This window comes from Paenibacillus sp. SSG-1 (assembly GCF_002224835.1).
GTDB lineage: Bacteria > Bacillota > Bacilli > Paenibacillales > Paenibacillaceae > Paenibacillus_AQ > Paenibacillus_AQ favisporus.
In genome coordinates this window covers 6631168-6688838 of record NZ_MBRK01000001.1, presented here as the reverse complement: position 1 = coordinate 6688838, position 57671 = coordinate 6631168, and the positions used below count along the sequence as shown (strand labels likewise).

The 57671-nt window shown below is 55.7% G+C and carries 46 protein-coding genes (2 of these 46 only partly in view); 16 read left to right on the top strand and 30 right to left on the bottom strand.

Annotation, left to right across the window (positions count from 1 at the left end):
* From BCV73_RS30485 to BCV73_RS30475, 3 genes are all read right to left on the bottom strand, one after another.
* Positions 1 to 156: the 5' end (the start) of an ABC transporter ATP-binding protein gene (locus BCV73_RS30485; RefSeq protein WP_089549630.1), read on the bottom strand. It extends 1590 nt beyond the left edge of the window; the window shows 156 of its 1746 coding nt (coding positions 1-156); its start codon is at positions 154 to 156; its stop codon lies beyond the left edge, outside the window.
* Positions 157 to 288: 132 nt separating this feature from the next.
* Complete coding sequence (locus BCV73_RS30480) at positions 289 to 1290, bottom strand: glycosyltransferase (RefSeq protein WP_089549629.1); 1002 nt, start codon at positions 1288 to 1290, stop codon at positions 289 to 291.
* Positions 1291 to 1350: 60 nt separating this feature from the next.
* Entirely contained in the window at positions 1351 to 3015 is a 1665-nt protein-coding gene (locus BCV73_RS30475; RefSeq protein ID WP_089549628.1) for a PucR family transcriptional regulator, read from the bottom strand.
* Between the two features lie 148 nt (positions 3016 to 3163).
* On the opposite strand from BCV73_RS30475, the gene ald reads away from it, so the two are divergent.
* Entirely contained in the window at positions 3164 to 4291 is a 1128-nt protein-coding gene (ald, locus tag BCV73_RS30470) for an alanine dehydrogenase (protein ID WP_089549627.1), read from the top strand.
* Positions 4292 to 4382: 91 nt separating this feature from the next.
* Here the strand turns inward: ald and BCV73_RS30465 are convergent, their stop codons facing one another.
* The 6 genes from BCV73_RS30465 to BCV73_RS30440 all read right to left on the bottom strand — a co-directional run bounded on the left by BCV73_RS30465 (position 4383) and on the right by BCV73_RS30440 (position 13374).
* Entirely contained in the window at positions 4383 to 5141 is a 759-nt protein-coding gene (locus tag BCV73_RS30465) for a stalk domain-containing protein (protein WP_089549626.1), read from the bottom strand.
* A 277-nt stretch (positions 5142 to 5418) separates the two neighbouring features.
* Positions 5419 to 8544 (bottom strand): efflux RND transporter permease subunit, encoded by a 3126-nt coding sequence (locus tag BCV73_RS30460; protein WP_089550471.1) that lies wholly within the window; start codon positions 8542 to 8544, stop codon positions 5419 to 5421.
* 121 nt (positions 8545 to 8665) lie between these two features.
* Complete coding sequence (locus BCV73_RS30455; protein WP_089549625.1) at positions 8666 to 11410, bottom strand: bifunctional YncE family protein/alkaline phosphatase family protein; 2745 nt, start codon at positions 11408 to 11410, stop codon at positions 8666 to 8668.
* A 268-nt stretch (positions 11411 to 11678) separates the two neighbouring features.
* Positions 11679 to 11903, bottom strand: a complete 225-nt coding sequence (locus tag BCV73_RS30450) for a cold-shock protein (protein ID WP_076172035.1) — start codon at positions 11901 to 11903, stop codon at positions 11679 to 11681.
* A 101-nt stretch (positions 11904 to 12004) separates the two neighbouring features.
* Positions 12005 to 12763, bottom strand: a complete 759-nt coding sequence (locus BCV73_RS30445; RefSeq protein WP_089549624.1) for a glycosyltransferase — start codon at positions 12761 to 12763, stop codon at positions 12005 to 12007.
* 23 nt (positions 12764 to 12786) lie between these two features.
* Positions 12787 to 13374, bottom strand: coding sequence for a TetR/AcrR family transcriptional regulator (locus tag BCV73_RS30440; protein WP_089549623.1), 588 nt, complete (start codon positions 13372 to 13374; stop codon positions 12787 to 12789).
* Between the two features lie 262 nt (positions 13375 to 13636).
* Here BCV73_RS30440 and BCV73_RS30435 point away from each other — a divergent pair, with 262 nt between their 5' ends.
* The gene (locus tag BCV73_RS30435; protein ID WP_089549622.1) at positions 13637 to 14482 is read left to right on the top strand and encodes a lipoate--protein ligase family protein; all 846 of its coding nucleotides are present in this window, start codon (positions 13637 to 13639) and stop codon (positions 14480 to 14482) included.
* A gap of 36 nt (positions 14483 to 14518) precedes the next feature.
* On the opposite strand, the gene BCV73_RS30430 is transcribed toward BCV73_RS30435, so the two are convergent.
* Positions 14519 to 15226: a Na-translocating system protein MpsC family protein gene (locus tag BCV73_RS30430; protein WP_089549621.1), complete on the bottom strand. Its 708-nt coding sequence runs from the start codon at positions 15224 to 15226 to the stop codon at positions 14519 to 14521.
* A 369-nt stretch (positions 15227 to 15595) separates the two neighbouring features.
* Here BCV73_RS30430 and BCV73_RS30425 point away from each other — a divergent pair, with 369 nt between their 5' ends.
* From BCV73_RS30425 to BCV73_RS35990, 6 genes are all read left to right on the top strand, one after another.
* Entirely contained in the window at positions 15596 to 16123 is a 528-nt protein-coding gene (locus tag BCV73_RS30425; RefSeq protein WP_089549620.1) for a cupin domain-containing protein, read from the top strand.
* A gap of 150 nt (positions 16124 to 16273) precedes the next feature.
* Entirely contained in the window at positions 16274 to 16960 is a 687-nt protein-coding gene (locus BCV73_RS30420; RefSeq protein ID WP_089549619.1) for a response regulator transcription factor, read from the top strand.
* Entirely contained in the window at positions 16953 to 18233 is a 1281-nt protein-coding gene (locus BCV73_RS30415) for a sensor histidine kinase (protein ID WP_089549618.1), read from the top strand. The genes BCV73_RS30420 and BCV73_RS30415 overlap by 8 nt, the downstream gene beginning before the upstream one ends.
* Positions 18234 to 18493: 260 nt before the next feature.
* Positions 18494 to 19207 (top strand): polyphosphate polymerase domain-containing protein, encoded by a 714-nt coding sequence (locus BCV73_RS30410; RefSeq protein WP_089549617.1) that lies wholly within the window; start codon positions 18494 to 18496, stop codon positions 19205 to 19207.
* Positions 19208 to 19262: 55 nt separating this feature from the next.
* A complete protein-coding gene (locus BCV73_RS30405) occupies positions 19263 to 19955 on the top strand; it encodes a DUF4956 domain-containing protein (protein ID WP_089549616.1) in 693 nt (230 codons plus the stop codon).
* 45 nt (positions 19956 to 20000) lie between these two features.
* A complete protein-coding gene (locus BCV73_RS35990) occupies positions 20001 to 22316 on the top strand; it encodes a CotH kinase family protein (RefSeq protein WP_256993052.1) in 2316 nt (771 codons plus the stop codon).
* A gap of 720 nt (positions 22317 to 23036) precedes the next feature.
* Here BCV73_RS35990 and mprF read toward each other — a convergent pair.
* Both mprF and BCV73_RS30385 read right to left on the bottom strand, forming a co-directional pair.
* Positions 23037 to 25676: a bifunctional lysylphosphatidylglycerol flippase/synthetase MprF gene (gene mprF, locus BCV73_RS30390; protein WP_089549615.1), complete on the bottom strand. Its 2640-nt coding sequence runs from the start codon at positions 25674 to 25676 to the stop codon at positions 23037 to 23039.
* A gap of 340 nt (positions 25677 to 26016) precedes the next feature.
* Positions 26017 to 28176, bottom strand: a complete 2160-nt coding sequence (locus BCV73_RS30385) for a catalase (protein ID WP_089549614.1) — start codon at positions 28174 to 28176, stop codon at positions 26017 to 26019.
* Positions 28177 to 28384: 208 nt separating this feature from the next.
* Here BCV73_RS30385 and BCV73_RS30380 point away from each other — a divergent pair, with 208 nt between their 5' ends.
* Together BCV73_RS30380 and BCV73_RS30375 are read left to right on the top strand one after the other, a co-directional pair.
* Positions 28385 to 28696, top strand: a complete 312-nt coding sequence (locus BCV73_RS30380; RefSeq protein ID WP_076172062.1) for an ArsR/SmtB family transcription factor — start codon at positions 28385 to 28387, stop codon at positions 28694 to 28696.
* A 125-nt stretch (positions 28697 to 28821) separates the two neighbouring features.
* Positions 28822 to 29946: an NADH:flavin oxidoreductase gene (locus tag BCV73_RS30375; RefSeq protein WP_089549613.1), complete on the top strand. Its 1125-nt coding sequence runs from the start codon at positions 28822 to 28824 to the stop codon at positions 29944 to 29946.
* Positions 29947 to 30101: 155 nt separating this feature from the next.
* Here BCV73_RS30375 and BCV73_RS30370 read toward each other — a convergent pair whose 3' ends face one another.
* From BCV73_RS30370 to thrC, 5 genes are all read right to left on the bottom strand, one after another.
* Positions 30102 to 33224, bottom strand: coding sequence for an MMPL family transporter (locus BCV73_RS30370; RefSeq protein WP_089549612.1), 3123 nt, complete (start codon positions 33222 to 33224; stop codon positions 30102 to 30104).
* A gap of 77 nt (positions 33225 to 33301) precedes the next feature.
* Positions 33302 to 33919 carry a TetR/AcrR family transcriptional regulator gene (locus BCV73_RS30365; protein WP_089549611.1) on the bottom strand — a complete coding sequence of 206 codons (618 nt, stop codon included), beginning with the start codon at positions 33917 to 33919 and terminating at the stop codon, positions 33302 to 33304.
* A gap of 261 nt (positions 33920 to 34180) precedes the next feature.
* Positions 34181 to 35194, bottom strand: a complete 1014-nt coding sequence (gene bioB, locus BCV73_RS30360; protein ID WP_256993051.1) for a biotin synthase BioB — start codon at positions 35192 to 35194, stop codon at positions 34181 to 34183.
* A gap of 431 nt (positions 35195 to 35625) precedes the next feature.
* Complete coding sequence (locus BCV73_RS30355) at positions 35626 to 37137, bottom strand: FAD-dependent oxidoreductase (RefSeq protein ID WP_256993050.1); 1512 nt, start codon at positions 37135 to 37137, stop codon at positions 35626 to 35628.
* Between the two features lie 221 nt (positions 37138 to 37358).
* Positions 37359 to 38591, bottom strand: coding sequence for a threonine synthase (thrC, locus tag BCV73_RS30350; protein ID WP_089549610.1), 1233 nt, complete (start codon positions 38589 to 38591; stop codon positions 37359 to 37361).
* Positions 38592 to 38765: 174 nt separating this feature from the next.
* Between thrC and BCV73_RS30345 the strand changes: the two genes are divergently transcribed.
* Entirely contained in the window at positions 38766 to 39647 is an 882-nt protein-coding gene (locus BCV73_RS30345) for a LysR family transcriptional regulator (RefSeq protein WP_089549609.1), read from the top strand.
* 252 nt (positions 39648 to 39899) lie between these two features.
* On the opposite strand, the gene BCV73_RS30340 is transcribed toward BCV73_RS30345, so the two are convergent.
* The 4 genes from BCV73_RS30340 to BCV73_RS35230 all read right to left on the bottom strand — a co-directional run bounded on the left by BCV73_RS30340 (position 39900) and on the right by BCV73_RS35230 (position 43870).
* On the bottom strand, positions 39900 to 41873 hold the full coding sequence (locus BCV73_RS30340) for an FUSC family protein (protein ID WP_256993183.1): 1974 nt from the start codon (positions 41871 to 41873) through the stop codon (positions 39900 to 39902).
* A 95-nt stretch (positions 41874 to 41968) separates the two neighbouring features.
* The gene (locus tag BCV73_RS30335) at positions 41969 to 42466 is read right to left on the bottom strand and encodes a MarR family winged helix-turn-helix transcriptional regulator (RefSeq protein ID WP_089549607.1); all 498 of its coding nucleotides are present in this window, start codon (positions 42464 to 42466) and stop codon (positions 41969 to 41971) included.
* A gap of 211 nt (positions 42467 to 42677) precedes the next feature.
* Positions 42678 to 43577, bottom strand: a complete 900-nt coding sequence (locus tag BCV73_RS30330; RefSeq protein WP_089549606.1) for an ROK family protein — start codon at positions 43575 to 43577, stop codon at positions 42678 to 42680.
* Positions 43578 to 43699: 122 nt separating this feature from the next.
* Positions 43700 to 43870, bottom strand: coding sequence for a hypothetical protein (locus BCV73_RS35230; RefSeq protein ID WP_163882017.1), 171 nt, complete (start codon positions 43868 to 43870; stop codon positions 43700 to 43702).
* Positions 43871 to 44012: 142 nt separating this feature from the next.
* Here BCV73_RS35230 and BCV73_RS30325 point away from each other — a divergent pair, with 142 nt between their 5' ends.
* Genes BCV73_RS30325 through BCV73_RS30315 form a run of 3 tightly spaced genes read left to right on the top strand, consistent with a single transcriptional unit; the run spans position 44013 to position 47721 of the window.
* On the top strand, positions 44013 to 45497 hold the full coding sequence (locus BCV73_RS30325; protein WP_084203960.1) for a spore germination protein: 1485 nt from the start codon (positions 44013 to 44015) through the stop codon (positions 45495 to 45497).
* 15 nt (positions 45498 to 45512) lie between these two features.
* The gene (locus BCV73_RS30320) at positions 45513 to 46610 is read left to right on the top strand and encodes a GerAB/ArcD/ProY family transporter (protein ID WP_089549605.1); all 1098 of its coding nucleotides are present in this window, start codon (positions 45513 to 45515) and stop codon (positions 46608 to 46610) included.
* Positions 46600 to 47721 carry a Ger(x)C family spore germination protein gene (locus tag BCV73_RS30315; RefSeq protein ID WP_089549604.1) on the top strand — a complete coding sequence of 374 codons (1122 nt, stop codon included), beginning with the start codon at positions 46600 to 46602 and terminating at the stop codon, positions 47719 to 47721. The genes BCV73_RS30320 and BCV73_RS30315 overlap by 11 nt, the downstream gene beginning before the upstream one ends.
* 158 nt (positions 47722 to 47879) lie before the next feature.
* Here BCV73_RS30315 and BCV73_RS30310 read toward each other — a convergent pair whose 3' ends face one another.
* On the bottom strand, positions 47880 to 48197 hold the full coding sequence (locus BCV73_RS30310; RefSeq protein WP_373309622.1) for a hypothetical protein: 318 nt from the start codon (positions 48195 to 48197) through the stop codon (positions 47880 to 47882).
* A gap of 187 nt (positions 48198 to 48384) precedes the next feature.
* Between BCV73_RS30310 and yedE the strand changes: the two genes are divergently transcribed.
* Together yedE and yedF are read left to right on the top strand one after the other, a co-directional pair.
* On the top strand, positions 48385 to 49593 hold the full coding sequence (gene yedE, locus BCV73_RS30305; protein WP_089549602.1) for a selenium metabolism membrane protein YedE/FdhT: 1209 nt from the start codon (positions 48385 to 48387) through the stop codon (positions 49591 to 49593).
* Positions 49583 to 49810, top strand: coding sequence for a sulfurtransferase-like selenium metabolism protein YedF (gene yedF, locus BCV73_RS30300; protein WP_076172096.1), 228 nt, complete (start codon positions 49583 to 49585; stop codon positions 49808 to 49810). The genes yedE and yedF overlap by 11 nt, the downstream gene beginning before the upstream one ends.
* Positions 49811 to 50020: 210 nt before the next feature.
* Here yedF and BCV73_RS30295 read toward each other — a convergent pair whose 3' ends face one another.
* The 8 genes from BCV73_RS30295 to BCV73_RS30260 form a co-directional block, all read right to left on the bottom strand.
* Complete coding sequence (locus BCV73_RS30295; RefSeq protein ID WP_256993049.1) at positions 50021 to 51040, bottom strand: NADP-dependent oxidoreductase; 1020 nt, start codon at positions 51038 to 51040, stop codon at positions 50021 to 50023.
* A gap of 133 nt (positions 51041 to 51173) precedes the next feature.
* Positions 51174 to 51467 carry an ArsR/SmtB family transcription factor gene (locus BCV73_RS30290; RefSeq protein WP_076172099.1) on the bottom strand — a complete coding sequence of 98 codons (294 nt, stop codon included), beginning with the start codon at positions 51465 to 51467 and terminating at the stop codon, positions 51174 to 51176.
* A gap of 57 nt (positions 51468 to 51524) precedes the next feature.
* Positions 51525 to 52451, bottom strand: coding sequence for a M15 family metallopeptidase (locus BCV73_RS30285; RefSeq protein ID WP_089549601.1), 927 nt, complete (start codon positions 52449 to 52451; stop codon positions 51525 to 51527).
* 74 nt (positions 52452 to 52525) lie between these two features.
* Positions 52526 to 53572 carry an acyltransferase gene (locus tag BCV73_RS30280; RefSeq protein WP_179232098.1) on the bottom strand — a complete coding sequence of 349 codons (1047 nt, stop codon included), beginning with the start codon at positions 53570 to 53572 and terminating at the stop codon, positions 52526 to 52528.
* A gap of 176 nt (positions 53573 to 53748) precedes the next feature.
* Positions 53749 to 54606: an RNA polymerase sigma factor SigJ gene (gene sigJ / locus BCV73_RS30275; RefSeq protein WP_089549599.1), complete on the bottom strand. Its 858-nt coding sequence runs from the start codon at positions 54604 to 54606 to the stop codon at positions 53749 to 53751.
* Positions 54607 to 54640: 34 nt separating this feature from the next.
* Entirely contained in the window at positions 54641 to 55822 is a 1182-nt protein-coding gene (locus BCV73_RS30270; RefSeq protein ID WP_089549598.1) for an NAD(P)/FAD-dependent oxidoreductase, read from the bottom strand.
* A gap of 155 nt (positions 55823 to 55977) precedes the next feature.
* Entirely contained in the window at positions 55978 to 57237 is a 1260-nt protein-coding gene (locus tag BCV73_RS30265; protein ID WP_089549597.1) for an MFS transporter, read from the bottom strand.
* On the bottom strand, positions 57234 to 57671 hold the 3' portion of the coding sequence (locus tag BCV73_RS30260; RefSeq protein WP_089549596.1) for a MerR family transcriptional regulator. 414 nt of this gene lie beyond the right edge of the window; only the last 438 of its 852 coding nucleotides appear in the window; its start codon lies beyond the right edge, outside the window; its stop codon occupies positions 57234 to 57236. Before BCV73_RS30260 ends, BCV73_RS30265 begins: the two co-directional genes overlap by 4 nt.

Here is a 57671-nt window from a genome sequence, read left to right as displayed (position 1 = left end):
GACTTGATCCATCCGGCTCTGGGCCACCCCGACATCGATGACCTTGGACATCATAGTCGGCTGCAGCAAGTCGCACAGCGACTCTACCGCCAGAAACAATACCGCTACGCAAAACAGTTTCCAGTATTTCTTGACGTACTTGTTGAAAAAGGACATGGCTGCATCACCTTTTTACGCTTATTTGAGGTAAAGCTACATGTTCACCGATATGTAATTTAAGACATATACACTAGTGAAGATTACTCCTTTTTCGGTCATCTGTCACGACCAATATCCGGCAAAAATCTTTTATTCCCTAAGCCACTTGTCAAAAAACTCGCGGTACCCTTCCTTCATGATGCGGCTGGAAAAGCTCTCAAACGCGTAGCTCCGGTTGTCCCAGGAATAAGAAGACGGCGATGCCGCAGCCATGTTGACCAGCTCAAACCAATTTTTTTCGTTCCCTGAAAAGGAATGCCGGGCGCTGATATGGCCGTAGCATGGGTGCTCGGGCTTTACGACGATTTTGCCCATGGCGAGCGCCTCGGTCAGCGGCATGGCGAACGTATCGAATTTCGAACAGTTCCAGTACACCTTCGCCGTGTTCATCAGCTTAAAAATATCATCCTGGCTCAGCGCAAACTGCAGCCGGACATTGAGCGGGATGTCGTATTTCTTCATGCTCTCCCGGTATCGTTCGCCCCCGAAGACCATGTACACCTCTTTGTCCGGATTCTGCCGGGCATACTCCAGCACGAGATCCGGCCGGCGGTTCTCCTCGTCCCGTCCGATCCACAGAATGCGGTTGTTCACGATCTGCGACGGGTCAAAATGCCGCTCCGCCAGATCCTCGCTGAATCCGATCGGGATCACATCCACGTCGGTTACCCCGAAATTACGGGCAAGCTCGCCTTTCAAAAACTCGGTCTGCACGACCGCCTTGTCCACCATTTGATAAAAAGGCTTCATCATGTCGTACCCCGTCAGGGCCGGATCGGGAAAGCTGTGCGGAAAGAGCACGCTGTTTTTAAGAAACATTTTCAGATAGGTAAATCCGGATACGGTATAGATCACGTGCTCGATGCCGTTCGCGTAAATCTGGTCCAGCACGATGTCATAGTTTACCAGGTCACCCTTCTCATGCTCGTATCCCGGCACCCAGTCATACCCGCTCACATGGCGCTCCGGAGATATAAAGACGATATCCACCCCCAGCTCGCGGCCGATGGCCTGCAGGCGGTCCGCAAAGACGCGCGGCCCCTGCCTCTCGGTAAATTGGATCTTTCTCATGACCAGTCCGACTTTGTTCATAACTTCATCATCCTTTATCTGCACTGCCTTTCTGAGTTGAGAAATCAACAGGTATACGGGTCAGGACAAGAGCGGGCAGGCCAGCAGCGCCATTTCCAGGCATATACGGCGTTCCGGCTCCAAAAAGTCCTCCCCGAGAATTTCATTTAGTTTGTCCAGACGGTTGTACAGGGTCTGCCGGTGGATAAACAGCGCCTTGGCCGTATCGTTCTTCGAGCCCATGTACTGCAAATAGACGTCGAGCGTCTGCACCAAATGCAGGTGATGCTCCTTGTCGTAAGCCATCAGCGCCCCAAGCTGCTCCTCGACGAACGATTGGAGGAACGCCTTGTCCGGGATAGCCTTCAGCAGCTGGTAGACGCCGATCCGCTCGTAGAACAGGCTGCTGCGCATCAGCTCCACCGAGCGGGATACCTCCATCACTTGCTCCGCTTCCTTGAAGCTTTTGTGCATGTCGGTCATCCGCGGGCGGATGCTGCCAAAGCCTGCGTGCAGGCTGAACGGCTGGGTATGACCCACGCCCGTCAGGCGCAGGCTCTCCACGATCCGGCGCACCGCCTGCTTCAAGGCCGCCGCGTTGTCCCCCGAAGCGGAACGCTCCCGCGCGCACAAAATGTAGATGCGATGCCCTTTCTGCATCAGCAAATTGCGCAGACCGTGCTTCTTGAGCAGGGCGCGCAGCCGGACGAGGAGATCCTGCTCCTCCGCTTCGATCCGGTCCCGGTCGGGGCGAAGGGCGCTGTCGGGATACTCCAGCTCGACGATGCCGCCGATGAAAAGGACCTCTCCCTGCTTGGCCGGCCGTACGCCCATCCGGGACCGCGCCGCCTCTTCGTCCTCCAGCTGGTCGGACAGAATGTCCTGGATCAGCTGGTTCTGATCTCGCAGATGCTTCTCCTCCAGGAACAGCATCCGCAGCAGCAGCGTGGCCAGTGATTTGGCCGTGTAGTCCAGCAGCAGGACGATCCGGTCCAGCGGCTGCTCGCCCGGGAGGATCATTCCCACGTACGCCAAAGTCTCGCCGAGACAGATGACGGGCTGCGAGAGCAGCAGCCGGTCGCCCGGCATCGGAAAGCGGCTGGGCTCCTGGGCGGCCGCTTCATTTCCCTCCACCTGCTTGCGGTAAAAGAAAGTCAGCTCATCCGCCTCCTCCGAGGTTGCCGGCTTCGGACAAAATTTATTCGCCTCCACGGACGAATGATACACAATTTGATAACCCGTGTATTCATATAATACATGGAGAACGGCATGAACATCCGTACTCTGCAGGGTAATCTGCTGCAGCCGGCGGGAAAAGGCCTCCAGATCCTTCAGCAGCTGATGCTGCTGGTTGATCAGCAGCCCGTGAATATCCTGGGTGATTTCAACGAAGCGGACAGGCTGCTCGAACACGAGCAGCGGAAAATCACACTGGTCCGCCAGCTCGATAATTTCCTCCGGAATGTTCTCGATGCTCGTGCCCAGCTCCACGCACAGCCCCGCCGCCTGCTGGCGGATGAGCTGCTGCATGTAGGACAGGCGCTCCTGCTCGTAATGATGGAGCCAAAGGCCGGTGGTGAGGATCAGGTCGTTCTTCGTCACGAACGGGGCCACGTTCGTGATTTCGAGAATATGCACCCAGCCCACCTCACGGTCCAGGCCGTTCGCTCCGGCAATCAGCCGGGCCCGCTTGAACACCGGGCGCTCCAGCACTTCCCGGATATGCAGGTTGAAGCCGCTGCTCATCGGCATTCACATCCCTTATGTTAATTATGGTAACACCAGCCGAACATTATGTCCTGCCGCTGCGGCAAACGGATTGACAAGACGTATGATGAATACGCGCCGATTCGATTGTACACTTTTAATATATTATGAGGTGAGGTGATCTGTCATGAAAATCGGAGTACCCAAGGAAATTAAAAACAACGAAAATCGCGTCGCCGTCACGCCGGCAGGTGCCCTCGAACTGATTCAGCACGGACATGCGGTATATATCGAGCATCAGGCCGGAGCGGAAAGCGGATTTCCCGATGAAGAATACAAGCAGGCCGGAGCCACCATTCTGACGGAAGCATCGGAGGTGTGGTCCCAGGCCGATATGATTATGAAGGTGAAAGAGCCGCTTCCCAGCGAATACGGATATTTCCGTAAAGGGCTCATCCTGTTCACGTACCTGCATCTGGCCGCTGAGCCGAAGCTGGCCGAAGCGCTGGTGCAGTCCGGCGTTACCGCCATCGCCTACGAAACCGTAAACGTGAACGGCACTCTGCCGCTGCTCACGCCGATGAGCGAGGTGGCCGGACGCATGGCGGCGCAGATCGGCGCCCAGCTGCTGGAGCGCCCGCATGGCGGCAAAGGCATCCTGCTCTCCGGCGTTCCGGGCGTGTCGCGCGGCAAGGTGACGATCATCGGCGGCGGCACGGTCGGCATGAACGCGGCGAAGATCGCCGTGGGTCTCGGCGCCGACGTCACCCTGCTCGACCTCAGCATTCCACGGCTGCGCCAGCTGGACGATATTTTCGGCAGCCAGATCAAAACGCTGGTGTCCAGCCCGTCGAACATCGCGAAGTCGGTTCAGGAGGCGGACCTCCTGATCTGCGCCGTCCTGATTCCGGGCGCCAAAGCGCCGCGCCTCGTCACCGAGGAGATGGTCAAATCGATGAAGCCGGGCTCGGTCATCGTGGACGTGGCGATCGACCAGGGCGGCATCGTCGAAACGATCGACCATATCACGACGCACGATAACCCGACGTACGTGAAGCACGGCGTCGTGCACTACGCGGTGGCGAACATGCCGGGCGCGGTGCCGCAGACCTCCACCTTGGCGCTGACGAACGCCACCATGCCGTTCGCCCTGAAGCTGGCCGGCGAAGACCTGCAGCATCTGCTGGCAACGAACAGCGCCATCCGCAGCGGGGCGAACGTGGTCAACGGCAGTATCACCTACGAGGCGGTGGCCCGCGACCTCGGCTACGACTACGTGCCGGCGGAGAAGGCACTCGGACGCATTAAAGTATAGCTTTCACTCATCCCTACGGGATCGATGCCCATGTCAAAAACCGGCTTCCAGATGTATAGGAGCCGGTTTTTTTGGGTCCGCTTCGGTTACTTTACTTGACAGTAATTTGAATCTCGGCCGATTCCTCGAAACGCTCGTCCGTGGACTTCAGGCTAAAGTCTGGACGCGCGGTGATCGTGTACTTCCCTGGAGGAAGGGTGCTCCACCTGGCGTCCTTCAGCATCTGGGCGGGCAATTCCTCATTCGGGTGGGCCTTCTGATAGATCGTAAAGTTATAGCTTGGAATATCGATGAATGAGTCCAGCTGATCCAGAAACACATCGCCGGGCGAATAGGTAGTGGGGATCAGGATCGCAGGGATAAGGGTGCCCCCTCCCTCCCCCGCCTCATCGCGAATCTCAAAGTAGAACGGCTTAAAGCCTTGATTAACAACTGCCTCCTTGTCCCCCAGGTACTCCAGCTGCGCCCAGATCGGAATCGGCTTGCCGTAGGGAACCTCCGTTTCGGCAGCATACAAGGACAGCTTGAAATCCCCCAACGTCTTCGTGGCATGAATCTTCGACTTCCCGTTCACCGGGACAGGCGTATCCACATGCACCGTGTTGAACTCCTTGTCGTAAGAAACTTTGGCTCCCATCGCCGTGGAAACGTCGCGCAGCGGGACGTACGTCGAGTTCCGGTAGGAGAACATCGGACCGGTTCCGCCTTTCGCCTCTTCCCCGTTAAAAACCAGCCGCGGCTGAACCGGCTTGACCTGAAGCGAGTCGGAGGAATAGGCGGCAATGGATAAGCTCCATGCGGCGGTGGCCAGACCGGTTACCGCAGCCGCCCGTATCCATAATTTGCTCATGCTGCTGCACCCTCTTTTCCATGAATCTGTATGCCTCAGAACTCATTGGACATTTTAATCACTTAGCCCAATCATACATGGTTGTGGAAATTATTTGAAGTACCAGGGGTGCAGCAACACACCGTTATAACCCCTCTTGACTGCCCTTGGAGATAGCAAGAAGGTTCTCGCGAGATACTTCTCAGAAAATCCTCTACTTGTAATCAGAGGTTCTCGGAGGTTCTGAGAGGTACACGAGGTTTCACGAGGTCTCACGAGTTGCTCAAAAGGACCTCATTCACGAGGTTCTCAGCAATCTCTTCGTCCCATTGTCCGCCTCCGCGGATCTGAAGCGCCGAACTAGCACCCAGTCATACAAAAGCGGGATGAGCAGCAGACTGAAGAGGGTGGAGCTGATCATGCCGCAAACGACGACAATGCCGAGCATTTTCGAGATAACCGTGTCGCTGCCGCTTGAAAAACACAAAGGCATCAGCGTCAATACGGTGGTCACCGCCGTCATCAATACGGGGCGTACCCTGGAGGAAGCACCGAGAAGAATCGCTTCCCTCGGGGCCATCCCTGCGGATAGATGGCGCTCGACCCGGTCCACCAGCACGATGCCATTCGTTGCGGCAATGCCGGTAATCATCAGCAGGCCGACAAGCGTGGCCAAATCCCACTCTCCCCCGGTCAGGACCAGTCCGGCAATGGAGCCGATAAATGCGAAGGGAATACCGGCCAGCACGCAGAGAGGAGCCCTCCAACCCCGGAAAACCATGCTGAGTATCAAAAGGATCAGCACAACGGAAACCGATAAAGCGATCGCCATTTCTCCGATCATTTGTCCCACTTGAGCGGTGATGCCGTTCATCGAATAATGCACGCCGGCAGGCAGGGTCAGCTCACCCAGACGTTTCTGGACTTGTCCGGCGACCCGCTCGATATCCCTGGACGTAATATTCGCGGTCACTACGGCGAAAGGCTCGCCGTCCCGCTCCCGAACGACCTGCGTCCCGGCAGCCCTCGTCAAGGTTGCCAGCTGTTCCAGCGGCACAGGCTTGCCGTCTTTGCCCTGGAACGTTTCCCGCCCAAGTACGGCCAGCACCTCCATTTCCGGCAGTTCCATGCCGGAAGCGTCATCGCGGGCGGCCGGGAGCTCGGTCCGGATTTCAAGGCGAACCGTTTCCTGCCTTCCGGCGTTCATCTCGACGAGCGTCCCTCCGGCCAAATAATTCCGGACTCTTTCCATCACCTGCTCCGGCTTCACACCGGCGCGTTCCAGCTTGGCCCGGTCCAGCTCGACCCGGTAACCCGCCAGGCCATCCTCATCGTCGGCTGCTCCCAGAACGCTCAAATCCGCCATCCCTTCGAGGCTGCTGCGGATCGATCCCGCGGCCTGCTCCAGCGTGGCGCCGTCGGCCCCGGTTAAATCAATTTTTACTTGAGAATCATCTCCGGAAATATTCTGGTTCGTGACGGTCACCACAGCGCTCCCCGACAAAGCGGTCAGCCGCTCCTTCAGCCTCGCCGTCACCGCGTCAACGTCCTCGCCCTTTTGCACGGACACGGCAATATTGGCGATATTGTCGCCTTGGATCCAACCTCCGCCCGCGTCAAACACATCGTCGAACTGAGGCGTAAAAGTGGAACCCAGCACCGAAGAATAAGTGGAAATTCCAGTATCCGAGGCCAGAACTTGTTCCATACGCTTTACAGCAGCATCCACTTGAGACAACGTCATCCGTTCGGGAAATTCCAGCTGGACGTTAATTTGACCCGTGGCGCTGGCAGGTAAAAAGTTCACCGGCAGCAGGAAGCCTCCAGCGACGGCACCTGCTAACAGCACCGCAAAGACGGATATCAATCGTCCTTTCCGGGGGAAGGCCCACTGCAGGACTCGCCGGGTGACGGGTTCGAAGGCTGCGCCGGAAGCGCTGCGGAGGTCCTTCTGCCATACATCATACAAAGCAGGAACAACCAAAGCTGCTACCAGCAATGAGGTTAGTAAGGCAATGACCACTGACCACGCGAACCCCGAGAACGCAGCACCAATCATCCCGCCGACCAAAGCGATGGGAAAAAACACCGCAACGGTCGTCGCCGTCGACGATACGATGGCTGGCAGCATTTCCTTGGCCGCTTCGGATATCCGCCCGGAAGATGGAGATTTGGATTGGCTCTGCTTGCGGTGGATATTGTCGAGGATCACGATCGTGTCGTCGATCACCCGCCCCATCGCTACGACGAGTCCCGAAACAGTGAGAATATTGAGGCTGAATCCCATCACGTGAAGCAGCCCCGTGGTTACCAGAATGCAAATCGGCAGCGACAGCGCAATGAGCAGCGTGGACCGGATGTTACGGAAAAAGAGAAATACGCTGACCATGGAAAATAAGCATCCTAACAGACCTTCCCGAAATAACCTGTTCAGGGAAGAGTGAACCTGCGCTCCCTGATCAAACATGACGGAAAGCTTCACATCCTCCGGCGGGTAGCCGGTCATGCCTGAGAGACGGCCACGAATGCCCTCCGATACTTCCGTGATGTTGGCCGACGGTTTTTTGAGAATGTCCAGCACGACGCTCGCAGCACCTCCGGTTCTGGAGATCGTCTGTTTGTCGACCAGGGAGGGAGACAAGGCCGCAACCGAGGAGAGAGGCACGCTCTGCCCGTCGGCTCCTTGGATGGGAAGGTCCATCCAATCCGTCTCATTCAGCTTCCAGCCCGAAGCCTCAAGAGGAATGGACATGACGCTGTCCGTCAGCTTGCCTTGGACCGAAGGAAAACTCACCCCGGCCAGGGACTGCTTGACGTTATCGACCGTTACCCCCGTCTTGGCCAGATCTTCCATCCGAACCGACAGAACATAACCGTTCTTCGCGGAGCCGGTAGCCCGGACTTCGCTTACGCCCGGTGTATGCAGCAGTTCATCGGCGATTTGGGCCTGAACGGTCGTTCTCAGCGTATCCTCATCCACTTTTCCTGAAGGACTTGTAACTGTCAGTCTCATGATCGGAAAAGAACTCGTGCTGACGCGGGTAACGGTCGGCTCTCCCGCGCCTGCAGGTAAAGCTACATCCCGCAAAGCATCGGTTACATCCCGCTCGGCACGATCCATAGTGTAATTCAAGGGAAAATACAAGCTGATCAGGAGTCCGCCGTTAAAACTGTTCGTCTCCATCGATTGCAGCTCTTCCACGCCGCGGACCGCCTGCTCAATCGGCCTCGACACGGCGTTTTTGTTCTCCTCGGCCAGGAAGCTCGGGGCATGGACCGTAATCATAAGCGTAGGATTGTTGATCGGCGGGAGGTAGTCCCGATGCATACGGTAAGCGGATATTCCCCCCCAGACCAGGATGATGGCCAGCAGGATCAGCATCAGCACCGTTCGTTTCATCGCTGCCTCGATGAGTCTGTTCATCATTACTCAGCTCCTTGTGGGATAGACGAATGCAGACAATCCCCCATGCTCCTATAAACGGAACGATGGGGGAATATGCCGCACCTATGGTTTTACGCTTGTCTACTGACGGTACAATCCTTTATTGAACCGCTTTGCTGTCCGGTTGACTTGCAACTTCCGCAGGCGTAAGCACCTTGTCCTCGCCCGGGTAAGGCGTGTCAAACCCTTTGGTTGCATACCACGTCAAATGGTTCAGCATGTTGGCATTTGTCTCGTCCGGAGAAGCCTGATCCCCGCTGAAATGAACCTTATTTTCGTTCGACCATGTCGTCCACGCCTTCTCGATTTCCTTTGCTTTCGTCGTCACCTCTGCCGTATTGGCCAATGCCGCAGCGTTGGATCCAGGCTGGCCGTTTAACGTATCAAGCGGAATCTGGTTCGGCACGAAATCATATGGCGTAAAGTCCGGCTTATCGGTAAAGAGCTCGCTCATAGGAACAGCAGCTGCATCGTTCTGATTCATCGGCGGCAGGCCTAAAATTTGCTCGATGCTCCGGACCATGTTAATCACCGTCCAATAATGGCTGTCGGTCACCCCTTTTTTGACCCAAGGGCTGATGACGTAAGCAGGCGCACGGTGTCCGTCCACATGATCCACCCCGTTCTGTGCGTCATCCTCGGTCACCAGAATCAAGGAGTCTTTCCAATACGGGCTGTGGGAGATCAAATCGACGATCTTGCCGACGGCCAAATCATTGTCGGCCACCTGGGCCTGCGGAGTCGGGAAGCCGGTGGATGTTCCTGCCGTATGGTCGTTCATGACCCACATTTGCACGATTTGCGGCAGGTCGCCGTTTTTCACATAATCCTCGAATTTTTGCTTGAAGATTTCGTACCGGTATTGATCCGGAATGCCCGAATCGAACGTCGGGAACGGCTTATAGGTGATCGGGTCAAGCGACGGAATATCGGTCTTGGCCGTGTAATCCCCGATCGGCACATGAAGCTCTCCCTGTTTTTGACCCGACAGGATCAAGTAATCGTTATACCAGTCCGTCCAAGTACCGAACTCCTGAGGACCGCTGAATGCCGTGGTGTCTTCCCCGAAGTTGACGACGGATACCCCGTGCTTCAAGGCATTGTCCCACAGGTGTCCGGTCGATGCATAAGCCAGGGAATCTCCCGCGCCCCCCGGGTAGCTCCGTACGTTGCCTACGTCCGTTTCCTTGTCTTCGTAATCGGTATTGGTTGCCTGCATGACCCACTGGTGTCCGCTAGCCGACTGAATGCCGGATACGTAGAAGTTATCGAGAAGTGGATAAGTATTGGCGATTTTGTGGAAGTTAGGGGTTACGTCTTTTCCGAATTGGGTTAAAGCGGGGTCCGAGTTGCCTTTGCCCATATCCCCGTGGACCTGGTCATAGGTTCGGTTCTCTTTGACGATGTAGAAAATATGCTTGATCGGCGAAGGCTCGCCAATCCGCTCGGGCATGGCCGCCGGCTTCTTGTTGTTGCGCGGCTTGGCATTACGCCCGGCAATTTCAAACCAATTGTTGTTGGCGTAGACGTCATCCGTCCATTGGATAAGCTCTTTGTTTCCAAAGGATGACGGAATGATGGAGAGAGACCCTTGCTGGGCATAAGAGGAATGTCCCGTTACGCTGATCCCCTGTATCTTCAAGTTGCGTTCCGGTCCGAGGGAACCGACCCCGTCGGCATTCGCCACGAGCAGACGATTATGGGCCTGATCCGCTGCGATATCCACTGGGAACCATGCGGTCGGCACCAGACCACGAAGTCTTGGTTCCTTGGACGGCCCGTTCCAGTCATAGACAGCCAGCGCGTTGTTGCGTCCGAGACTGACCGCAAGCTGGTTCTCGCTAATCATTTTTACCGCATTGGGCGCCGATCCTTTGGGTGCATCAGGGTAAGGCTTGACGTCGATCGTCTGCACGACATGGTTTGTTTGTGTATCAATGACCGACACGGTGTCGCTGTTCGTGTTGGCGACAAATACATACGAGCCGGAGATATCCATCCGTGCAGGCTGCAGTCCGACTTCGACTGTTGTGCTGACCTTTTTTTCGGACAGGTCCACTACGGAAACGGTGCCGCTGGCCGAGCTTCCCGTTTGCTCCGCTACGATAGGCGTCCCGGATGAGTCCACCGTGAGGTCGCCGGACCCGGCTGCCCTTCCGCCTGTGTTCGTTACATAAGCCGTATTGCCGCTGACCACGACGCTGGTCGGTGCGTTGCCTACGGGGATTCGGTCCGTGAGTTGGCCTGACTCCAAGTCAATGACGCCCAGGCTGTTATCACGGCTAAGGGCCACGAGCAGGGTCTTTCCGTCCGGTCCCAGCGCAATATCTTGAGGGTTAATGTTGCCGCCTACAGCTGCCGAAGGAAGGCTTACGGTTTGCAGAATCGACGGGGTCCCGTCATCGGCGACCGACATAATGACGACTTTACCCGTTGTTCCGGACGAGCCTGTTGCATACAGCCGGGTGCCGTCGGCGGAATAAGCCAGGCCCCACATATGCGAAAGGCTTAACGGGATGTTATTTTTAATCAGTGCTCCCGTTTCCAAATCCACAATGTTGATACCATTGCCGCCATAGTCGCTTCTTCCGATAATGGCCGCAGCCGTCTTTCCGTCCGGACGCACCTTCACCGAAATCGGGTTTCCCCCGAATTCGACTTGCTGGCCAGCCGGCGTGACGTATTGATTGACCGGTGTCAATACCGAACCGTTCGCCTGCCGTCCGACCAGGTCTTTGTCAAAAGGGTTTCCTACCGCCGCATATACGCTCCCTGCGCCGAGCAGCATAGATGCCAGTGAAATCAAAGCCACGCCCCTTTTCTTCCCTAACTTCTTCCGTCTCATTCATTCCCTCTCCTCTGCTATCGATTTCAATCGTCCTGCAGGATAGATATTAAGAAGGGAATGTAACGCCGATGTAAAAAGAAACGACGTATCTGGTTAAACGGTTGAAAATAATTCCAAACCCCTATATGTATCATTCTTCATAGGGGGTAAATTCGACTACGGGGCCAGTCCATAGACCCAAGTGCAGAACATCCGTCCACAACGAAAAAGAGGCCCTCGCAGGACCTCTTCATACATCGCTTTGAGCTGACCGGACGTCGCGCCCTTAAATGAGCGTCCCCTTCTTCAGCATTTTCGTCGGATGGTCGTTGACGACCAGCGGCAGCATCTTCATGCTGCTCACCATTGGAGAGTTGCACTGAACGCAAACCGGCTCCGTTTCAAAAGCAAAGTTGTCTCTCATCCAGCCGTTGCATCCATCGTTTACGCATGACCAGATTAAAGTATCGGCCTCGGGAATTTCCTCGACCACTTTTTTTCCGAAATACATCGCGAACCCTCCCGTTATTTACCTCAGTTCATCGGTGTCCGCTTAGTATGCCCCAGAAATATATATTTATGATAAAAATCGCCTGATGATCCGTAAAACAGTTACCGCTGGATTTCGTAGTACGTTTCGTCCGCGTGCTTGCGGTCCGTTCCTTTCAGATACGCCCATATAATTTTCGGGTTCTTGACGACGGCCCAATCACCGTACTCATCGAATTTCCGGCAGGAAGTCGTCATGCTGGCCTTCGTGACGGTGCCGTACTTCTTCCCCTGCTGCTTGCCCCACTGCTTGAGCCGCTTGGCAAAATCGGCGTCTTCCGCCATCAGCATGTTTTCGTTAAAGCCGCCGATCGCTTCAAAGTCCTTCTTGTAACCCCAGAACAGTCCGACGGTGACCAGTCCGTATTTGAACAGAAGGGGCACGATCAGCAGCATCCCGGAGACGATGATACCGAGCGACACCCGCTCAAACTGGCTCCTCACCCCGCCGCCGATCCATTGTCCGGTTGCCAGCAGCCGGTCGATCTCCGTCAGCATGTTGTCCGTTACCCAGCTGTCGGCGTCGATCGTCACGATGATTTCACCCCTGGCCGCCTGAATCCCGGCGTTGCGGATCTGCGACAGATTTTTGCTGTCGTTCTTCAAAATGACGGCCCCGTACGACGAAGCAACCTCCTCAGTCCGGTCGGTGCACCGATTTAAGACGGTGATGACCTCCACCTGTCCCGGATAAGGCTCCGCTGCGGCAGCCAGAGAATCAAGGCAGCGCCCGATATAGTTCTCTTCGTTTCTGGCCGGAATAATCACCGAAAATTTAATGTTCCCCGTGTGGTCGTTACCTGCGAACCGCTTTGTTTCCATCAGCCATCTCTCCCTAGGATTGATTACTTGCGAATCCCATCAAGCAGTAACGTGGTGGCTTTGCGGAACAGCTCTTTCATCGCTGCCTTGTCCATCAGGTGGTAGCTGTCGCTGAGACCGGAATAATAGCTGAGAATAATAAAGGACAGCTCCTGCACGCTCTCCCCTTTCCATTCCCCGCTGTCCAGTCCGGCCTGGACCAGATCCTCAAATCCCTTCATGTAGTTCTGGATGATCTCCATAAACCGCCGCCCGGCTTCCGAATCGGCACCCACCCGGATCATAAATTCCTCGCCGGCCTTGTTGAGCGGCTTCTGAAGCGTGTCGACAAAATAGTCGGCGTAAGCGTAGAGCTGCTCCGTCGCGGAACGATCTTCCCCGGACTGCTCATGCCAGGTCTGCCAGGAGTTCGTAAACGCCTGCTCCGCCAAGCAGAGAAACAAATCCTCTTTGCTCTGAAAATGGTGGTAGATGCTTCCCTTGCTGCAGCCTGTGGCCTCGCAAATATCCATCATGGACGTTGCGGCGTACCCTTTGGCGGCAAACAGCGCCTTAGCTCCCTCGACAATGGTCTGTTTGGTCTGTTCGGCTTCGTATTTACGCTTTTTCATGATCGGAAGGCTCCTTGTTGTTTTAAAACCGACCGTCCGGTTTGTATCCATTATATGGTACCTGCAGGCCTGGCGTAGACTGCTTCTTTGTCTGTTTTTTGACATTTTAGGGCAGCCTGCTCCGTCGGGAAGCCCATGCTCATGCAGTAGCCACGCCGGATCGGTTATGTCATAATCAGGATCAGGGAGATTGTAAAAGGAACGGAATAAACGGTTGGTAACCGGTAGTCCCGGTATCACCTGGGAAAAGGAAGCGGTGCGCATGTTTGAAGATATTACGGAAATAGCGGGGCAGATGCTCATTTTGGACCGGACGGCACAACTGGAGGATGTGGATGCCCTGTATCCATTCGCGATGGACGAGCTGCTGTGCCGGCGCACAGGAGAAGGCGGTCCGCCGTTATGCCATATTTGGCGTCATCCCCGCTCTTTTATTATCGGTCTGAGGGACAGCCGGCTTCCCGGAGCGGAACAGGCCCGGGCTTGGCTGGAATCGCTCGGGTACCGCACGGCCATCCGCAACTCGGGCGGCGCCGCCGTTCCGCTCGATCCGGACGTGGTCAACGTGTCGCTCATCCTGCCGAAGCGGGGCGCGGGCGATCTCCACTTCCACCGGGACTTCGAGCGGATGTACGCGCTCATCCGGCAGGCGCTGGCCGCCACCGGCCAAACGGTGGACAAAGGGGAAATCGCCGGGGCTTACTGCCCGGGTGACTATGATCTGAGCATCGGCGGACGCAAGTTCTGCGGCATTGCGCAGCGCCGCCAGGCTCATGCCTACGTCATCCAGGCTTTTGTCATCGCAGGCGGATCCGGGCGAGAGCGCGGTCAGCTGGTCAAGTCGTTCTACGACCTGGCTGCAACCGGGGCCAAAGACGGAGATTACCCGTCCGTTGAGCCCGGTACCATGGCTTCGCTGGACGAGCTGACCGGCATGGGTCCGGGGGCGGCCGATACGTTTGCCGCTTCCGTCAAAGAAGTGGTCCGGAGCCTGCAGACGGCTGCCGGAGTAGCCGAGGCGGCGAGCCGCCTGCACCTGCCGGCCGAGGAGGAAATCCGGGAGATGACGGTCAAGCTGACGCCCCGCTACACCCCCCGGACGCCATAGACCCGCCTCTATAAATTCAAAATCCGCCCGCGAAATTTATCGGGGCGGATTCATGATCAGCAGAAGAATGCTCTTATCCAGCTTATCATTCCAGTCTATAAAGCAATCGGATACCGGCTGATGCAGCAGGCTGTTCAGACGCTTGCTGCGCATAATATACTCTTTTTCCAGTCCGCTCTTCACCGACTTCAGCAAGCGGCCATGGCCCAGCCGGATCAGTGCCTTCTCCAGCTCCAGGTATACGCCGCTTCGCACGACCAGCAGCGTTCTGGGATTGAGCTCAAAGGAATCAATCTGCTCGGGCGATTTTTGAATCTGCTGGCAAATGTGGAGTATTTCCGCTTCGATTTCGGACTTCAAAGGGTACTCCCTGTTCACCGCGGTGCCCTGTTTGCCCGCCTCTGCCGATACGACCGCGATCATCCCCGATCTTTTATGGAGATTCCAGTCATAATACACCTCTTCCGGTTTCGATCCGTTCATGATTTCAAGATAACTGATAATTTCGGGAATCACCGCCCGCATCAGATTGGCTCTGGTCTGCACAATCATGTCCTCCTGCTCCTGTTCCAGCAGGATGCGTTCAGACGGCGTCAGGAAGTTGCGCAAATATATCGTAATAAAGGTGTGACCGACAGAAACCACCACGGATTCAGGTCCTTTGCCAAAGTGGTCTCTTAATAGCTTGCTGGTATAGCTGGCAAAGAGCTGATGAAATGGTTGTTGGTTATGTAATTGATCCATTGAATTAGACGCGTCGTTGCGGTACGCAGCTAAACAATCGCGGCAAGCCGCTATATCATGTGTCCGCAAAAGCGTGTCTTTATATCCCTCCTGATTACGAAATAAGCGGGTGTTTCCCTGTCCCCGGCACAACTCCCGGGTCCTCAGCAAAACAAAAAGGCCTAACTTTCCCTTTAACAGCAAGAAAAAGTTAGGCCATAAATGACTTTTATCCAAGGATATATTCATTCATTTACCCGACAATATGAAATTGACGTTTACCAGTCTTGATTATAGCATAGGTATCGTTCCAAGAACAACCGCGTTTCATAAAGTGCGAATATGTTTATTTACAATCCAAATGAAAGCAGATGAGCGGAGGTTGACGGCATGAACGGCGCGGAGATCAAAACGATATTTTTTAAGGATGACGGTGTTATTCCGGGCAACCCCAACCTGCCGGTCATCCTATACTTGGGTTCGCTTAAGGATGAACCGGAGGAAACGGAAGCTATCTTTAACCGCAACGGCTGGCTGAACAGCTGGACGAACGGCGTCTTTGATTACCATCATTATCATAGCAATGCCCATGAGGTGCTGGGGGTTATTCGCGGCTCCGCCGTGCTTCAGCTCGGCGGTGAACATGGCCAGAAGTTCGAGCTGACCGCCGGTGACGTGGCCGTCCTTCCGGCCGGAACGGGGCACAAGCGATGCTCTGCCAGCAAGGATTTCAGGGTCGTCGGAGCCTATCCGGACGGCATGGATTACAATCTGTGCACCGGCAAGCCCGGGGAGCGCCCAAAGGTGCTGGAAGACATCGCACGGGTGCCCCTTCCGAATACCGATCCGCTGTACGGTGCGTCGGGCCCGCTCATGAGTGCCTGGAAACCTCAGCAGCAGACGGGAAATCACGCCTAAGCCTTCCTTGGACGACCGCTGGTTAAACGAGCCTGTGCAGCGGAATGCATTACAGCTCTGAACAAGTTAAGCCGCAAGCCGTTCCCCATTTGACATTCCTGACAAAATAGGTTTCGATTAGGATCAAACGTCAATTGAGGTGAACATGCCATGCGGCTTCTTGTCATTGAGGATGACAAGCATTTATCCGATACGGTATGCGAGACGACCCGGGACCTGTTTGAGGCCGATCAAGCCTTTGACGGCGAAGAGGGACTGTATCTCGCCCAGCAAAATATATACGATGTCATCATTCTGGATATTATGATGCCGGGTATGAACGGGTACGAAGTGCTGACCCATCTTCGGGAATACGGCATCTCCACGCCGGTGCTGATACTGACCGCCAAGGACAGCATCGACGACAAGATTCAGGGCTTCAAGAAGGGGGCCGACGACTATCTCGTCAAGCCGTTCCATCGCGAGGAGCTCCTGCTTCGCCTGGAGGCCATCGTCCGGCGCTCTGTCGGAGGGTTCAGGGAGCACACCCTCTCCTTCAAGGAACTGAAGCTCAATCTGAAGAGCCGTACGGTCAGCATTGGCGAGGAAGCGATCCTGCTGAACGGCAAGCAGATCGACCTGCTGGAATACCTGATGAACAACAAAAACATCATCGTGACCAAAGAACAAATTTTCGACCGGGTCTGGGGTATGGATTCCAGCACCACCAACACGGTGATCGAGGTCTATATCAGCAACCTGCGCAAAAAGTTCAAAGCGGCCGGCTACGACAAATACATCAAGACGATCCGCGGCATGGGGTACATGCTGTCGGAGAACGGTGAAGACCATGAATAAAAACAAAGTGATCCGTCACCAGCAGCTCCGGCTGATTCTGTACAATCTGATCGCATTCACCCTGCTCTTCGGCCTGTTCGGAGCGATCGTATTCGGCCAAATGCGAACCACACTGTTCGCCAAACCCGACCGGGATCTGACCATGTACAAAAGCATCATTGAAGCCAGGTTCGGCGACAGTCCGCTCAAGGATGGGTCGTCGGAGCGGTTCCGGTTTGGCAGGGTCATGCCCCCTCCAAGCCCCCGGATCATTCCCGTTCAATGGGACGCCAAAGGAGAAATTACCAACATCCAGCAGATCGGTATGCTGAACTACGAAAATTATGGTTTGGAAAATCTTGAATTTGACCCGTCCACGATCGGCGTCATTTCCAACCTGACCCTGAACGGCACGTACCACTTCCGCACACTGACCGTTCCAGACCCCCTTTTCAAGGGCAGCTACATCCAGCTGCTGGTTGATGTCGATACCGAGCATAATCTGCTGGGCAACTTCAAGCGCATCATCATCATTTGCGCGGCCGTGTTTATCCTGCTCTCGATCACCGCCAGCATCATTTTATCCCGGAAAACGATGAAACCGGTGATCCGCTCCTGGGAGAAGCAGGTGGAGTTTGTGGAGAACGCGTCGCATGAGCTCCGGACCCCGCTCACCATCATCCAGAACAAACTGGAACTGCTGCAAACTATGCCGGATAAAAAAATCGTGGACACGTTCGAGAACATCGCCTTGTCCCTCTCAGAAACGCGCCGGCTGTCCCGGCTGACGACCGATCTCCTTACGCTTGCCAGAGCCGATTCCACCGAAACCCAGCTCGAGAAGCAGCCGGTCGACATAGACGATTTGATCCATGAAATGTGCAGCCCGTATATCGAAATCGCCGAGCTTTCGGACAAGCATATCTGGTTCAGGCTGACGAGCAAGGCCCGGATCCAGGCGGATCCCGCCCGGCTTCACCAGCTGATGGTCATTTTATTGGACAATGCCCTCAAATACACGGGAGAGCACGACAGCATCGGCATCAGCACCTATATCAAGGAAAACCGGGTGTTTATCGAAGTCAGCGACACCGGCATCGGCATCAGCGAGGAAGGCCTTCAGCGCGTCTTCGACCGGTTCTACCGGGAAGACCGGGCACGCACCAGGGAGAGCGGCGGCTCCGGACTCGGGCTCTCGATCGCCCAGTGGATCGTGCACAGCCATCACGGCACCATCCAGGCGCTTCATAACCATCCGAAGGGCGTCATTATCCGCATTCGTCTGCCCAAATAGCTGCCTCCCTCCGCTCGGGCTTTTCAGGAAATATGCTACCCCTCGCGTCTTGAACACGAAGATGCGGGGGTTTTTTGTGTTTATGATGTTTTGGGGCGGTTAGGGCGGTTGGGACTTTTGGGATTTTCGGGGTTTTCGGGGTTTTCGGGGTTTTCGGGGTTTTTCTGAATTTTACATGAAGTTTCAGCTTAAGGTTTCGTTAAGTTTGCACTGCGATAATACAAATCGCAAACAAATTTAACAAAAGGAGGAATGTGGACTTGAACCCAGCAGGAACGACCCCCGAACGGCCGCCAGTCAAAGGACGCCGGGAGCTGAAGCATGCGATCACCCGGCTTGACTGCCACCTGCTCCGCAGCAACCTGCAGCACTTTATGACGCTTGACCCCCATGCCAAAAAGGACGGGCAGTATTTGATCCGAAGCGTGTATTTCGATAATTTCGACAACAAGATTTTGAATCAGAAAAAGGAAGGGCTCTATCACCGGGATAAATTCCGGGTCCGCCTATACGATCATGACGCGAGCTTTATCAATCTGGAGAAGAAGAGTAAACGTGATAATTTGTGCTACAAGGAAAAATGCCGGATCACCGCCGAGGAATACGAGCGGATCCGCATTGGCGACACCGCCTGGATGGAGGAGGACAGCCGTCCCCTCATGCGCGAGCTGTACGTACATATGAACCTGTTTCAGCTGAAGCCTGTCTGCGTCGTGGATTATGTCCGCGAGGTGTACATTTACGAGCAGGGGAACGTGCGGGTAACCTTCGACAGCTCCGTTAAAACCAGCTACAAAGACACCAACATCTTGAACCCTAACTTATTGATGGTCGAGACCCTCGACCCGAACATGGTCATCCTGGAGATCAAATACGACGAATATCTCCCGGATGTGATCAAATACCTTCTGCAAGTAAAGGATTGCCGGAAGACATCCTTTTCCAAATACCAGTACAGTCGGATGTACGGCTGAACACCAGAGCCTCCGACAGCGGAGGCATCCCATTTAAAATTCGGAGGAACAATTCATGGATCAAACGACAACCACCAATTTTTCGGATATATTCAAATCCAGCTTTTTGGAAAAAACGAGCAGCTTCTCTATCGTCGATTCGCTGATCGGCATCGTGGTCGCATTCGCGGTTGGACTGTTCATTTACGTTATTTACAAAAAAACCTTCAGCGGGGTGATGTACTCCCACAGCTTCAACATTTCGCTGATCGTGATGACCATGGCGACCGCCCTGATCATCATGGGGATATCCACCAACATCGTGCTGTCCCTCGGCATGGTCGGCGCCCTCTCCATCGTCCGGTTCCGTACGCCGATCAAGGATCCGATGGATCTGATTTTTATTTTCTGGTCAGTCGCTTCCGGCATTCTGTGCGGCGCTGGCCTCATCCCGCTCGTCATCATCGGTGCTATCCTGATCGGCCTCGTGCTTCTCTTCTTCGTGAACCGCCTGACCATCGACAACCCGTACCTGCTGGTCGTGAAATACACGAACGCCGAAGTAGAGAAGCCGCTGGAGCATATGATCTCCATGCAATCCAAAAAGCACAGTATCAAGTCCAAATCCGTCGTTCCCGGCAGCGGGCTGGAAATGACCTATGAAATCCGCTTGAAGGATAACAACACCGACTTTGTGCAGCAAATCATGAGCATGGAAGGTGTCACTTCCGCCATCATGCTGAGCTACGACGGCAATTTCACCGCGTAAGTCCCGCAGCAAGCACTTTTGGGACGGAAGGGAGTTTGACGCTTGGTGAAAAACAGAACCATTATGGCAGCCGCGGCGCTGCTCGTCGTGCTGTTCGTCATAGTAACGGCCGTTCTTCCGAAAGCGGGACTGGAAACCGTCAGCCTGGCCGATACCTACATGGATAAGGTGTTTGACAAGAGCAAGGTTCATACGGTGGACATTACGATGAACCCGAAGGATCTGCAGTCAATCCTGGACAACCCGCTGGACGAAGAAATGATGCAGGCCAACGTGACCGTGGACGGCAAGCAGGTCGACGGGGTCGGCATCCGGGTTAAAGGGAACATGACCCTCTCCTCCGTCGCGCAGATGGAGGACTCTGACCGGTACAGCTTCAAGATCGATTTTGACCACTATAACGACGACGAAAATCTTTACGGCCTGCGCAAGCTGAACCTCAACAACAATTACAGCGATCCAACGCAAATGCGCGAGTACCTGTCCTATGAGCTGATGAACAAAATGGACGTTCCCGCTCCCGGCTACGCCTACATGTACGTTACGATCAACGGCAAGGAATGGGGACTGTACCTCGGCGTGGAAGCGATCGAGGAGCCTTATCTCCAGCGCAATTTCGGGAACAGCACCGGAGACCTGTACAAGCCGGACGGCACGGGCAGCGACCTGAAATGGATCAGCGATGACATCAAGGATTACACCGGCCTGAACCTCAAAACGAATCCAAACTCCACGCAGACCGCCATGCTAAAGTTCCTCGACACGATCAATCACGGCGGGAATGTGGCGGATGTCGCGGACGTGGACGAAATGCTGCGGTATTTTGCAGCCACCACCGCGCTGGTCAGCTTGGACAGCTACCAGGGGCAAATGAAGCATAACTACTATTTGTATGAGCAAAACGGCAAGTTCTCCATGCTGCCTTGGGACTACAACATGGCCTTCGCCGGCTTCGGCGTTGGCATGGGAGGCGGCATGGGCGGCCGCGGAGGCGTGAACGGCGGCCAGGGCCGGGCCGGAAACGGCAACGGCAACGCCGGTGCGGCGGCCGCTGGTAACGGCGCAAACGGCGCGGCGCCGGGCGGGAATCCGGCTGCAGCGCCGGGTAACGGCGCGAACGGCGCGCAAGCCGATGCTGGTGCAGGGCCAGGTAACGGCGTCAATGGCGCTGGAGCAGCCGGCCAATCGCAGGGCAATGCTGGCGCGGGTCAAGGGGGCGGTGCTCCTGCCATGAGTGGGCAGGGCGGCGCCAACGGTGGCGCAGCAGCCGCGGGCAAAGGCGCGAATGGCGCCGCGGCAGGTAACCGCGCGCCGGCTGGCGCTGATGCGGCCGGCAACGCGAACCCCGGCCAGCGCGGCCAGGGCCGCCAAGGCATGGGCGGCATGGGCATGGATATGGCCGCTAATTTCCTGAGCGAGGACAATATCAATTTCAGCATTACGACTCCGGTATCGGGGACGACGCTGGACGAACGGCCGTTGATCAAGGCCCTCCTCTCGGTTGATGAATACAGGGAGAAGTACAATACGTACCTGCAGCAGATCGCCGACGGCTTCTTTGCGGAAGAGAACATGCAGTCGCTGACGACACAGGTTTCCTCCCTGATCGCACCGTATGTGGAAAAAGATCCGACCAAGTTCTACACTAAGGACCAGCTGCTAGAAGGAGCTTCGGGGGATAAGAGCCTGGTGAAATTCGCCACCGAACGGGCCGAGTCCATCAAGAAGCAGCTGTCCGGCGAGCTGGTCGTCGAAGCCAAGACCGATGGCGGCTTTGGCGGATTTGGTGGCCAGCCGCCGGCAATGAACGGCCAGGCCGCTGCCGGCGGCAATGGCGGCAATGGGGACGCCGCGCAGGCTGACGGGGCTGCACAGGCAGGCAACGGCGGAGCGGCGCAGGGCGCTAACGACGGCGCGCAGGCTGCGCAGAACGGCGGGCCGAACGCGGGCGACGCGACGCAGGGCCAGGCTGGTGGAGCGGGCGCCGCGACGCAGGGCCTGGACGGCCAAGCGCCACCGGCCTGGCCGGAAGGTCAAAATCCGGGGGACATGCAGCCCCCGGATGGGCAAATGCAGCCGCCTCAGGGAATGCAGGGCGGGCCGGGCCAAGGCAATATGCCGTGGGCCGGCCGCCAGAGAGGCGGCAACGACCGCGGCGGCTTCCCCGGCATGCCGGGGATGGGCGGCAGCAACCAGAATGCCCAGACGGGCCGCTTCACGACCGCGGACCTCATTATCGCGGCGGTCTTCTTCGTCCTTCTGATCGGGGTGACACTGTTTGCAATGTTCTTCAGCCGCCGAAGAACACCCCGACCAAAGCGGACAGAGCCACACACCAACGAACAAGATATCGCGAGCTGACCGCATCATGCTTCGATAGCAAAGCAAGCTTCGCATGAACAACAAAAGAGGCAGTCTGTACCATCGGCCCTATAAGGGGCCAAGTACGGTCTGCCTCTTTTTATATGAACAATAAAATTAAAATGTCGCAGCCTCCCTTAGGGGCATGGCTGTTTTTTCATATAGGATCACTTTGGTGAAGAGTGGCTGAAGTTTTATCCCGGTTCCCTTTGATGAGGATGATCATTTGCCTTTTGCCACCCAACAGTATGGAAAACGGGGTCTGTCCTTATCCAATGGACACATCCTTATTTTGTCCTACAAAAGAAGGACAAGACATATATATTCTCCTGGACGCGGTTGGGCTCAAAAATTCCTATATCTAGTGCCATCATCCAATAAATACCCTATATATAGAATCGGATGTTTGAGCAAAGATATGTTACCTCTGTCCACCATTTAAAAGACAAAAACTGAATTTGTTCGTTATACGTAGACAAGATCAAAATACGTAGACAAGATCAAATTAACCGTTACCCCAGCTCTAAATCGTCTAACTCGTCTAAATCGCAAACCATTCAGCTATTCTCCGCATTCTTCAGGTTTTTCGGACTTGTTTCCCAAATTTACGGTCGGCCTGGAGCTAAGGATGTTCCACGCTGGCCCGCCAATCTCCAAACATAACAATAATATAATACTGGACCTTTGCCGCTATCCCGAGCAACGCCGCGCCTGGCATCCTTACACCCTGCGCGATACGAGCCGCACCAGGTCGACGGTCAGCACTGGCAGGGACACGGAAGCGGGATATGCCAGGAACCGCGGTTCCCATTCGGGCGAAAACTTGCTCTTGTACTTCCGGAGGCCCTTAAATCCGTACCAATGTCCTCCGTACTGGAACACCAGCGCGGCCAGCTTCTCCTCGCGCAGCGCGCTCCGGGTCTCGCCAACGCTTGCCAGCGGCGCGTTCCCGAGATTAAAGACCTCGTATCCCTGCTCCTTGGACCACTCCAAGAGCTGGACAAACAAATAATCCATCGTCCCGTTTGGAACCTGGCTGCGGTGACGCATCAGATCGATGGATATCGTCCGTCCGCCGTCATAAGCCGGGGCAAGGGACGCAAAGGCAAAGATGCTTCCTCCGGGCTCCCGCAGCACGGCAATCGGCGCCTCCTGCAAATAGCGCTCGTCAAACCAGCCCAGGGAGAACCCTTTTTCCCGCCTGCCGTGCATCCAATCGTCCGACACTGCCCGCAGCTCGCGCAGCAGCTCCGGTGCAAAAGGCGGATGAACCACTTCAAACACCGCCCCCTCCCGCTCAAAGCGATTGCGTACCGTGCGCAGGTCGGTGTTTTTCTTGCCCGACAGCGTAAACTGATCCAGATGCACCAAGGCTTCTTCCCCAAGCTTGAAAAACCGGTAGCCGAACTCATGATACATCGGCAGATAGCCGGGGGTCGCCTGATAGAAGACCACGGACATCGCGTAGGTATCGGCCATTTGCAAAAACTCGCCCAACGCATCCGGTACTAGCTTCTCCGGACCGAGCGGATCGCCGAGCACGACCAGCTTGTCCCGCGAGCGGGCGTAAGGGATCAGCACTTCGCCATCCGCTGACCAGAAGAAGCTTTTATCCCCCGTAAACAGCATATGGGTCAGCAAATTTCCGTGATGACTCTGCAGATACTGCCGCAGCCTGTCCAGATCGGCCGGTGTCGCCGGGGCCGCCACCTTGCGGCTGGGACGCAGCACGATCAGCATAGTCAGCAGGATCCATGCCCCGGCGAGACCGATCACGGCGGATGCGGCATACGGATTGGAGCCGACCATCCAATGCATCCGCTCCGCGGTCGGCAGGTGGCGCAGCCATCCATGATGGACATGAGCGCCGACCCAGTAATAAGCCAAGGCGATGACCGCCGAGAGCACGTACCATACGGCTGCGCTTCTCCACTCGATCAATGCACCCGAGCGATAAAAACGGGCCCGCGAGATCCACAGCATCAGTGCAACGATCAGCAGAAAGATCGCTTCCTCGAAATCAAACGCCTTCGTAAAGGTGAAGACCGCCCCGGCGAACAGCAGCCCGCTCGTCCACAAATACGCCCCGCGGATACGGAGCGAAATGCCCCGGGAGAGGATAATCAGCATAAAGCCGATCATGACCGACAGCAGGTGGGAGATGCGCATGATCGGCATGGACAGCAGTTCCTCCGACAACCGCAGCCGATACAGCAGTCCCGGCGTGGCTGCCGACAGCAGCAGAAGAAGACCGCTGACCAGCACGAGCTTGCCAAGCGCCCACACGCCCAGATCGCTGAGAAAGCGCATCTGCCCCGGCCAGCGCCACAGCCGCTGCCAGGCGTTCAGCGGAATCTCGATGGCGGTCTCGACCTTCTCCAAGTTGCGTTTCGCTGGACTGCCGAATTCGAAGGCCGCCATGATCAGCCCGATCAGCCAGGGTATAACGTAGTAGAACAGCCGGAACAGCACCAGGACGGCCATCGCCCTTTCGGCGGGAAATCCCATATGCTCAATGCCGAGAAGGACGGTCAGGTCGAACGCGCCGATACCTCCCGGCGCCATGCTGAGGATACCGGCAATGGCGGATACGGTATACATGCCCATGACGCCCTGGAAGGTCACGTTATGCAGGACGCTGGCGGCAATCAGCCAAAACGTCACGCCAGCGCAGACCCACTCCAGCAGCGATGCGCACAGAGAGACGGCCACCGTGCTCCACGGCGTTCGGCCCTCCCCTTTGTTGAACCACCGCGCGAATAGCGATGAGCGCTGCATCAGAATAAATAAAGGCAGGTACAGGGCCATCCCCCATACGGCGAAAATCAGCCAGCGGTGCTCCCGAATCATTGTGGTTGCCGGGAACACCCCCGTTAGAACACCCCAGGACATGATGGATAGTCCCGTGATGATGACCGGTGACAAAAATACGACCGCAGACGCCATCAGCGAGGGCGCAATGCCGCTTCTTTTATACAGCAAGGTACGGAGACCGGCGCCGGTCAGTCCGGCAAAACCGATAATGTTGTTGAACGTGTTGGCGATCCAGGCATAGCGGAACGTGTTCCACCAGCCAACTTTCAGTTTGAAATGCATGCGGATCATGTAATCGTACAAGCTCATCACCCCGACGGAAAATAGGGAAAAGAGACAGATCCCCACAACGGTGCCCACCGGCAGCAGACGCAGCTCATGGAACGTACGCGCCAGGTGAATCTGCCGCAGCTCCCGCTGCCCCTCCCAATAGACGAGCGCGATCACCGCAAGCGGAATGAGCAGGCGAATCGCTTTGATTTCATATATTGAAGCCAGGATACGGAAAAATTTGTACCGCTCCAGCTTTTCCTTCATGTTATGCACCCTTTCAGCAGCGAAAACCCATTGATGTTGGTCCTGACATTCTTCCTTATCCTACCATAAAGCACTCATCCCATCCAAACACGTCCAATGAGCCGGGTTTCTATGGGAAGAGAGGCAAAGAGAGAGATAAGGCAGGATAGATAAGGCGGGAGCGGTAAAGCGGGAGCGGTAAAGCGGGAACGGCAAAGAGAGAGCGGCAAACGGGACGGAACGAACCGCAGCACGAACGGCCAGATTCGGCGCCCCGGTATCGAAATAACGCTGAATGTTAAAAAATCCGGCCCCGCAACAAGCGGAGCCGGACCATCTTGCTTTATTTATTCTCAATCGATTTACACGTTCACTTCATTGGAGAAATCATCTGCATTTCCCGGCCCCAATGGCGGTGCAAGGCGATGGCGTCGACCAGCTGCCGGGCAAAGACGCTGCCGTCTTCCGTCTCCTTGCGGATCACCAGTCCGGTATCCTCGCCCGGAGACGTCAGATGGCCGGAAGATGCCGAGGCGTCGGCCAAATGAATGCCTGAGCCGGACAGCAGCCCGGCCGCCAGCTCGGAGGCGCCTACGGTTTTGAAGTGGTTGTAGGCTTCCGTCACGAAATTGGCCGCCTCCTTGATGCCTTGCAGCTTGGCGATGCTCTGCTCCCCGCCGGCTACATAGACGGCATCAAACAGCACGGAGTCAGCCGTCAGGAAGGTATGCATGGCCTCCAGCTGGCTGCCGTCGGTTCCTGCGATCATACCCAGATTCTCGCTGACGACTTCCGGCACGACACCTGCTTCAGCGAAGGCCGCGAGGACAACCTTCATTTCGCCCGCGTCGAATCCGTCAGCGGCCAGTACCGCCACCTTACGGGTAGCCGGGGACATGGCGGTATGAAGCTGGCTCAGCGCCGGGGAAGCCTGGGTTTCGGCACCTCCTGCCACGGTCGCTCCGGAGGCTTCTTCTCCAGCCTTCGGCGGGTTGACACCAACGCCAAGGGCGATTTGCTCAGCCAGCATCAGATCAACGTTGCCGAACATATCGACAACCTGCTGCTGCACGCTTTTACTTTTCACCTTGCCTACTTCAAAGCGGAAAGCTTTAATAATATGCTGCTTCTCCACGTCGGACATGCTGTTCCAGAACAGCTTGGCCTGGGTATAGTGGTCCTTGAAGCTGTCGCTGCGCGCCCGGACCTTGCGCCCCTCCACTTTTTCCTGATAGTGGGTGTATCCGCCCTCCTGCTCCGAAACCGGACGGGGATCGTTGTTTCCAAGGGAGTTTTTATGATAGCTCGTTTGGCCCCGGTTGATCGTCATGCGGTGGTATCCGTCGCGCTGGTTGTTATGGATCTCCGCCACCGGCCGATTGATCGGAATCTCATGGAAGTTCGGTCCGCCAAGACGGATCAGCTGCGTATCGGTATAAGAGAACAAGCGTCCCTGCAGCAGCGGATCGTTGGAAAAATCGATCCCCGGCACGACGTTGCCCACGTGGAAAGCCGCCTGCTCCGTTTCAGCGAACACATTGTCCACATTGCGGTTCAGCGTCATTTTCCCGATGCGCTGAACGGGAATGAGCTCCTCCGGCCATATTTTGGTCGGGTCGAGAATATCAAAGTCGAAGTTGAACTCCTCATCCTCCCGGATCATTTGCACGCCAAACTCATATTCGGGATAGTCGCCCATTTCAATCGCTTCCCACAGGTCGCGGCGGTGAAAGTCGGGATCCTTGCCGGCGATTTTCTGCGCTTCGTCCCAGACCAGGGAATGCACGCCCAGCAGCGGCTTCCAGTGGAATTTGACGAAATGCGCTTCGCCCTTGTCATTGACGAGCCGGAAGGTATGTACGCCGAACCCCTCCATCATCCGGTAGCTGCGCGGAATCGCCCGGTCCGACATCGTCCACATGACCATGTGGGCCGATTCCGTATTATTGGCGATAAAATCCCAATGCGTATCATGAGCCGTCGACGCCTGCGGAATCTCGTTATGGGGCTCAGGCTTGAACGCATGCACCAAATCAGGAAATTTCAGCGCATCCTGAATAAAGAAAACCGGAATGTTGTTGCCTACGAGGTCGAAGTTGCCGTCCTCTGTATAGAACTTGGTGGCAAAGCCCCGGGCGTCCCGCACCGTATCAGCCGACCCCCGCGAGCCGGCCACGGTTGAGAAACGCACGAACACCGGCGTTTTCATCGACGGGTCCTGCAGAAACTTCGCCTTCGTATACTGCGTCATCGGCTTGTACACCTGAAAATACCCGTGTACGCCAAAGCCCCGGGCATGAACCACACGCTCAGGAATACGCTCATGGTCAAAGTGGGTCATTTTCTCCCGAAAATGAAAATCCTCCATTAACGTCGGCCCGCGTTCGCCTGCTTTGAGCGAATGTTCGTCCTCAGAAACCCGAACGCCCTGGTTCGTAGTCATGGGTTTCCCCGCATCGCTGACGCGGAATTCCTCCAGCTGACTGTCCTTAACATCCTTCTGCGGCTGCTGTTCATTCTTACGGTCCATCAATGCATCCCCTCCTGGTCGGTTACGGACGGTGTCCGAGTATTTACACCCCGTTATTACCCGAATGAAAATCCACCCAAACGGGAATGTTAACCTGGACATTTGCGGTACATTCGTTAAAAGCCGTTCTGCAGAGGCGTTTTCCGGTTTCAAAACTTTTTTGCCAAACTATATTTACATTTCTATAAAAATAGATATAATAAGATCCATGGATACCTTATTAACCATTAAAGCACTATCAAACGAGACCCGGTTTAAAATTCTCGAATGGCTGAAGCATCCGGAGGAGCACTTTGATCCTCAGGAGCATATGCCGGCATCCTGTAATTTCAAAGGCGGCATTTGCGTCGGAAGCATTTCACAGAAGACAGGGCTTGCACAGTCGGTTGTTTCAGGCTACCTGGTGAAATTGCAAAAGGCTGGTTTGCTGGAATCCCGCCGGGCCGGCCAGTGGACCTACTATAGACGGAATGAGGAGGGTATCAATCGTTTTATCGAACAACTCAAGAATGAGCTTTAGGCTAAAATGACATATGGTACACATCTGGACTTTTTGGCTTAAACGCTCTTTCTTTTCATCATATATATCTATTTTTATGTAAATGTATAAAGATATAAATCTCACATATTGGAGGAAACCGATACATGAACAGCAATACACAGCATACCCGTTCCACCGCAGCTCTATTCGAACCGTTTACCATTGGCAACTTGACGCTGCCCACCCGCATCGTCATGGCGCCCATGACCCGCGGATTCTCCCCGAACGGAGTACCGGGCCCGGACGTAGCAGCCTATTACCGCCGCCGTGCCGAGAACAACGTCGGCCTCATCATTACCGAAGGTACGGTAATCAATCACCCGGCGTCTACTGACAGCCCGAACATTCCGAGATTTTTCGGTGAAGACGCCCTGAACGGATGGGCCGAAGTGGTTAAGCAAGTTCATGAAGCCGGAGGCAAGATCATGCCGCAAATCTGGCATATCGGCATGACCCGTCCGGTCGGCGCTGAGCCGAATCCGGAAGCGATGCCGATTGGTCCTTCGGGCCTTGATCTGAACGGCAATCAGGTTTCCGAACCAATGACCGAAGAAGAAATCGCCTACGTGATCCAGGCTTATGCCGATGCGGCTGCCAATGCCAAACGAATCGGGTTTGACGGAGTGGAAATCCATGGCGCCCACGGTTATTTGATCGACCAGTTCCTGTGGGAACAAACGAACCGCCGCACGGACCGCTACGGCGGCGATATGATGAAGCGCGCACGCTTTGCGATTGAAGTCGTGGAAGCCGTCCGCCGTGCCGTAGGACCGGATTTCCCTGTCGTGCTGCGCCTCTCCCAATGGAAGACAAACCAATACGACGCAAGGCTCGCCCCAACTCCGGAAGACCTTGGGCAGCTGCTAGGCGCCTTGTCTGACGCGGGCGTCGACGTGTTCCACTGCTCGACCCGCCGTTTCTGGGAGCCGGAGTATGAAGGCTCCGACCTGAATTTCGCCGGCTGGGCCAAGAAGCTGACGGGCAAACCGGCCATTACTGTCGGTTCCGTCGGACTCGACGAAGCATTCACGAGCCTGTTTGCCGAAGGCAAAGGTGCAGGCAGCAAGGATATCGACGATCTCCTGGAACGCCTGGAGAACGGTGAATTCGACCTGGTTGCCGTAGGCCGTGCATTGCTTGGAGACCCGGCTTGGGCCACCAAAGTGCGTGAAGGCCGCTTCGATGAGCTTGCTCCGTTCACGCCTGATGCGCTGAAAACACTGGCTTAATGCGGTCCCGCCCCACCCCCGGGACAACGTGCCGCGTGAAGTCTTGATATAAATAAAGACCGGAAGAGGGCTGCAGCCTCTTCCGGTCTTTTTGCTGTGTACAGAATATTGTTCTTGTTTGACCTGTGCACCATGCGTTCATACGTTTACGAGTATTAGGAATCCAGCGTGGAGTCCTTTCCGCTGACATGGGCCATCTGCTGCTTGCGGGACCGCCCGCGCGACAAGGTTTCCGGCAGCACGATCAAGGCCGGTACCAGCATCGGCAGCAGGATGAAGCAGAGCACGACGAGACCGACGATCACGGCCGCAGCCAGCTCGATCAAGAGCACGAGCCCCGAAGGCATCAGCGTTGCGAACGTTCCGCCCAGAATGACCATGGCGGAAATAATGACACCGCCGACGCTGCGGGCTGCCTTGACAATCCCTTCTCCCGGAGACAGCTCCCCGTTTTCCTTGTAGCGCTCCATCAGGAAGATGCTGTAATCCACGCCCACCGCGACGATGACGATGAAGGAGAAGAACGGCACGAAGGACGATACCCCTTCCGCTCCGATGATATAGGTCGTTACGAACTTCGAGGCACTCATCGCCACGTAGTAGGAAGCGACAAGTGACAATACGATAAAGACCGATGGCCAGAAGGAACGGATCACGAACAGCAGAACGACGAACACGCTGACGATGACGATAATCGCCGTGCTGTTGAAGGATTTGATCTGGGCCTCATTCGTATCATACGTCGTTGAGCTAGGTCCCGCAGCTCCGAACTTGGCATCGCCAAGCACGGTTCCCTTCAGCGTGCCGGAAACCTCGCTGTTGATTTTCTCAATCGTGTCCATGGCCGCCGGGGAATACGGATCGTCGTTGAGGATGACGATCAGCTTCGTAATCTTGCGGTCCTTGGACATAAAGGCATCCACTGCCTGCTGGAAGTCCTTGTTCTCCAGCGCTTCCCGTGGAATAAAGAAGGTCTTCGAGCTGTTCAGCTGGGTCAGGAAGTCATTGGTCTTGCCGAGACCTTCAGAGATGTCGCCCAGTCCGTTGCCGCTCTGGTCGATGCCTTCCTTCAGCTGGGACATGCCGCCCGAGAGGCTGGATAGTCCGCTCAGCAGCTGTTGCTGCCCGCTTTGGACGCTGCCCAGCGCAGCATTCAGCTTCTTCATGTTTGCAGCGATTTCCTGACTGCCGCTGCTGCCTTGGCGCAATCCCTTGGCCAACTGGTCAGCCCCTTGCTCCAGTGCTGCCATGCCGGCAGCCATTTGCTTCTGCGCCGCGGCAATTTGGCCTAAGCCGCCGGAAGCCTGGGCGAAGGATGCGTTCAGCTTGGCATAATTCCCATTCAGTTCCTTGAGACCCCCGTCCAGCTGTGCCAAACCGGTAACGAGTCCTTCGCCGGTCTGCTTCAACTGGATATAGTTTGGATCCTCGGCCAGCTCGCTGTGGCTATCACCCAGATTGCCGATCAGCGTATTCATGCCGGCAAGCCCCTGCTGAATTTGCGGAATCTGTCCGGATACCTGCTCATAACCGCCTGCGAGCGAAGCGTATCCTTTGGACAGCTCGGTGAGTCCTTGGTTGATTTTGGACGTATTGGTGCTAACGGTGTTCATGCCGGCTTCAAGCTTCGCAATGCCCTTGCTGAGCTCCGATGCGCCGCTTGCTCCCTGCTGGATGCCTCCGGACACCTGTGAGATCGCGTCCGTAATTTGATCGTAGCCCTGCTTGACCTGTCCCGTACCCGACACCAGCTGATTGGCGCTGGAGAAGTCAGGCGTCGTCAGCTTATCTCCGATCTGGTCCAGGCCATCCTTGATCTGGTCCACGCCCTTTTTGGACGCCGAAATGCCGTCCGTCACCGTTTCCGTCTGGCTGCTGATATAGAAGTCCTCCACAGGCTCCGACTGCGGCTGGGTCACGCTTGATACCGACTTGACCCCGTCGATGCCTTTTAACTTCTCGGTCAGCTTGTCGATAACCCCAAGCGTGTCGTTATTGTCCATCGTCTTGTCGTCTTCGATGACGACAGTCGTCGGCAGCGCCTGGCCGCGGCTGAAATGATCAGCGACGATGCTGAAGCCCTTGGTCGACGGATAGCCATCCCCCAGCTCCTTCAGCTGGTCGAAGGACAGCTTCTGGCCGCTGGTCAGCAGCACCGGAATCATCAGAATGACGATAATGACCGTCACGATGACCGGATGCTTAACGGAAACTGCCGTCAGCTTCGCCCAGAAGGTGCTTTCCTTGTGGCCCGCCACCTTTTTCGACGGCCAGAACAGCTTCGGTCCGAGCGTCTTCATCAGGAACGGTGTCAGCGTCAGAATTTCAAGCACCAAGATCACCGTGCCGATCGCAACCACGTTGGCCGATTTATAGATGCCGAAGTCCGAGAAGCTGAGTCCTGCAAAGGCAATAAAGACGGTAAGAATGCTGTATACGATCGTTTTGCCCGCCGTTCTGTAGGAAGCGACGATGGCTTCATCGACGGATTTGCCATGCGACAACTCCTCTTTAAAACGGTTGAACAGCAGAATGTTATAATCCGTCCCGATGCCGAACAGGATGAGTACCAGCAGCATCTGGGTCACACTGGTGACCGGGAAGTTCATTTTATCGATGATCTGCGCCGCAATCCCCATCGAACAGAGGTAGGATATGCCTACGGCAAGGAGTGACACGAACGGGATCACGATCGAACGGAACATGACGATGAGCACGACGAGAATAAAAATAACGGTCAGCGCCGCGCTTTTCTCCACCCCTGCCGTGGACGCCTTGATGTAGTCGTTCTGGATAAAATCCTCACCGCTCAGGTAGTATGTCGCTTTGACATCCTTCAGCGCCTGATTGAACTGATCCGTGATTTCTTCCATATCCCGCCCGTTCTTGTCCAGGCTGAAGCTGACCATCACGGTCGTGCCGTCCTCCGAAATCAGCTGAGATTTGGCTTCAGGCATCGAGAACGGGTCCAGGACTTCGGTGATGCCAAGCTCAGACTGCTTCGCCTTCATGTTCATCACGCCGCTCTCGATGCTCTTCATATCCTCATCGGTCAGCTTGTTTTCTTCATGGAACACCACGATGTCGCTGGTCCCGCTCTGGCCGGTCATTTTATTGAGCAGCGCCCCCGCAACCTTGGAAGGGCTGTCTTCGGCGAGGGGATCCTGGCCTCTCTGCTGGAGAATGGCATTCACGTCGGGCTGGAACACGGTCAGCAGGACCGTCGCCACCAGCCATAACACCAGAATCGCCCAGCGCCACTTGATGATTTGCCGCATGTTGTTGATATTCCTCCTTCAACTTCCTTAGTAAACAAGCGTTCATTTTTGAGCGAAAAAAAGGGAATCCCTTGGATTCAACCCTTTTTCTTATTCCAATGATCGGTGCCAAAGTAGTACAGATACACCAGCTGGTTCACCAGCCGTTTGACCGTTTCCCCGTCTTCATGATCGCGCAGAATCAGACATACGCCTTCCACCACGGTTCCGCCCAGCATCTGGGCCGTCTGTTTCTCTTCCAGCGTCAGCTCGCCGGTCTCATCCTTACCGAAGCGGATCATGCTCTCCAGAATCGATACGACCAAAGCGCATATACTTGCCTTCACGCCGGCATATTTGGAACCGGTGCTGCGGTTGAGCAAAATCATCAGCTCAGCGCTGGATTCCTCGAACAGATCGAGAATAATGCTCTCGACCATCTGCAGGCAGTCGCTCGCCTCCGTCCCTTTGGCGAAGTTCTGGTCCACTTCCTCCTTAATGACCAGGATGTTGGCGATGCATCGCTCATAGACCGGCCCGACCAGCGCTTCGAACAGCTCCTCTTTATTTTTAAAATAACGGTAGATATTCCCGGTGGTCATGCCGGCGGAGGCGGAAATGCGGCGCATGGAGGCATCGGCGTAGTCGTGCTGCTTGAATTCGGCCAGTGCGGCGTTCAAAATACTTTGGCGGACGTCGTCTTTGAGAATTTGCATAAATAAACACCCGTTTACTGATAGATTAATGAGTTTATTATAGCGGCTGCATCGCCTGCTGGCAAGTGTCGTTTTTCCGGCTTTTCATCCTATGCAGGAAATTGTCGAAACATACGTTTATTTTAGGCGGTTGCGGTCGGTCGACGTAAGTATCAAAAAGCCCTCAGCTGGGCGGCATTTTTGCCTCAGCGAAATACCACCTCGAACAGATAAAATAGCAGCACCTGCCCGCAGCCTTCCCCTGCGGCTCCGTATCCTCAGCTAGACCGCCCGCTCCTCGAGCTCAAAGCCGAGATCCTCGATCATCGCATGGTCCGCAAGCACGTCCTGCCCTTCGGTCGTCAAGTAGTCGCCCACGAACACCGAGTTGGCTGCGTAGAGTGCGAGCGGCTGCAGGGAACGGAGGTTCAGCTCGCGGCCGCCGGCCACGCGAATTTCCTTGGAAGGGCACACGAGGCGGAACAAAGCCAGCACCTTCAGCGCCCTCAGCGCGGGCGTACGTCCGGCCTGCTCCAAAGGCGTCCCCGGAATCGCGTTCAAAAAGTTAACCGGGATCGAATCGGCGTCCAGTTCCCGCAAGGCATAGGCCATGCCGACGATATCTTCGTCACTTTCGCCCATGCCGATAATGACCCCGGAGCAGGGGGACATGCCGGAGGCTTTGGCCTTCTGCACTGTGTCCACCCGGTCGTCATAGGTGTGCGTTGTGGTAATGCGGCTATAATTTGCTTGGCTCGTGTTGAGATTGTGGTTATACCGATGCACCCCTGCTTCAGCCAGTTTCTCGGCCTGCCCATCCTTTAGCAGCCCAAGGCAGGCACAAATTTTAAGCGGCATTGTCTCCCGGATTTCCTGAACCGCCTCCACCACTTGATCCAGTTCCCTCGGCGTCGGCCCACGACCGGAGGCCACGATGCAGTATGTACCCGCTTTACGCGCAAGAGCCTCCCGGGCTCCGGCAAGCACCGTCTCTTTATCCAACAGGCTGTACTTCTCGATCGGCGCCGTAGATACGATGGATTGGGAGCAGTAGCCGCAGTCCTCGGGACACAGCCCGCTCTTGGCGTTTAAGATCATGTTGAGCTTCACCTTCAGGCCGTAGTAATGTTTTCTTACCGTAAAAGCAGCCTGCATCAGTCCCAGAATCTCTTCGTTCGGTGCGCTTAAAACTGCCAGTCCTTCTTCCATGGTAAGCCGCTGCCCATTCAGCGCCTTGTCGGCCAATGCCTGCCAGTCCTGCCGTACCGGGCTTCCCAGAACCATTTCCTTCTGCATAGGTTATCATCCCTTCGAACTGTTATATTTTCGGTATTCGTTATGTCGTTACATCGGTCTATTTGCTACTCGTTAATTGTCAACCAAAAAAGCGTTGTGTTGGTTGACAATTAATTTACCGCTATTCTAGCAGATCCATCATCCGCTGTAAATGCGCGAAAAAGGCAATGCGCTGCCTCTGGTTTTGCATCTCCCCTGCAGGCGACTCTACCGCACCTACCAAAGGCAGCGGCTAGACGCTGTTGTTCTCCAAGCGGCACCGGTTCCTGAAGGGATGCTTTCACGAACGACGCAAAAAGGCAGGGAGCTTTAGCTCCCTGCCTTTTCTGACACACTGATGATCCAGATCCATATTACCGCAGCTGGTAACGGTTGAATGGTACTAGAACGCCCGGAACGAGGGACAGCGCATAAATCTCTTAACGCGTTCCTTATCCGTCTACTTTAATATGGTATTCCTTTTTCAAGTACTGATGAATCCGTTTGAAGTCTTCCTGGTTCAGGTCGTGCAGGCGCTTGCCCTGCTTCAGCTCCCTGCCCAAAATAATGCCGATGGTCTGCGCCGCCAGGGCGGTGTTCGGCATGATACGCGCACTGCCGTAGGCTTCGATGGACGCCCCGATATTTTTGCCGGTCACCAGGACGTTGTCATAGCCCTTCAGTTCAAAAGAGCGCAGCGGAATGCCATAGCGGTCCGGCTGACCGAGATGGATGCCCTTCGGCACCGTCCGGGTTCCCTGCAGATCCAGCGCATAACCGCCAATGCTGACGTTATCCCAGAACATCCGGCTGTTCATGACGTCCGAGAAGGTCAAAATATAATCTGTTTCGAACCGGTTATAGTCGCGGATATACAAATAATCCGGAAAGCCGTTCAGCTCGGCCCGGTCGAATCCCGGGATGTTCTTCCTCAAAAATTGCAGGATGAACGGAGCCTCTGCCTTTGCTTTATCCAGGGCGGACTGCACCGACTTCGGATCGGAAGGATTGACGTCGAAGATCAGAAGGGAGTTCATAATGGCTTCGCCGCCCTTCTGGTAAGAGGTGTTCATTCCTCTCAGCAGCAGCTGCGGATCGCGCGGCTTGTATTTGAGCGTTATGTTGCTGAACCCAGTGGCAAAATCCCAATCGACATACGTATTTCCGCCGTACTTATCCCGGACGTTGGTCAACGGGTAGTCGTCCAGCACGGCCTGGTGGAGCTTGCTCCAGTTCACATGCTTGAACTTCAGCATCATCGTGGCCGCCATGTAGTCGGGATGGCCGACCTTTGAAATGCGCTCCATCCCGGGAATCCGCTTCGCATTCAGCTTGCCGGTCAGGGCATTAAAGTCCGTATTTTCCACCCAATAGCCCGCCTCTACCGTAACGACGCTGCCTTGAGGATCCCGGTACGTCAAGGATTTCAGCAGCTTTTTGCTGCCGCCGGAAGCCGCAGCCGTGACGGACTTGACCGTGATTCCGCTTTGGACCGGAATTCCCTTGATCAGCCGGTTATAGTACCGGTTAAAATCGGCTGCCTTCCGGATCTTCCCGCTGTTGTAGCCGTCAAACAAGGCTTTGATCTCGCCCTGGACCAGGCTCCGTTTCTTGGCGTCATGCGGCTCGTCCAGAAAGATCATCTGCCCCTGAATCAGCTCGCCGCCCGGCTTGCTCCGCGGATCGAGAATCAGAACGCTCAGCCCCTGCTTTTGCGCTTCCCGGGCCAGCAGCACGCCCTGTATTTCACTGCCGATGACGACGACGTCGTAATACTTGCTCTGTGTGTGCATGCCCTGCGCTTGCTTGCCCTGCGTTCCCGCTGTGCCCCCCGTCTTTACGGGAGCATCCACCTGAGCCGTCGCGGCCTCATGGAACAGGGAAGCCGGCGTCAATGAAATAACCAGCCCTATAAGCAGGAGTGGAACAAGGACGAAATATACGAATTTCCTCTTATTGATCATGAAAAAGCATGCGCCCCTTATCCCTTTGTAATCGTGTCTGGAAAACGTCTAATCATGCGGGTGTCACAGCGTCTTGGTTATCATTAACCCGTGACGGATATTAGAAGGCAACGTCAGAGCAGGCGAACCTTTCCATAAAAGATGCCCCGAAAACGCTCCCCGTATGTTTGCGGTCATTTCCTCAGTCACCCTCCGCCGGATTCAGGAGACGCGGCTTAAGTTTACCGGAGCAGCGCCTCCCAGTCCGAACCCGACAAGTCAACCGGAATGTCCTGAAAACTTCCCCTCAGCACATCGGTATCCTTCAGAAGGTTTCCCGTCAAAATGCAGACCGCCGTCTCATCCTTGGTAATCGTCTTCTCAGCGACCAGCTTCTGCAATCCGGCGAGTGTCGCCGCCGATGCCGGCTCGCATCCGATCCCGTTCCGGTCGATCTGCGCCTTGGCGGCGAGAATTTCCGCATCAGTGACGGAGCAGGTTACGCCGCTGCTCATCTCCAGCACGCTGCGCGCTTTTTTCCAGCTCGGCGGGTTGCCGATGTTCAGTGCCGAGGCCAGCGTATCCGGCCGGGGTTCCGGCGTCAGCACCGGGCTTCCCGAAGCCATCATGCGGTGGAAGGGACTGGCCCCCTCCGCCTGGATCAGCGCGATCCGCGGCACCGACGGGATGAACCCGAGGCTTTTCAAATCGGCCAGCCCTTTGCCAAGTGCAGATACGTTGCTGAGCGCGCCACCGGGAATGATGATCCAGTCCGGCAGACTCCAGCCGAGCGTCTGGGCGATTTCATAAATAATGCTCTTCTGACCCTCGATCCGCAGCGGGTTCACCGAGTTGCAGACGTACAACCCCAACTCATCGCCCCGCCTCTCCAAGAAGCGGATTCCGTCATCATACGTGCCGTCAAAGCTGAGAACCCGGGCGCCGTAAGCCTGAGTCTGCAGCACCTTGTTCGCGGATACCTTCCGATTGGGGACGAATACATACGCCCGGCTCCTTCCCATGGCTGCATACATGGCGAGTGAAGAGGAGGTATTGCCCGTCGAGGTGCACGCAAATGCGGAGTACCCCTGAGAACGACCATGCGACACGGCCACGGTCATCCCGTTATCTTTGAATGAGCCGCTCGGATTCTCGCTCTGCGCTTTGAAGTACAGCCCGCGGATTCCCAGCGTTTCGCGAATCGGCTCCGGAGCGTACATTCCGGTATTGCCTTCATATTTAGTAACAATATATTCGTCCGGAAGTTCCGGAAAAATTAATTCTTTATACCGCCATACGCCGCTGGCATAGACCCCCATCCGTTCGGACAGGCGCTCCTGAAACCGCCGCTTCAGAAGCTCGGCATCGACCATCGCCAGATCCTGCTCCACTTCCAGCAGCCCGCCGCACCCGCATCGAACCTGAAACGGCTCCAGGGGACAGCGGCTTCCGCAATCCACGCATTTCAGCCTCATTGACAAATTCCTCCTATTTTGACGTTGTGCTTCCTCAAATGGTTGCACCCGCCTGTAATTTAAGCTTAGAATATGCTCTGTTACGGTATAAATCTAATATATTGTTTTTCATAAAACATAAATTTCAATTATGAATTGATCTGAATCCCTATCCCTATGTAAAGGAGAACTCCCATGAACCTGCACGCGCTTCGCCTCTTTTACCAAGCCGCTTCCCTCGGAAGCGTAACTCTCGCAGCCGAGGCTCTGCATCTCAGCCAGCCCGCCGTGACGGCCCAAATCAAAAAGCTGGAACGCGAAATCGGCCTCCGCCTGCTGATCCCCCAGGGGCGGGGCGTCATGCTGACAGAGGCCGGAAGGCATCTGGCTGCCGAAGCCCGGCGGCTGTTCGAGCTGGAAGGGCATATCGAGGAGACCCTGGAGCAGCTGAAAGCGGGCAGCGCCGGCAAGCTTCACCTGGCGGCCACCTATCTTCCGGCCAACTTCCTGCTCCCCAAGTGGATTGCCCACTACAAACGCGCTTATCCCGGCGTCGGCGTCGAGCTCAGCACCGCCAATTCCAGCCAGGCCGCCGATCTGCTGCTGCATTACCGCACGGAGATCGCCTTTATCGGCGGCATCCGGCTGGACCATCCGCTTCTGCTGCGCACCCCTTGGTATGAGGACGAAATGTGCTTTATCGTTCATAAGGGGCATCCTCTGGCCGGCGCCCGGGTCACCCTGGAAGAGATGCTGCAGGAGCCGTTCATCTACCGCGAGGAGGGCAGTTTCGGCAGAGAGCAGCTGATCGCTCTATGCTCCGCCCGCCATCTGCCCGCCCCGCCGGTCGGGCTGCAGATGAACGGTCTGAACGAAACGCTGCGCGTCGTGATGGAGGGTTACGGCGCGGCCTTTCTGTCGCTGCTGGAGACCCGCGAACATATCGCGGCAGGCGTCATTTCCCGGGTGGAAATCGACGGCGTGCATATGACGAATCCGGTCTCCATCTACACCCGGAAGGAGGAGGCCTCTCCCCCTGCACAGCGGTTCATTGATATGATTTTGGCCAAGTCATAACTTGTCGAAAAGCGTAGTCTTTTTCAGTACAACTATAGGAGGATTTGTCGAAGAACGGCTGGTGGTGGCGGTAAAGGCTGAAGGTTAATGTTAAAGGTAGAAGAGAAGAGAAAAGATGAGATGGGATGAGATGGGATGGCTTGGGATGAGTTGGGATGAGATGAGATGAGATAAGGTGATGTGAGATGAAATAAGAAAAGAAAAGGCAAACCGCGGGACATAGTGTCCATACGGCTTACCGAAGAGGGTAGATTATGATGATTTGATGGCAGGGGACTGCGCCGTGCGGTCCCGGATCTGCAGCGCTTCATGAAGCCCGGCCAGTTCATGCTGCAGCACAGGGATGGAGCTGAGCGCCGGGATGTTCGCCGGCTCAGACGAGAGCTGCTGCTCGGCGGCCTGGGCCATCTGTTCAAAGAACAGGCTGCAGTCCGACGACGCTTCATCCGGTGCGGCATGGCTCTGGGCGTTCCCGGCCGCTGTAATCAGCACATAACCGATGTGCTGCACCGCATCCAGCGCAGGCCACCAGGAACTGGCCTGATTCCGCCGGCCCACCGACTCGGCCAGTGCACCGTCATACAGCAGGCGCAGCCGGATAAGCGCAGTCTCCAGCTCGTTCGTCCATGCCGTAACCCTGCCAGAGGGGGAGGAGGACAGGATGCTCTCCAGCAATTTGCCTTCCATCCGGATGACGCCTGCAAGCGCCCGCGGCAGCTTGCTGGAAGAAGCGCGTCTCCAGAGGAGAAGCATGCCAATGATGCCGATGGCGCTCCCGATCAGAATATCGGTCAACCGGGCCGAGATGAAGAAGCTTACCGCCATATCCGGATGGCTGCTCTCCGCGATCAGCAGGGAGCTTGGCGTGATGAAGATGACGGCCAGGGCGTAATTGCGCAAGTAAATCAGTTCGATAATAAATTGAAGAACAGCCATGATCAGCGCGATATAAATGCCCTCGGGCCGCAGCGACAGGATGAAGGCGCCGAGGAACAGCCCGACGACGGTGCCCGCCGTCCGCTGGATGGCCCGGTGAGCCGTGCCGAGCACCGTTGTACCGAGCATCACCGCCGTGCAAGAAAGCGGCACCCAGTAGGACCGGTTCAAATCCAGCGAGTAGGCGACCGCAGCAGCGACGGCAATCATGATGCCGTACCGAAGCGAGGTATGGAGCAGCGCCGAGTGCGGATTCAGAGCGCCGGACAAGAGACGGCGCAGCGAAAAAGAGGGAGGAAGGGTCCCTTCCTCCGCCGTCCCGCGGCCTGCATCTTCCCCCAGGCAGATGGCGGCCGCCTCGTTCAGCAGCCCGGACAAGCGCCGGACATGCCCGTTCGGGATGTCCGCAGCCGCCTTGGGCTGCAGCATCTCCTGCTGCGGATGCTGCAAGCGATCCGCAATCGAGAGAAGGGACACCGCCGTCCCTTCCGGCACCTTCGCCGCCTGGCGGTCCAGCGAGATTTCGACGGCCGCCATAAACATCTCATTGGCCTTCCGGGTCAATGCCATCAGCCGCAGCGTCGGCCCGTAATTTCGGCGCCAGCGCAGCTCCCCGCCGGACACGGCCGCGTCGGCTGCTCGAAGCTGAACGGCCGCCTGGTATCTTTTCTCCGGGTACAAATCGGTTCCGATCGCATCCACAAAGGCGGCCAGGCTCCGGTAAGCCCCGGCGACCGCTTTGGTCTCCGGCCCATGAGGGCGAAGCAGCCAACCGCTCATTCCCACCATCCAGGCAAAGGCTCCGCCGGTCAGCACGAGCAGGGTTCGCAGCGGCAGGGCGTGAAGATCGTACGGCAGACTCGTTCCGACCGAGAAGGTCAGAATGAAGAACATGGCCGACGGTCCGGCCATTTGAAATGCGCCAAAGCCGAATACGGCAAGGGCACCGATCAAGCCAAACAGCAGCACCATCAGCCACGGGGTTGCCGCTGAGAGCGACCCAAGACCAAAGGTAAGCGACAGGCCCAGGGCCACACAGGCAAGCTTGATCGCCCGCTGCCGGTACGTTTCGCTGCCCACGTACAGGAAAGCAAAGCCCCCGATCGAGGCGCACAGCCCGTAATCGAGATGCCCGGTCAGCGCGCCGATCAGCGTAGGAACCCCTGCTGCAACGGCCGAGCCGATCCCCCGGAACCACTGCAGCGGCATCCGCCGGATGCGGAACGCGTCCCGGACGGTTCCGGGAGCCGGGCCCTTGTGAACCGCCCGTACCCCCGGATAAGTATGCATCGTATTCAATTCGCATCATCTCTTTCTCTTAGATTCCATATTTATTCGCACCCATTCCATGCGGTACGTTCTACCTTTTCATCTATCCCTTTTCATCACTGCTCAGCCTCATATTCATCAACGAACGGACCGCTCGCTCCGATATTCCGGTTGATCCGCTTCAGCATCCCGCTGAACAGGGCCAGCTCCGCCTCCGGAATACCGGCGAGCACCTCTTCCCGGTACAGCCGGTTGATCCGCCCGACCAACTCCATATGCAGCTGCCGGCCCTCTTCCGTGATATAGATCAAGAACGACCGCCGGTCCTCTTCATTTCGGCTGCGGCGCACGAGATGCTTACGTTCCAGGATGTCGAGAATTTTCGTCAGGTTTGCCTGGTCTTTATCGGCAATCCATGCGAGATCCTTCTGGGTAATGCCGTCCTGCTCACTGAGCCGCTTAATGACCGTCCATTGTTCCGGGGTAATATCGTCATCCTTTAAATGTACCGCCATGTACCGGTTCAGCGCGCGGCTGGTTCTGGAAACAAATTGTCCGTACAGATCCTCGTAGTCTCCCTTGTTCACGGCCGGATCGTCCCTTCTCTTGTGCATGTTCTTCTTTTCACTTTACAGCCAAAGATGTTTTTTGTAAATAATATTTGCAAACATATAATTAATATACAAACTATTTATCCAATCGCTTCCCTTCCGCTACATCATGCGCAGTACAGGTGTAAGGGGATACATCCGGTTTTTCAAAAAAATGAACGCCATACGCCAAAAAGCAGCCATTCTACCCGAATGACTGCCATGCTTTGTATTTCTATTCTCTTTCCAGCTGGTTCAAAATCAGCCTGGCCGCCCCGATCGCTCCCGCCTGGTTGCCGAGCTGCGCCGGGCGGACATCGATCCCCGGACTTAAGCTGGAGAGACATTCATCAAGCAGCGGCCACCAGATTTCCCGTGAATCGGTCAAGCCTCCGCCAATAACGATCACACCGGGGTTGAGGCCGATATGGATATTGTGCAGCAGCACACCTAAATTTCCGACGTATTCGTTGACAACCTTCACAACAGCCGGAAGCCCTCGCTTAAAGTCCTCCAGCACCTCAACCCCTGACGGATAGGATACGCCTGCAGCCTCTGCAGCAAGGGAAACCAGCGCCGTCCCAGACAGATATTGCTCCACGCAGCCCCGCTGGCCGCAGTTGCATGGCCGGCCCCCGGGTATGAGAATGGTATGTCCCCATTCTCCGCCGTTCCAGCCAGCCCCCCTGAACAGTTCCGTGCCCACCATATTTGCCCCGCCTACGCCAGTGCCCAGGGTAAGCATGGTGATATCGGGAATCCCCTTGCCCGCTCCCAGCCAAGCCTCTCCGACGAGGGCTGTGTTGGCGTCGTTATCGACAAAGACCGGCCGGCCGTATGCCTGCTCCAAGATCGCCTTCAGCTCCGTTCCCTGCCAGCCCGGCAAATTGTCGGTCGCATACACAATCCTTCCGGCATGGACGTCGACCCGGCCGGCGGTGCCGATACCGATGCCGGTCACATCGCCGTTTCTTTCCAGCAGCTCACGCAGAAGCGAATGCATGTTGGCCATAATCCGGTCTTTCCCCTGCTTCGCATCGGTCGCGATTTTACCGAGGTCGAGCACCTGTCCGTTCCTATCGAGCACCATGCCCTTGATGGAAGTTCCCCCAATATCCAGGCCAATTGCTTTCATGTATCGCACATCCTTTCGGTTCTGCTCAGATGCCTCCATTATAGCAATTTTCAGATATTTTCTCCATAAATATGTTTATAAAAGGAGAAATATTTCAGTGCTACAATCGTACCTGCACCACATCAACAGTACCGCTTGAAATGGATATTCTCGTACTTCATTCTCAGCCGGTCCCGGAGCGCAATCAGCTCGTCTTCAGTCATGGGTTCCAGCTTCTCCCTCGTATAATCCAGCCCATGCTCCTCCGCTATATCCAGTATCCCCCGAATATATAGTTCCCGGTAATCTTTCATCCCCGGCCCGCCTCCTTTGAAGTTTATCCCCTACTTCATACACTACCCCTCTGTTCTGTGATCAAACAGCAACCTCTGCCGCCTGCACCTGGTCGCGTATAACTGTACCACGATTGGATAGAATACCCACGAGGTGTGATTTATGGACATATTTGCAAAAATTAAGCATTTTTTTGTAGCCGGGGAACAAGAGAAAACGACCGTCAAAGAGCCGGAAAAAAATGAGCATCCTTCGCTGGAGCACACGATCCGGCAGTTCGAAAATTCGATGGATTTTATACACCGAACCTACCCGCATTGCAAAGTGGATGTTATTTATTTGGCTTTTCTCGTCGGCAATGACCAGCTGCTGCAGGAAATCATTCAGCCCTTTACCGATGCGGACGAAGAACAAGTCAAAACCGTCCTTAGCCGTTCCCAATATGTCGTCGTCGTAGACAGCAAAGAGTGCATCAAAGGCATTCTAAACGGCAAGGCAGCTGTTTTCTTCCGAGGCAGCACTTATTTGGTCGATATCGCCAAACCGCCCGGCCGCAGCATCGATCAATCCGAGACCGAAACGGTCATCTCCGGTCCCCATGACGGCTTTGTGGAGAATATTGGACAGAACCTCGGTGTCCTGCGCCAAAGGCTGAAGAGCTCCCATTTAAAGTTCATTAAGCTGGAGGTCGGGGAGGTTGCCAAAAACGTCGTCGTCATCGCTTATATAGAAGGGCTCGCCAATCAGGAAATTGTCGACGAGCTGATCAGGCGGATCCAAAGGATTGAATATAACGCCGTTACCGATTCCAATATGCTGATACAGTTTATCGATGAGAATCCCAACTCCATCTTTCCGCAATTTATGACGACCGAGCGTCCGGATGCCATCGTGTCCAAGCTGGTCGCCGGGCGGGTCGCCGGATTTGTGGATGGCAGTCCGTCGGGCTTTACCTGCCCGACCGCCTTCTTCGATTTCTTCTCATCGCCGGACGACTACTACCAGCGATGGCTGATCGGCACCGCACTGCGCTTTTTGCGGTTGATCGGCTTCCTGATTACGATTTCCTTTACCGCCTTCTACGTATCTGTCACAACCTACCATTATGAAATGATCCCGCACACGATGCTGCTCAACTTGACGGAGTCCCGGGCCAAGGTCCCGTTTCCCCCGCTGCTCGAAGCACTGCTTATGGAAACGACGATCGAGCTGCTGCGAGAAGCCGGCGCCCGGCTGCCGACGAAGGTCGGACAGACCATCGGCATCGTCGGCGGTATTGTCATCGGTCAGGCTGCAGTTCAGGCCGGGTTTACGAGCAACATCCTGATCATTGCCGTCGCGACATCAGCGATCGCTTCCTTCGTCATCCCGAGTTACATCATGAGTGCATCGATTCGTCTCATCCGGTTCGGGCTGATCATCATGGCCGGTATTCTGGGGAATCTTGGTCTGCTAATGGCCATCGGCATGGTCGTGATCCATTTGGCGGGGGTCACGAATATGGGGACCTCTTATCTCACGCCCCTGGCCCCAATCAACTTTAAGGACATGCTGGACACTTATATCCGGGGGCCGTTTTGGGCTTTGCGCAGCCGGCCGACGATAGTGAAAACACCCAACAAAAAAATCAATAAAATGCGGAAATAGCGGCGGTGATGGACTGTGAACGAAAAATTAAGCGCTTTTCATATTGCGACCTTGATCTATATGATCGAGAACAACATCGTCCTGTTCGCCCTGCCGCGGCTGGTAGCGGAGAACATGGGAACCAACGGCTGGGTGGGATACATCGTTCTTGCCTTGGTATCCACCGGCAATATTTTGCTGTATTGGGTCGTCTATCGCATGGGGAAGGGACGGTCCATGTTCGACATTCTGGAGAAATCCCTGTCCAAATGGATTCTCTACCCGGTATATGCAGGATTGGCCGTCTTTTATATCATGATCGCTTCCTTTGTCGGAAAAAACTTCTTTCTGATCTTCCAGATGATTTCGTTCCAGACATCCAGTGTAACGTTTATCTTTTTGCTGTTCTGTATTATGGTGTATTTCCTGCTCATCAAGCCTGTTTACAGCATCAGCAAAGCAGCCACGGTGTTTGCATTTATGACTTGGTGGACCTTATTGCTGACATCCTACCAGGCGCGCGAGTGGAAGCTGGTCCGCCTCACGTCTTATTTTTTTGAGGATCCTGCCGGGGGGCAGGTTCTTCACAATTGGGCCGAGGTGTATACGTCCTTTATTGGCTATGAGCTGTGCATCTTTCTATTCCCTTATGTCAACAAAAAGAGCAAATTGTTCAAGGGCGTTCTGTACGGTCATCTGCTGACTGCACTGGCTCAGGTGATCGTCCTGCTGACGGCGTTTGGCTTCTTCAGCTTCCAGCAGCTTCAGTCCCTGCTGTACCCGATCATCGATATGCTGGATTTTATTGAGATGCCGTTTATTAACCGGGTGGAAAACCTGGTGTTTGTCATTTTCGTATTCGGCAATCTGATTTCGACCACGATGTTTTCGTTCGCGTCCCTGTCCATGGTCAAGCGGATCTTTCCCAAGACCCGCCCCAAACGCCTCGAGTTTTTGATCGTGCTCGGGGTATTTATCGTCGGGTTTTATTCCAAGTACTTGTCCCAATCGGAATATCAGCTCCGGCGTGTGCTATTCACGGAGATCGGCGTTGCCTTTATCCTGCCTATGCTGCTGATCCTGGTGCTCCTGTTTCAAAAGCTTCGGGAAAGGATGAACAGCCATGAGCATTAACAAGCGCCTGCTGATGACGCTGACTGCCGTTATGCTGCTCACGGGATGCACCGACCAGCATATTATCGAAAGGGCGGGTTTCGTCCGGACGATTGCTTATGACTTATCCGGGGAAGGAGAAAACACCAAATTAAGGGTAACCGTCAGCATCCCGAAGTCCAACCACGAGGATGCGATTGTCTATTCTACCATGGCGGAATCAGGAAAGAAGGCCAAAATGATCTTTGACCGGCAGAACAACCGCCGCTTGGTCAACGGGCAGCTGCGGCAGGTCGTTTTCGGCGAGAGGCTGGCAAGAAGAGGCGTTTGGAGCAATATGGACACACTGACCCGGGACCCGTCCATCGGCTCGCGCCTGCATATTATCGTGGCGGAATCCGACCCGCATCACATCCTGATCCGGAACGACTATCCCCAAGGCCCGACCGCCGGAGAATATCTCGATACGCTGATCCGTACCGAAGCTAAGTCCGGTGAAATTCCGGATACCACCTTATATACATTCACAAGAGATTACTATGACGACGGCATTGACCCGGTCGCCACGATCTTAAAGGAAGAGAAGGAGTCTCTTTCTGTTGACGGCATCGCCCTGTTCAAAAACGATCAATATGTCGGGAAAATCAACGCGGATGACCGGATGTTCTTCGCCCTGCTCCATCACGGGGTCCGTGCCGGCGATTTAAACGTCGGCATTCAAACGGATCGGAACGCGGATGAGCAGGCGACGCTGGAGTACCTGTCCAGCAAGCGGAGGATCAAGGTGCTCTCGACCCGCGACATCCGCGAGGGCAGGCCGATTCAGGTCGCCCTCCATATCAGGCTGTCGGGCTCGCTGCTGGAATATATTGGAGCGCTCGACATGAAGAAGCGGACCGATCAGCGAAAGCTGGAAGCGGAGCTGGAAAAAACCATTAACCGGAAGTGCCAGAAGCTGATCGACCACATGCAGGAGGTAAAATCCGACCCGATGGGTATCGGACAGTATGTCCGTAACTCGATTCCCCACAGCGTATGGAAGCAGCTGAAGTGGGAAGAGGTATTTTCCAAGGCGGATATCAGCGTGCACGTCGACGTCAAAATCCGGGATTACGGCAAAATGCTGCACTAATGCGGCTGGTTCCGCAGTGCTTTTATCGAATTTGTGAGAACGAATCAAAAAAACCGCCCGAACGAAACTGCACCTCCAGTGTAGAGACAATCTACCACTGAGGATGCAGTTTAAACGCTCGGTGCGGTTTTTTCCGTCTGTCTGCTTGGTCCGGCTGCCTAGTCCTCGTAACTGGCCAATCCCTGGTCCATCAAGAAATCCATTTCCGCCTCCAGAATAGCTTCCACGGTCATCTCGTCCAGCTTGATATCGCGGCGGCTCAGCACGTAATCGACCAAATCATCCATGTCGATCTCCACCTCGCCTTTCACATCGGCCTTGGCGTTGTTAATATAGGCTTCCTCATGCTTCAGGACGAGCGTAATGCTGTCCCTGTCGGCTTGGGTTTCCTCGGCAATATATGAAATCAGCTCTTGTTGTTTGAGCGGCTTGTTCATGGGCGAAATCATCTCCAATCTTTGTTTGACTAGAGCCATTGTACCACAACTTCCTCCGATCTCCATGGGCAACGCCCGGCGCGAAAAACCCTCTTCTCATTTCGGCCCGTTGTTGTAGAATAGAATGGCATCCCTATGGAATGCAAGGAAACCATTGGGAGAGCCAAATGATGAATTCAACAGCTCCCTACATCGGGACTGTTCGGAAAGGAAATGTTGGACGAGAATGAAGCAGGTGTACGACAAAGTGTTTAACCGCTACTGGAGCCCTTATTTGGCCATGGCGCTGGCCGGTATTTTAAGCGCCGTATATTTTGGTATCACCGGCACGGTCTGGGCCGTCACCGGGGAGTTTACCCGTCTGGGCGGACATCTTCTGGAATGGAGCGGCGTGGATATTTCGGACTGGGCTTACTTTCAGCTGATCCATATGAACGGAACCACGTTCACCCGGACCGACGGATGGATCGTCTGGGGCATGTTCATCGGCGCGCTGATCATGATTCTGCTCAGCAACAGCTTCAAAATCAGGGTGCCGCGGCAGAAACGCCGGCTGCTTCAGGGGCTGGCCGGAGGTTTTGTCGCCGGCTTCGGGGCACGGCTTGCCCTCGGCTGCAATCTGGCGGCCTTTTTCACGGGCGTGCCGCAGTTTTCCCTTCACTCCTGGATTTTTATTGCCGCTACCGCAATCGGTACATACCTCGGGACCAAGCTGGTGAATACCTCCTGGTGGAAGGGCAAGCCCACCCTTCTGAAGGGTAATGCCGCCGCGCCTTCCGCGGCCCGCAAGAAGATCCAGCCCTACGTCGGTGCCGTTCTGGCGCTCGCGTATGCGGCTCTGATCGTCTATTTTTATGCGGCAGGCAAAACGATGCTGGGCACGGCCGCTTTGTTCGGGGCCGCCTTCGGCATTCTGATTGAGCGGGGACAGATTTGCTTTACGTCCGCATTCCGCGATCTCTGGATCAGCGGACGGGCAGCCATGACGAAGGCGATCTTCGTCGGAATGGCCGTCAGCTCCGTCGCCACGCTGATCATTATTCTCGTAAACGGAATGGATCCGATTACGAAGATCGCCGCGCCGAGCACGCTGATCGGCGGCATCCTGTTCGGCATCGGCATCGTCATGGCCGGCGGCTGCGAAACCGGCATGATGTACCGTCTGATGGAAGGCCAGGTGGTATTCCTGCCTGTATTCATCGGCAACATTGCGGGAGCCACCGCTTTGGCATACGCCTGGGACCACCTCGGCATTTTCAATGCCATCGTGAAGCCAGGCAAACCGATCAACCTTATTACGGCAATGGGACCGACCGGTGCGATCATTCTGACGCTGGCTTTGCTGGCGGTCGGCTTTGGTATCGCTGTGTACTGGCAAAAAAACTACCGGTTTGGCATCGGCTTTAAGAAAGGGGAAACAAAACATGTCCATTGATTTTACGCTCGATCTCCGCGGAGAATCCTGCCCGTATCCGGTCATTTACACGCTCGAAACGCTGCGTGACTTGAAGAAAGGCCAGCTGCTGCAGGTCATTACCGACTGCCCTTCTTCCTTCCGCAACGTACCGGAGGAAGTCGTGAAGCATGGGTATACGCTGGAACAGGATCCCGTCCGGAACGGGCAGGAGTTTTTGTTCTATATTCGCGCGTAAGCCGCGGCATACGTTGAAGACCAAAAAAAGGATTAGAGCGATAACCGCTCTAATCCTTTTTTACATAACAGACAAGGAACAGCGCCGAGAGAGTCCCCGTCACGCCCGCGATAACCGCAGTAACGCCAGCGGCCTCCGGCCGTTCCCTGACTTGATCATAACGTATGAAATGCATACCAGATCAAGATGTTTTTTTCGACACGCACTTTTTTAGGCTTGCGGCTCACTGACTTTGACTAACATTTTACCGAGATTCGTACCCTGGAACAGCTGCAGGAACGCGTCGACCACATGGTCAAAGCCCTCGACGATCGTTTCTTCGTATTTCAGCTTGCCTTCGGCCAGCCACTGTCCCAGCTGCTGCATGCCCTCAGCTTGGCGGGAGGCATAATCGCTCAGCACAAAACCTTTGATCATTGAGCGGGTCTTGATCAGCTTGGACAGAATTCTCGGACCCACATCCTCCGTGCTGTTGTAGGACGAAATCGCGCCGCACAGCGGAATCCGCGCATAGTCGTTCAGCAGGTTCATGACTGCATCCGATACGCTGCCGCCGACATTGTCAAAATACACGTCGACCCCGTTCGGACATGCCGCTGCCAGCTCTTCTTGGAAATTGTCGGCTTTATAGTTCACCGCTGCATCAAAGCCAAGCTCGCGGGTCAGGTACTCGCATTTCTCATCCGTACCGGCGATGCCGACGACGCGGGTGCCCTGAATCTTGGCGATCTGGCCCACGAACATGCCGACGGAACCGGCGGCTCCCGAGACGACGACGGTTTCCCCTGCCTTCGGCTTGCCGATATCCAGCAGACCGAAATAGGCCGTCAATCCGGTCAGGCCCAGCACACTCAAGTAAGCGGACAACGGCGCGATCGACGGATCGAGCTTGCGGACGCTGCCGGCATCGACCGTGTTATACAGCCTCCAGCCCAGCATGCCGATGACCTTGTCCCCTGGCTGCAGGTCACCGGACTTCGATTCCACCACTTCGCCGACGATCCCGCCGGAAATGACCTCATTCAGCTTGAACGGCTCCACATACGACTTCGCGTCGCTCATTCTCCCCCGCATATAAGGGTCCACCGACAGATACAGTGTGCGGATGACGGCTTGTCCTTCCTGCGGCTCCTGGACGCTCCCTTCGCGGAACTCAAAGTTTTCGGGTCCCGGCATACCTACCGGGCGCGATTGTAACAGAATCGAACGGTTCATCAATGGTTGTACCATACAATATTCACATCTCCATCATTTAGAATTGGATCAAAAGGCGATGACTACACGGCCTCAAAACCATCCAGCATTAATAGGATAGTTTTAAAACTTTCAAATTATAAAGAATAAAGAGGGGTTTCCCGCCCAATCATAGACTGTCCAGGAAACCCGGTAAAAATGCGTTAAACGTATCCTCTCTAAGCTGCCCGTATTTATTCTGGCCCCTCCGGTAAATGTGGATCAAATCGGCCTCATACAAAATCTTGAGATGATAAGACACGTTGGATTTGTCCATCCCAAGCGATTCGCCGACCTCACCGCATGTTTTGTGTTCCGGATGCCGAACCAGATACCGGATCATTTCGATCCGCTTCACTTCCGACAGCGCCTTGAAAATTTTGGCCCGCTTCTCATCGTCTTTTGACGTTAGTTTGATAGTCATGCAACTATCCTACTCCTTTGCCTTCGGCAGAGTCAAGCAGCCAAATTGTTACATCCCCTATTCTGCTGCCTGCTCTTTCTCGGTCGTAACAATGACCCCATCGATATTATCCCCGGAAATTTCATAGTTTGCGGAAGCCGGCTTATCAATTTTTTCCATATCGGCCGACGGGTAATAAGCGATCTCGTAGGTCTTGCCCTCTACCGTCTCCGTGATCTTCCCCTGCTGCTTTAGATAGTCCAGGTATTCTTCCAGCGCCATATTCTTCTCATACATCACGGCGCTGTGCGGCAGGCCGACATACCGGAAGTGCCACGGTTCATATTGGATGCCGGTAATGCTGATTTTGTCTTCGGGATAACGCAAAATAAAGCCGTACTTCCAGGCGTTCTCCTTCAGCCATTTGCCTTCCGGCGCCTTATCCATCTCCTTCAGACTGGAACCGATATCCATGGAGAGCCCCAAATTATGCTCGCTGGCACCGGCCGGAAGGGCATACTCGGAGCCTTTTTCCTTATACAGCTCCTCCTGCTTGTCAAAATCGCGGTAGCCGCTGCTGATGAGAAAATGATCCACGCCGTCCTTCCTGGCCGCGTCCACCATCGTCATAAAATGGCGTGCCAAATCCTCGGACAGCATAATATGCGCGTCCAGCAGGCTGTATCCTTCCATCAGGTCTTTATGATCAAACAGATTGACAACATCTTTCTTTACCGCATCCCCTGAAACGGGATGATCCTTGTTGACCAGCAGCAGGTTGCCCAGATGCACCTGATTCGAGCTGACGTCCAAATACAGACTCTCTTCCTTGGAAGGGGATTCATCTTCCGGCTTCGCCGAAGCTCCGCCCTGCTTGGCGGCTTCCTGTTCCGTTTCTGTCTTCACATGCTTTGTGCCCGAGCCGCCGATCTGATGCTGTACGCTTCTAAAGCCCACCAGCACCAGGATGACGATGACTGCGAGCATGAAAAACCACTTTCTCATTTCATCGTGTCCTCCTTCAATGCCTGTGTAATATAATAGAGGATCGCTTGGGAAATGAATAGGGGAAATTATGACTATTTCGCGGATTCGCCAACAATGTAAGGTGCCAGGGGCGTTCGGGAGACCGCCTTGACGATCGCCCAGGACAGCAGGATAGACAGCGCTCCACCGGCCCATACAAGCAAATGATAAGAGAACGGTCCGGTCTGCTGCACATAATCCCGCCACAGGAGCAGGAAGAATGGATGCAGCAGGTAAATGCCGTAGGAATACGTCCCGAGCGAAAACAGTGTCTTGTACAGCGGGCTTCCTGGACGGAATTTCCGCGCCAGCTGCAGCAGGAATAAGCAGGCCAGTGAGAAATACAAGCCTTCGGACAGCTTGTTCATGTACGATAGATACGGCTGCGGAACCCAGTGCGGAGCGGCGGTCTGCAGCCATTTCTGCCCAATATACACGGCTGCAGCCGCTATAAACGCTGCCGACATCCAGCCCGCGCCTGAGCCAAACGCTTGTCGGACGCCCTTCTCCCTCATCTTTTTGGCAGCATAAGCCCCCAGGTATAAATACAGCATATACGATCCGATAAACGTACCGATTTCGTCCATATGCCATACATAATAGTTCAGCAAATAGATGGCCAGCTGGACGGCGATCCCGAAGACGAGCGGATGGCGTTTCAGCACCGGAATTTTCTGCAGCAGCATAAACAGCGGAAACAGCAGGTAGAACTGCGCGATAATGATCATGAAGTACAAATGCTCGTAATTGTTCCCCAGCGGCAGGTTGCTCCAGAATCGATGCCAGCCCTGCTCCAGCGGGAGTCCGTGATCGTACGTATAATAGGCCGCATAAAAAAGGGACCAGAACAGATACGGAACCACGACTTTCTTGATCCGCTTTTTATAAAAAGAAAGCCAGCTCAGCTGCCTCCCGTCGTAATGATAGAACAGCAGGAGTGCGCTCAGGAACAGAAATCCCGGAACGGCGAAATTACAGCCGACGTTTACGATATAGTACAGTGGGTATAACGATGAACCGGTCGGCAGCTTCGTGACCGAAAACGAAGTCGTATGAATGGCAACCACCGCGATGATCAGTATACCTCTCAGCAGCTCCAAATAGGTTATCCTCTCTCTTTTTCCCACAATGTCCACCCCAGATGTCAGGATTCAGCCTCATAGAGGTCATTACCCATATGGTGGGGGCGGTTACCAAGGTATTTTCTAGGGGGCGAAAAGCAAAAGGCCCGCGGGATGATTCCCGGGGCCTTAAACTGCTGCATTAACAAACCGTTCTACAGATGCTGAAGCTTATCGGGGTTTCTGACGACAAACAGATCACGAATCCGGTCACCTTCCACATGGAGAAGCATGGCGCCTTCGACCCCCTCCTGAGACCGGAACACAATCCCAGGCTGACCGTTCAGTGAGACATGCTCAATCTGGATGTCTCCGTCAGCGGCCGAAAATTTGCGATACACGCCCAGCGCAAAGCGGGCGACGAAGATCGGCGACACGATCGGATGTACCGCCGCGGACGCCTTGCCGCCCCCGTCGGACGTGATGACGACGTCCTTCGAGAGCAGAGACAGCACGGAATCCATGCTGCCCTGCTCCAGAGCCGACAGAAACCGGTGGACCCACTCTTCGTCCGCAGCTTCCGGCTGAATCGGCATCTCGGGATCGAACCCCATTTTGGCACGGGCCCGGCTGAACAGCTTGCGGCAGTATACCTCCGTTTTCTCGACGAGTTCCGCAATGTCCGGATATTCAAAGCCCAGCGCCTCCCGAAGGATAAAGACGGCGCGCTCCAGCGGGGACAGCCGCTCCAGCAGCACCAGCATCGCGTAGGACAGCAGCTCCCCGCGAACCACGGTTTCGGCGGTATCCTCCGCCGACGTCTCGATCGGCTCGGGCAGCCATGGCCCAAAGTACTGCTCCCGCTGCCTCTGGGTGGATTTCAGCATATCCAGGCAGCGGTTCGAAACCATTTTGCACAGGTAGGATTTCGGTTCTTTCAGCTGTGCCAGGTCCCGGTCCGCCAGCTTCACGAAAACGTCCTGCACCGCATCCTCCGCATCGGACACGGAGCCCATCATTTGATAAGCGATCGAAAACAGCAGCGGACGGTAATTCTCATACAGTTCCCTCATGGATTGCTCACCTTTCCTACTGGCATGGCGCTGCTCACTTGAGCAGACTCGCATGATCCCAGGTGAATTTCCGAATATTCCAGCCGAGTCTCCCTTGTATGATCATATCGAGTCCCCACTGCCGGGTCCAGACCATTCCTTTGGCCGGACCAAGGCCGAAGCAGAAAATGTCCATATACCCTTTATGGACAGGTGCAGGACGGCCCTCGACATCCGCCGCCACGACCTGGCCGAGCCTGGCCGCCTGAGCGCCGGCTTCCTTGCAGGTCATACTGTCTGCCCGGCCCGTCTCCGGATCGACGATCTGCGCGCAATCTCCAATGCTGTAGACGCCGGGTTTGCCCTCCACCCGATAGCTCGCATCGACAACTACTTTTCCTTCCGCAGTGACCGGAAAGCCCATGCTGGAAAGCCTTGGATTCGGCACGATGCCAAGCGTCCATACGCACAGCCCTGCGGAAATTTCGCTCCCGTCCGAAAGGGCGATCACCCCGCCGCATTCCCGGATGACCTTGCGTCCGTGCAGTGTAGTGACCCCTTCATCGGCTAGCAGCCGCTCCAGCTTGCGGGACACCTTCGCCGGCCCCTGCGCAAACAGCCGCTCCTCGGCATTGACCAGGTACACCCGGATGTCCGCGGGATTGAGACCCATACCTTCGGCATCGGCACGAATGGCATGAGCCAGTTCGGCCGAGGTTTCAATGCCGCTGATGCCCCCTCCGGCTACGGCAAACGTCAGCAGCTTGGCGCGTTCCTCCGCACTGGCGCCGGCCGCTTCACGGAGATTCTGCTTCCACGTCCGGCGGATCTGTTCAGCCGCTTCCGGCGAGGTCAGCGCAATACCGCCCTGATCCGGCCGTGGACGCCGGACCATGCTCCCCGCCGCCATCACCAGGATGTCATATCCAAGGCGTGCGTCCCCGCCCTCACTGCGGCTATAGATCAGCTGCCTGGCGTCAAAATCCACACGCGTGACCTCCCCCTGAACGAGGTCTACGCCTTCCCCTTCCGGGAACAAGCGTCTCAAGGGGACGGCAATGTCCTCCTGCAGAGCCGCCGGCTTGAACAGCAGCACCTTGCGAAGGTGATAAGGATCCTTGTTGATCAAGATGAGCCTGAGTTCCCGGCCGGCCCCTTTAAGCGATTTTTGCAAAGCCTTGACCGCATTGATTCCGGCGTAGCCGCCGCCGACCACGACGCATGTTAACTTTTCCATAACGTCCACTCCCCGCTTTGGTTTTGCATATATCACGAGGAAGGGGGAGCATTTGTGACACTGAAAGCAGAAAAAAATGAAAAAGCGGCACATGCCAAAAAAACCTCCCGCCTTCGGGAGGTCTCACCGGCTTCTATGATCCGGCTTCCTGTAATCTATGACTGGGCGCCGGGATTCAATCCGCAAGACGCCTCGCCTGCAGCATTCACGCATTCCGCCTGTCCCACTGCCCCTGCGCTTCCTGGCTTCGAGCGCTCCAGCATGACGCTGCCCGCGGCTAAGGCGATGCCAATGGCCACGATCACGGCCGAAGCCAGCGGCAGTCCGGACAGCCCCAGCCTGCTCTCAGCCACATACCCGCCGATAAAGGCGCCAAGCGCATTGCCGAGATTAAAGGCAGAGATGTTCAGGGTGGAGGCCAAATCCTGCGCCGAGCCGGACCGCCGCAGCACCTGGACGTTCAGCGGAGTGACCATCGCGTAAGCGGCCGCTCCCCACACAAACACTGTAATAAGCGCGGGAACGACCGAAGTGCTCGTGAAATAAAAGGCGATCATCACTGCCAGCAGCAGGCCCATACTGCCCAAGAGAGCCGTATGCAGATGCCGGTCGGCCAGCTTGCCTCCAGCGGCATTCCCGATCACTGACGCCAGCCCAAACAGCAGCAGCACGATTGAAATGCGCTCCTCCGGCAGCCCCGTGATCTCCTGCAGGATCGGGGAGATATACGTAAAGGCCAAAAAGACGCCGCCAAATCCGAATACCGTCGTGAAAAGGGCCAGTACCGGGCCCGTACGCGCGACCTGCCCGAGCTGCCGGCGGATCTGAGGCCGTGTCACCTGCGGCATGTCTGGAATCTTCCACAGGATGCCCGCTCCGACGAGCAGCGTAATGATGACCAGCATCCAAAATGGAAAGCGCCAGCCGAACTGCTGTCCGAGCAGCGTGCCCAGCGGCCCGCCGATGACCGTTGCAATCGTCAGCCCCGACCCGGCCAGAGATATGGCCGCGCCTTCCCGTCCCGGAGCCGCCAGCTGGCCTGCCATGACGACGGCGGCACCGAAGAAGGCCCCCTGGGCCACGGCGCTGACGACGCGGGTGGCGATCAGCAGTCCGAAGGAAGGCGCGACTGCGCTGAGCAGGCTCCCTGCCCCGAACAGGGCCAGCATGTATAGGAGCAGGCGTTTGCGGGGGACCCGGACTGTGGCGACCGTCAGCAGCGGTCCTCCCGCGACAACCCCGAGTGCATAGGCGGTGACGAGCCATCCTGCTGTCTGAACGGTGACCTCGTACTGCCGTCCGATGTCCGGCAGCAGACCCATCGGGAGCAGCTCTGACGTACTGATCACAAAAATGCCCACCGCCAGCAGGAGGACCTGCAGGATACCGGACGGAACCCGTTTTCTTTCCCTCATGCCTGTCCCCCCTCTGCCCCGGGAGCTCCGCCCGGTCTGTCCACGATCGGCATCTGCAGCTCGGACAACACCGGGCTGGCCGGCTGGTCCGGCAGTTCCCAGTAAATCTCCCGGCTCGGTTCCTTCTCCGAAATGCCGTATCCCTGTTCCTCAAGCCAACCGGCCAGCTTGGCCGTGACCTCATAGGAACCCGCTAGGCCTGCGGAATGGGCTATACAAGCAAGCTTGGCGCCTTTCAGCTCCCTAACCCGGATTCGGCCTTGGTCCGGGAGGGGGCCCGCAACCGGAACGCCTACCTCCAGGTCCACGGCGTCTTCGCATTCGGCGCAGCTGTGCCACAGAACGATCACCCTTTGGTCCAGAGCGCCCTTGTACAGCGTCTTGACGGCCTTCCGCAGCTCCCGGATCAGCCCCGGAACCTTCGATTTGGAGGT

Coding starts and splice junctions, on each gene's coding strand:
- BCV73_RS30415 (WP_089549618.1), top strand. CDS start 16,953: ATGAATAAAAACAAAGTGATCCGTCACCAGCAGCTCCGGCTGATTCTG.
- BCV73_RS30265 (WP_089549597.1), bottom strand. CDS start 57,237: ATGAGGGAAAGAAAACGGGTTCCGTCCGGTATCCTGCAGGTCCTCCTG.
- thrC (WP_089549610.1), bottom strand. CDS start 38,591: ATGAGGCTGAAATGCGTGGATTGCGGAAGCCGCTGTCCCCTGGAGCCG.
- BCV73_RS30325 (WP_084203960.1), top strand. CDS start 44,013: ATGGACATATTTGCAAAAATTAAGCATTTTTTTGTAGCCGGGGAACAA.
- BCV73_RS30385 (WP_089549614.1), bottom strand. CDS start 28,176: ATGGACCGTAAGAATGAACAGCAGCCGCAGAAGGATGTTAAGGACAGT.
- BCV73_RS30465 (WP_089549626.1), bottom strand. CDS start 5,141: ATGAGCAAATTATGGATACGGGCGGCTGCGGTAACCGGTCTGGCCACC.
- BCV73_RS30315 (WP_089549604.1), top strand. CDS start 46,600: ATGAGCATTAACAAGCGCCTGCTGATGACGCTGACTGCCGTTATGCTG.
- ald (WP_089549627.1), top strand. CDS start 3,164: ATGAAAATCGGAGTACCCAAGGAAATTAAAAACAACGAAAATCGCGTC.
- BCV73_RS30420 (WP_089549619.1), top strand. CDS start 16,274: ATGCGGCTTCTTGTCATTGAGGATGACAAGCATTTATCCGATACGGTA.
- BCV73_RS30370 (WP_089549612.1), bottom strand. CDS start 33,224: ATGCGGCAAATCATCAAGTGGCGCTGGGCGATTCTGGTGTTATGGCTG.
- BCV73_RS30345 (WP_089549609.1), top strand. CDS start 38,766: ATGAACCTGCACGCGCTTCGCCTCTTTTACCAAGCCGCTTCCCTCGGA.
- BCV73_RS30405 (WP_089549616.1), top strand. CDS start 19,263: ATGGATCAAACGACAACCACCAATTTTTCGGATATATTCAAATCCAGC.
- BCV73_RS30375 (WP_089549613.1), top strand. CDS start 28,822: ATGAACAGCAATACACAGCATACCCGTTCCACCGCAGCTCTATTCGAA.
- BCV73_RS30365 (WP_089549611.1), bottom strand. CDS start 33,919: ATGCAAATTCTCAAAGACGACGTCCGCCAAAGTATTTTGAACGCCGCA.
- BCV73_RS30435 (WP_089549622.1), top strand. CDS start 13,637: ATGTTTGAAGATATTACGGAAATAGCGGGGCAGATGCTCATTTTGGAC.
- BCV73_RS30475 (WP_089549628.1), bottom strand. CDS start 3,015: ATGAGCAGCGGCTTCAACCTGCATATCCGGGAAGTGCTGGAGCGCCCG.
- BCV73_RS30330 (WP_089549606.1), bottom strand. CDS start 43,577: ATGAAAGCAATTGGCCTGGATATTGGGGGAACTTCCATCAAGGGCATG.
- BCV73_RS30355 (WP_256993050.1), bottom strand. CDS start 37,137: ATGATCAATAAGAGGAAATTCGTATATTTCGTCCTTGTTCCACTCCTG.
- BCV73_RS30285 (WP_089549601.1), bottom strand. CDS start 52,451: ATGAGAAAGTGGTTTTTCATGCTCGCAGTCATCGTCATCCTGGTGCTG.
- BCV73_RS30445 (WP_089549624.1), bottom strand. CDS start 12,763: ATGGAAACAAAGCGGTTCGCAGGTAACGACCACACGGGGAACATTAAA.
- yedF (WP_076172096.1), top strand. CDS start 49,583: ATGTCCATTGATTTTACGCTCGATCTCCGCGGAGAATCCTGCCCGTAT.
- BCV73_RS30440 (WP_089549623.1), bottom strand. CDS start 13,374: ATGAAAAAGCGTAAATACGAAGCCGAACAGACCAAACAGACCATTGTC.
- BCV73_RS30335 (WP_089549607.1), bottom strand. CDS start 42,466: ATGCACAAGAGAAGGGACGATCCGGCCGTGAACAAGGGAGACTACGAG.
- BCV73_RS30430 (WP_089549621.1), bottom strand. CDS start 15,226: ATGGATCAATTACATAACCAACAACCATTTCATCAGCTCTTTGCCAGC.
- BCV73_RS30455 (WP_089549625.1), bottom strand. CDS start 11,410: ATGAGACGGAAGAAGTTAGGGAAGAAAAGGGGCGTGGCTTTGATTTCA.
- BCV73_RS30290 (WP_076172099.1), bottom strand. CDS start 51,467: ATGACTATCAAACTAACGTCAAAAGACGATGAGAAGCGGGCCAAAATT.
- bioB (WP_256993051.1), bottom strand. CDS start 35,194: ATGCAGAAGGAAATGGTTCTGGGAAGCCCGGTACGGCAGGACTGGCAG.
- BCV73_RS30270 (WP_089549598.1), bottom strand. CDS start 55,822: ATGGAAAAGTTAACATGCGTCGTGGTCGGCGGCGGCTACGCCGGAATC.
- BCV73_RS30380 (WP_076172062.1), top strand. CDS start 28,385: ATGGATACCTTATTAACCATTAAAGCACTATCAAACGAGACCCGGTTT.
- BCV73_RS30310 (WP_373309622.1), bottom strand. CDS start 48,197: ATGGCTCTAGTCAAACAAAGATTGGAGATGATTTCGCCCATGAACAAG.
- sigJ (WP_089549599.1), bottom strand. CDS start 54,606: ATGAGGGAACTGTATGAGAATTACCGTCCGCTGCTGTTTTCGATCGCT.
- BCV73_RS30450 (WP_076172035.1), bottom strand. CDS start 11,903: ATGTATTTCGGAAAAAAAGTGGTCGAGGAAATTCCCGAGGCCGATACT.
- yedE (WP_089549602.1), top strand. CDS start 48,385: ATGAAGCAGGTGTACGACAAAGTGTTTAACCGCTACTGGAGCCCTTAT.
- BCV73_RS30460 (WP_089550471.1), bottom strand. CDS start 8,544: ATGAACAGACTCATCGAGGCAGCGATGAAACGAACGGTGCTGATGCTG.
- BCV73_RS35230 (WP_163882017.1), bottom strand. CDS start 43,870: ATGAAAGATTACCGGGAACTATATATTCGGGGGATACTGGATATAGCG.
- BCV73_RS30340 (WP_256993183.1), bottom strand. CDS start 41,873: ATGCATACTTATCCGGGGGTACGGGCGGTTCACAAGGGCCCGGCTCCC.
- BCV73_RS30295 (WP_256993049.1), bottom strand. CDS start 51,040: ATGGTACAACCATTGATGAACCGTTCGATTCTGTTACAATCGCGCCCG.
- BCV73_RS30425 (WP_089549620.1), top strand. CDS start 15,596: ATGAACGGCGCGGAGATCAAAACGATATTTTTTAAGGATGACGGTGTT.
- BCV73_RS30480 (WP_089549629.1), bottom strand. CDS start 1,290: ATGAACAAAGTCGGACTGGTCATGAGAAAGATCCAATTTACCGAGAGG.